The organism is Chromatocurvus halotolerans (assembly GCF_004340525.1).
Classification (GTDB): Bacteria; Pseudomonadota; Gammaproteobacteria; order Pseudomonadales; family Halieaceae; genus Chromatocurvus; species Chromatocurvus halotolerans.
Genome location: NZ_SLWX01000002.1, coordinates 342,878 through 390,398 on the forward strand (window position 1 = coordinate 342,878; position 47,521 = coordinate 390,398).

46 protein-coding genes (1 of these 46 only partly in view) are annotated in these 47,521 nt (G+C 58.7%); 23 read left to right on the forward strand and 23 right to left on the reverse strand.

The window, feature by feature from the left end; translation table 11 throughout:
- The 4 genes in view from EV688_RS03765 to EV688_RS03780 are tightly spaced (at most 21 nt apart) and all read right to left on the reverse strand, a layout consistent with a single transcriptional unit that may run on beyond the window.
- On the reverse strand, positions 1–426 hold the 5' portion of the coding sequence (locus tag EV688_RS03765) for an HvfX family Cu-binding RiPP maturation protein (RefSeq protein ID WP_117314716.1). 225 nt of this gene lie to the left of the window's left edge; 426 of the gene's 651 nt are visible here — the first part of the coding sequence; its start codon is at positions 424–426; its stop codon lies off the left edge, out of view.
- Positions 427–441: 15 nt separating this feature from the next.
- Positions 442–1,236 (reverse strand): HvfC family RiPP maturation protein, encoded by a 795-nt coding sequence (locus EV688_RS03770; RefSeq protein WP_117314717.1) that lies wholly within the window; start codon positions 1,234–1,236, stop codon positions 442–444.
- Positions 1,233–2,096 carry an HvfB family MNIO-type RiPP peptide maturase gene (locus tag EV688_RS03775; RefSeq protein ID WP_117314718.1) on the reverse strand — a complete coding sequence of 288 codons (864 nt, stop codon included), beginning with the start codon at positions 2,094–2,096 and terminating at the stop codon, positions 1,233–1,235. The genes EV688_RS03770 and EV688_RS03775 overlap by 4 nt, the downstream gene beginning before the upstream one ends.
- 21 nt (positions 2,097–2,117) lie before the next feature.
- On the reverse strand, positions 2,118–2,516 hold the full coding sequence (locus tag EV688_RS03780; RefSeq protein WP_131917543.1) for an HvfA family oxazolone/thioamide-modified RiPP metallophore: 399 nt from the start codon (positions 2,514–2,516) through the stop codon (positions 2,118–2,120).
- A gap of 211 nt (positions 2,517–2,727) precedes the next feature.
- Here EV688_RS03780 and EV688_RS03785 point away from each other — a divergent pair, with 211 nt between their 5' ends.
- Positions 2,728–4,917 carry a serine hydrolase gene (locus EV688_RS03785; RefSeq protein ID WP_117314719.1) on the forward strand — a complete coding sequence of 730 codons (2,190 nt, stop codon included), beginning with the start codon at positions 2,728–2,730 and terminating at the stop codon, positions 4,915–4,917.
- Between the two features lie 22 nt (positions 4,918–4,939).
- On the opposite strand, the gene EV688_RS03790 is transcribed toward EV688_RS03785, so the two are convergent.
- Entirely contained in the window at positions 4,940–5,335 is a 396-nt protein-coding gene (locus tag EV688_RS03790; protein WP_117314720.1) for an NAD(P)/FAD-dependent oxidoreductase, read from the reverse strand.
- Between the two features lie 40 nt (positions 5,336–5,375).
- Entirely contained in the window at positions 5,376–6,038 is a 663-nt protein-coding gene (locus EV688_RS03795; RefSeq protein WP_117314721.1) for an NAD(P)/FAD-dependent oxidoreductase, read from the reverse strand.
- 232 nt (positions 6,039–6,270) lie between these two features.
- Between EV688_RS03795 and EV688_RS03800 the strand changes: the two genes are divergently transcribed.
- Positions 6,271–6,531, forward strand: coding sequence for a hypothetical protein (locus tag EV688_RS03800; protein ID WP_117314722.1), 261 nt, complete (start codon positions 6,271–6,273; stop codon positions 6,529–6,531).
- A 99-nt stretch (positions 6,532–6,630) separates the two neighbouring features.
- Here the strand turns inward: EV688_RS03800 and EV688_RS03805 are convergent, their stop codons facing one another.
- Together EV688_RS03805 and EV688_RS03810 are read right to left on the reverse strand one after the other, a co-directional pair.
- On the reverse strand, positions 6,631–6,951 hold the full coding sequence (locus EV688_RS03805; RefSeq protein ID WP_117314723.1) for a hypothetical protein: 321 nt from the start codon (positions 6,949–6,951) through the stop codon (positions 6,631–6,633).
- 148 nt (positions 6,952–7,099) lie between these two features.
- Positions 7,100–7,387: a hypothetical protein gene (locus EV688_RS03810; protein WP_117314724.1), complete on the reverse strand. Its 288-nt coding sequence runs from the start codon at positions 7,385–7,387 to the stop codon at positions 7,100–7,102.
- Between the two features lie 121 nt (positions 7,388–7,508).
- On the opposite strand from EV688_RS03810, the gene EV688_RS03815 reads away from it, so the two are divergent.
- From EV688_RS03815 to EV688_RS03865, 11 genes are all read left to right on the forward strand, one after another.
- Positions 7,509–8,216, forward strand: a complete 708-nt coding sequence (locus EV688_RS03815; RefSeq protein WP_117314725.1) for an MlaA family lipoprotein — start codon at positions 7,509–7,511, stop codon at positions 8,214–8,216.
- Positions 8,217–8,259: 43 nt separating this feature from the next.
- The gene (locus EV688_RS03820) at positions 8,260–10,794 is read left to right on the forward strand and encodes an efflux RND transporter permease subunit (RefSeq protein WP_162883769.1); all 2,535 of its coding nucleotides are present in this window, start codon (positions 8,260–8,262) and stop codon (positions 10,792–10,794) included.
- A complete protein-coding gene (locus tag EV688_RS03825) occupies positions 10,791–11,444 on the forward strand; it encodes an MlaC/ttg2D family ABC transporter substrate-binding protein (RefSeq protein ID WP_117314727.1) in 654 nt (217 codons plus the stop codon). The genes EV688_RS03820 and EV688_RS03825 overlap by 4 nt, the downstream gene beginning before the upstream one ends.
- Positions 11,445–11,640: 196 nt before the next feature.
- The gene (locus tag EV688_RS03830; protein ID WP_117314728.1) at positions 11,641–12,159 is read left to right on the forward strand and encodes a peroxiredoxin-like family protein; all 519 of its coding nucleotides are present in this window, start codon (positions 11,641–11,643) and stop codon (positions 12,157–12,159) included.
- A gap of 61 nt (positions 12,160–12,220) precedes the next feature.
- Positions 12,221–13,063 carry an alpha/beta fold hydrolase gene (locus EV688_RS03835; protein WP_117314729.1) on the forward strand — a complete coding sequence of 281 codons (843 nt, stop codon included), beginning with the start codon at positions 12,221–12,223 and terminating at the stop codon, positions 13,061–13,063.
- Between the two features lie 141 nt (positions 13,064–13,204).
- Positions 13,205–13,390: a hypothetical protein gene (locus EV688_RS03840; protein WP_117314730.1), complete on the forward strand. Its 186-nt coding sequence runs from the start codon at positions 13,205–13,207 to the stop codon at positions 13,388–13,390.
- Positions 13,387–14,550 (forward strand): ectoine hydrolase, encoded by a 1,164-nt coding sequence (gene doeA, locus EV688_RS03845; RefSeq protein ID WP_117314731.1) that lies wholly within the window; start codon positions 13,387–13,389, stop codon positions 14,548–14,550. Before EV688_RS03840 ends, doeA begins: the two co-directional genes overlap by 4 nt.
- A gap of 521 nt (positions 14,551–15,071) precedes the next feature.
- A complete protein-coding gene (locus EV688_RS03850; protein WP_205686462.1) occupies positions 15,072–15,605 on the forward strand; it encodes a hypothetical protein in 534 nt (177 codons plus the stop codon).
- Positions 15,605–16,252 carry a cysteine hydrolase family protein gene (locus EV688_RS03855; protein WP_117314732.1) on the forward strand — a complete coding sequence of 216 codons (648 nt, stop codon included), beginning with the start codon at positions 15,605–15,607 and terminating at the stop codon, positions 16,250–16,252. The genes EV688_RS03850 and EV688_RS03855 overlap by 1 nt, the downstream gene beginning before the upstream one ends.
- 491 nt (positions 16,253–16,743) lie before the next feature.
- Entirely contained in the window at positions 16,744–17,328 is a 585-nt protein-coding gene (locus EV688_RS03860; RefSeq protein ID WP_205686463.1) for an SRPBCC family protein, read from the forward strand.
- Positions 17,329–17,426: 98 nt separating this feature from the next.
- Positions 17,427–17,630 (forward strand): aminotransferase class I/II-fold pyridoxal phosphate-dependent enzyme, encoded by a 204-nt coding sequence (locus EV688_RS03865; protein WP_117314733.1) that lies wholly within the window; start codon positions 17,427–17,429, stop codon positions 17,628–17,630.
- 140 nt (positions 17,631–17,770) lie between these two features.
- Here the strand turns inward: EV688_RS03865 and EV688_RS03870 are convergent, their stop codons facing one another.
- Positions 17,771–19,003 (reverse strand): ISL3 family transposase, encoded by a 1,233-nt coding sequence (locus EV688_RS03870; RefSeq protein WP_117314734.1) that lies wholly within the window; start codon positions 19,001–19,003, stop codon positions 17,771–17,773.
- An 89-nt stretch (positions 19,004–19,092) separates the two neighbouring features.
- Between EV688_RS03870 and EV688_RS03875 the strand changes: the two genes are divergently transcribed.
- On the forward strand, positions 19,093–19,839 hold the full coding sequence (locus EV688_RS03875; RefSeq protein ID WP_117314735.1) for a flavodoxin family protein: 747 nt from the start codon (positions 19,093–19,095) through the stop codon (positions 19,837–19,839).
- A gap of 86 nt (positions 19,840–19,925) precedes the next feature.
- Here EV688_RS03875 and merA read toward each other — a convergent pair whose 3' ends face one another.
- Both merA and merC read right to left on the reverse strand, forming a co-directional pair.
- Positions 19,926–21,344 (reverse strand): mercury(II) reductase, encoded by a 1,419-nt coding sequence (gene merA / locus EV688_RS03880; protein WP_117314736.1) that lies wholly within the window; start codon positions 21,342–21,344, stop codon positions 19,926–19,928.
- 38 nt (positions 21,345–21,382) lie between these two features.
- Complete coding sequence (merC, locus tag EV688_RS03885) at positions 21,383–21,817, reverse strand: organomercurial transporter MerC (protein ID WP_117314737.1); 435 nt, start codon at positions 21,815–21,817, stop codon at positions 21,383–21,385.
- Between the two features lie 81 nt (positions 21,818–21,898).
- On the opposite strand from merC, the gene merR reads away from it, so the two are divergent.
- Positions 21,899–22,306, forward strand: a complete 408-nt coding sequence (merR, locus tag EV688_RS03890; protein ID WP_117314796.1) for an Hg(II)-responsive transcriptional regulator — start codon at positions 21,899–21,901, stop codon at positions 22,304–22,306.
- Positions 22,307–22,347: 41 nt separating this feature from the next.
- On the opposite strand, the gene EV688_RS03895 is transcribed toward merR, so the two are convergent.
- The 4 genes from EV688_RS03895 to EV688_RS03910 form a co-directional block, all read right to left on the reverse strand.
- Positions 22,348–23,058 (reverse strand): haloacid dehalogenase type II, encoded by a 711-nt coding sequence (locus EV688_RS03895; protein WP_117314738.1) that lies wholly within the window; start codon positions 23,056–23,058, stop codon positions 22,348–22,350.
- 42 nt (positions 23,059–23,100) lie between these two features.
- On the reverse strand, positions 23,101–23,337 hold the full coding sequence (locus EV688_RS03900) for an anti-sigma factor family protein (protein ID WP_117314739.1): 237 nt from the start codon (positions 23,335–23,337) through the stop codon (positions 23,101–23,103).
- Positions 23,331–23,963 (reverse strand): RNA polymerase sigma factor, encoded by a 633-nt coding sequence (locus EV688_RS03905; RefSeq protein ID WP_205686464.1) that lies wholly within the window; start codon positions 23,961–23,963, stop codon positions 23,331–23,333. The genes EV688_RS03900 and EV688_RS03905 overlap by 7 nt, the downstream gene beginning before the upstream one ends.
- A 264-nt stretch (positions 23,964–24,227) precedes the next feature.
- On the reverse strand, positions 24,228–24,875 hold the full coding sequence (locus EV688_RS03910; RefSeq protein WP_117314740.1) for a glutathione S-transferase family protein: 648 nt from the start codon (positions 24,873–24,875) through the stop codon (positions 24,228–24,230).
- A gap of 43 nt (positions 24,876–24,918) precedes the next feature.
- Here EV688_RS03910 and EV688_RS03915 point away from each other — a divergent pair, with 43 nt between their 5' ends.
- On the forward strand, positions 24,919–27,837 hold the full coding sequence (locus EV688_RS03915; protein WP_117314741.1) for a TonB-dependent receptor domain-containing protein: 2,919 nt from the start codon (positions 24,919–24,921) through the stop codon (positions 27,835–27,837).
- Positions 27,838–27,946: 109 nt separating this feature from the next.
- Entirely contained in the window at positions 27,947–29,506 is a 1,560-nt protein-coding gene (locus EV688_RS03920; RefSeq protein WP_162883771.1) for an ABC transporter substrate-binding protein, read from the forward strand.
- Here EV688_RS03920 and EV688_RS03925 read toward each other — a convergent pair.
- Genes EV688_RS03925 through EV688_RS03940 form a run of 4 tightly spaced genes read right to left on the reverse strand, consistent with a single transcriptional unit; the run spans position 29,503 to position 33,323 of the window.
- Positions 29,503–30,510, reverse strand: a complete 1,008-nt coding sequence (locus EV688_RS03925; RefSeq protein ID WP_117314743.1) for an ABC transporter ATP-binding protein — start codon at positions 30,508–30,510, stop codon at positions 29,503–29,505. The two genes, EV688_RS03920 and EV688_RS03925, sit on opposite strands and share 4 nt — an antisense overlap.
- Entirely contained in the window at positions 30,507–31,511 is a 1,005-nt protein-coding gene (locus EV688_RS03930; RefSeq protein WP_117314744.1) for an ABC transporter ATP-binding protein, read from the reverse strand. The genes EV688_RS03925 and EV688_RS03930 overlap by 4 nt, the downstream gene beginning before the upstream one ends.
- A gap of 1 nt (position 31,512) precedes the next feature.
- Entirely contained in the window at positions 31,513–32,385 is an 873-nt protein-coding gene (locus EV688_RS03935) for an ABC transporter permease (RefSeq protein ID WP_117314745.1), read from the reverse strand.
- The gene (locus EV688_RS03940; protein ID WP_117314746.1) at positions 32,382–33,323 is read right to left on the reverse strand and encodes an ABC transporter permease; all 942 of its coding nucleotides are present in this window, start codon (positions 33,321–33,323) and stop codon (positions 32,382–32,384) included. The genes EV688_RS03935 and EV688_RS03940 overlap by 4 nt, the downstream gene beginning before the upstream one ends.
- A gap of 186 nt (positions 33,324–33,509) precedes the next feature.
- On the opposite strand from EV688_RS03940, the gene EV688_RS03945 reads away from it, so the two are divergent.
- The 5 genes from EV688_RS03945 (at position 33,510) to EV688_RS03965 (ending at position 38,851) form a co-directional block, all read left to right on the forward strand.
- Positions 33,510–34,352: a class II glutamine amidotransferase gene (locus EV688_RS03945; protein WP_117314798.1), complete on the forward strand. Its 843-nt coding sequence runs from the start codon at positions 33,510–33,512 to the stop codon at positions 34,350–34,352.
- Positions 34,345–35,331, forward strand: coding sequence for a class I SAM-dependent methyltransferase (locus EV688_RS03950; protein ID WP_162883772.1), 987 nt, complete (start codon positions 34,345–34,347; stop codon positions 35,329–35,331). The genes EV688_RS03945 and EV688_RS03950 overlap by 8 nt, the downstream gene beginning before the upstream one ends.
- A gap of 121 nt (positions 35,332–35,452) precedes the next feature.
- Positions 35,453–35,842: a thioredoxin family protein gene (locus EV688_RS03955; RefSeq protein ID WP_117314748.1), complete on the forward strand. Its 390-nt coding sequence runs from the start codon at positions 35,453–35,455 to the stop codon at positions 35,840–35,842.
- Positions 35,839–36,549: a cytochrome c biogenesis CcdA family protein gene (locus EV688_RS03960; protein ID WP_117314749.1), complete on the forward strand. Its 711-nt coding sequence runs from the start codon at positions 35,839–35,841 to the stop codon at positions 36,547–36,549. Before EV688_RS03955 ends, EV688_RS03960 begins: the two co-directional genes overlap by 4 nt.
- 25 nt (positions 36,550–36,574) lie before the next feature.
- The gene (locus EV688_RS03965) at positions 36,575–38,851 is read left to right on the forward strand and encodes a putative bifunctional diguanylate cyclase/phosphodiesterase (RefSeq protein ID WP_117314750.1); all 2,277 of its coding nucleotides are present in this window, start codon (positions 36,575–36,577) and stop codon (positions 38,849–38,851) included.
- Between the two features lie 854 nt (positions 38,852–39,705).
- On the opposite strand, the gene EV688_RS03975 is transcribed toward EV688_RS03965, so the two are convergent.
- The gene (locus tag EV688_RS03975) at positions 39,706–40,974 is read right to left on the reverse strand and encodes a tyrosine-type recombinase/integrase (protein WP_117314752.1); all 1,269 of its coding nucleotides are present in this window, start codon (positions 40,972–40,974) and stop codon (positions 39,706–39,708) included.
- Between the two features lie 1,462 nt (positions 40,975–42,436).
- Between EV688_RS03975 and EV688_RS03980 the strand changes: the two genes are divergently transcribed.
- Entirely contained in the window at positions 42,437–43,633 is a 1,197-nt protein-coding gene (locus EV688_RS03980; protein WP_131917546.1) for a CDP-glycerol glycerophosphotransferase family protein, read from the forward strand.
- A gap of 39 nt (positions 43,634–43,672) precedes the next feature.
- Here EV688_RS03980 and EV688_RS03985 read toward each other — a convergent pair whose 3' ends face one another.
- From EV688_RS03985 to EV688_RS03995, 3 genes are all read right to left on the reverse strand, one after another.
- Positions 43,673–45,940 (reverse strand): glycosyltransferase, encoded by a 2,268-nt coding sequence (locus tag EV688_RS03985; RefSeq protein ID WP_117314754.1) that lies wholly within the window; start codon positions 45,938–45,940, stop codon positions 43,673–43,675.
- Positions 45,930–46,991 (reverse strand): lysylphosphatidylglycerol synthase transmembrane domain-containing protein, encoded by a 1,062-nt coding sequence (locus EV688_RS03990; RefSeq protein WP_117314755.1) that lies wholly within the window; start codon positions 46,989–46,991, stop codon positions 45,930–45,932. The genes EV688_RS03985 and EV688_RS03990 overlap by 11 nt, the downstream gene beginning before the upstream one ends.
- A 67-nt stretch (positions 46,992–47,058) precedes the next feature.
- Entirely contained in the window at positions 47,059–47,397 is a 339-nt protein-coding gene (locus tag EV688_RS03995) for a sodium:calcium antiporter (RefSeq protein ID WP_243650296.1), read from the reverse strand.
- Positions 47,398–47,521: the final 124 nt, after the last annotated feature.

Consider the following 47,521-nt stretch of genomic DNA (forward strand, 5'->3'; position numbering starts at 1 on the left):
CTCCAGGCTTGCCTGCGCCCCCGGTATGCCCGCACCGGCCAGTGGCTTCGCCATGCTGGTGGAAGGATCGGAAGGTGCGATGGCAAACCAGCCATTCTCCCAATGCACCGAAAATGCCGCCACCAGCATTGTGATCATAAGGGGTATGGCGATGTAACGTGTCGCCAGGCCCAGGATCAGCAGGAAACCGCCAACCAGTTCCGCACTGACGGCGAGAAAAGCCATCAGGCCTGGCAGTGGCAGGCCCAGCCCCCAGTCGGCGTTGCCGAACCAGGCGACGGTATTGTCCCAGGCGACCAGCTTGTTGATACCTGCGGAGATAAAGACCGGACCCAGGTACAGCCGGAGCAGGAGCGGCGCCAGAAAATCCAGCTGCCGCGTCATATTCAACCAGTCGTGCAGGCGGGTCATACTCGTCGTGATCATGTGGCTTTCCCATATTCAGTCGTTAGATTGTGTGGATTCCGGGTCGCAGGGAAGCAGTCCAATCAGGATTCCGCGTTCGATAAAGTCCTCGAGGAGCGACTGGCCAAATGCCAGGACGCGCCCGGGTTCCATCCCTGGCATGCTCTCGGCCAGGCGCTGCAGGTGGTAACACCCAGTGCGGGGCGTTTCAGCGCCTGACCTCAACTGCTCAAGCAGTTCAGCCGTGGGCTGATTGATCGCCATGAATCGCACGACGTCTTTGTGATCGCGGTACATGAGCAGGTGCATGAGCTCAGGCAACAGCTCGGCGTCCGGATTGTCCGGTCCCAGGGTCGCCACTGGCCAGTGATAGCGCAGTGTCCGCAACACAGGGTTGAGCACCGGGCAGAGTGACATGACATCACCGGTGGTGCGCAGTCCTGCCGGGGGTGTCGGCGCGTCCTGCAGCGCCAGCACAAGCTCCATCCATTCATAGTGGGCGAGCTCCGCTGCGTAGGCCGGGTACTCTGGCGGGGCGCCACCGGCTTGCAGCCAGCTGACAAATTCCGCGGATATGTCGGTGAAGTAGGGCGTCTCGCAGGCATGCGTCGCAAAAAACCTGCGCACCAGCGGATGCCAGGTGCCTGCAACGTCGAGGATCCGGTGCAGCACGGGAAATCCCTGGCGCAGGAATCCCTCCATGTTGTTATAGAAAAGATCCTGGTAAACCTTCAGCCTGCGCTGCTCTATCGCACCGGGCGGTGGGTTGGACGCGGGATCGCGTAAGTAATTTGCCACCTTTCGCTGCACCTCGTGAAAATCCTGGCTCATTGGGAACTGGCCATTCGCACCGTTGCACGCGCGTCGGACTGCGCACTGCGTACCCGCGACACCTCCTGCATCAGCTCCCCCAGCGGTGGCAGATTAAAATCCCGCTCCAGAAGCGTCGGCAGTGGGCCGGTCATGCGGTAGGTATATTCCAGAAGCTCCCAGACCGGGTCGATCACGGCGGCGCCGTGAGTATCGATCTTGAGGTCAGCGTCTTCATCGTAGTGGCCCGCCACGTGCAGGTACTTCACTCGCGACAGCGGCAGGCTGTCGATAAAGGCACGGGGGTCGTAGCGGTGATTGATCGAATTGACGTAGACGTTGTTGACGTCCAGCAGAATGTCGCAGTCAGCCTCATTGGCCACCGCGGATATGAAATCCGACTCCGACATGCCGTCGCCAAAATCAGCGTAGTAGGAGATGTTCTCCATGCCGATACGCTGTCCAAGATGTTCCTGAACCTGGCGGATACGGGCAGCAACATAATAGACTGCTTCCTCACAGAAGGGCATTGGGAGCAGGTCGTACAGATGGCCGGCTTCGCTGCAGTAGCTCAGGTGCTCGGTGTAGTAGCGGATGTTGTATCGGTCAATGAACTGACGGAGGCTGTCCAGCAGGTCGGCGTCCAGCGGATCCGGGCTGCCAATGGACAGCGACAGGCCGTGGCTGGCCAGGGAATAACGCTCGGCGAGTGCATCGAGGTCGCGCCTACAGCGTCCGCCCGCCCTAATCCAGTTCTCCGGTGCGACCTCGAGAAAATCAGGTCGGTCATTGTCAACTGAAAGCAGCGGGCCGGTGAGGGCCCGTCGCAGTCCGAGTCCTGCCCCCGAGAGGGCAGGAGTCTGTGCTTCACTGGTTTTCATGAGTGATAGATGTGCGCGAATTTATGCGCCGCACTTGCCTTCACCGCATTTGCCCTCGGCCGACTTCTCACCGTCACCGCCGCACTTGCCTTCACCGCATTTGCCTTCGGCCGACTTCTCACCGTCACCGCCGCACTTGCCTTCACCGCACTTGCCTTCGGCCGACTTCTCACCGTCACCGCCGCACTTGCCTTCACCGCACTTGCCTTCGGCCGACTTCTCGCCGTCACCGCCACACTTGCCTTCGCCGCACTTACCCTCGGCATGATTGCTGGCCAGCTGGTAGCCGCTGCCGAGATCATTGGCGACAAAGGGGTTTTCTGCGACTGCGGACAGGGGTGCTGCCATTGAGCTGGATATGAAGGCAATACCCAGGGCTGTCCGGATTGCGTTGCTTGTCGTGTTTGCTTTGCTGTTCATGGTTGTCTCCTCGCTGTTAATGTGACTTGCAAGGGTTGGATGTTGGGGTAGCGGTTTTGTTACATTTTTTTTCGCCCCTGCGTTTCGTGCCTTACGGTCTTGCTGCCCTCACTGCCATAATGCATGTTGCCGCGAGGCCCGTGGATCCTGAGGTTAGCGCCTCGTGTCGCGAACATCACGTTATGTCTCACTCCTGAGGGAATACAAAGGCATGAAGTTCAGGATGGTCAAAACCCTGCTCGCCCTCTGGCTATTGACGGGGCTTGCGGCAGGCGCCGCTCGCGCCGAAATCGCCTGGCACTGGGAGGACAAGTTTTCCAATAACGAACAGGCCATGCTGAAATCCTGGATCACACATACGCTGTCTGCGCTGGAGAGCCTCGTCGCGCCGTTGCCCTTCGATATTGACATCCATTTCTATCGCCTGGCCGACCGTGGCGAGCCCGTGCCGTGGGCCAATACCCGACGCGGTCGCAGGCAGGGGGTGAATTTTCACGTCGACCCGGCATTCCCGCGCAAGGCGTTTTATGCTGACTGGACGGCGTCGCACGAGTTGAGCCATCTGCTGATACCCTACCTCGGGGAGGCCGATAGCTGGTTTGCCGAGGGCTTCGCCAGTTACCTGCAGTATCAGGTTATGCGTCATATGGGTGAGATGGATGCGGCGGGCATCACCGGAGCCTATCGTGAGCGAATGGCGCGAGCGAGGTTGTCATACCGTCTCCCCGATATCCCCCTCGCAGCTGCATCCCGCGAGCTGCGACGTGCCGGCGCCTACCCTACCTACTATTGGGGAGGAGCGGTTTACTTTCTGCTGGCGGATACGGCACTCAGGCAAGGCAGTGGCGGTGGCTTGTCGAACCTGCTTCGTGCCTACGTCGCCTGTTGTCGGGAGCGTCACACCCGAGTGGCCGGTCTGGTAGAGGAGTTCGATCGAATTGCGGGAGAACCGCTGTTTTCCGGTCTTTTGCGTGAATTTCGCGAGCGCCCGGGCTTTCCTGAGTACGGAGGAGCCCTTGAGCAGCTTGAGATCCAGCTACAGGAAAAGTCGGCAGACATCGGTAAGGATTTGGTGGCATTGCTGGACCGATTGGACCGTCATAGGAGGATCAACCGTATTTCCGCTGTCGGCCTCGCTCTGGTGGAAGAAGGCAAGGTGGTATTCAGCGGCGGTCTTGGCATCATGGATCACGACGGCTCCGGGCCGGTAACGGGGGAATCCCTGTTTCGTATCGGATCGATCACGAAGTCATTCACGGCGCTGGCGCTCGTTGACCTTGCTAGAACACAGGATGTCGACCTTGATGCACCGGTGCTTGACGTGGCTGGTTCCGATCTTTTTAGTAACGACTGGGCCGCTGAAGCGCCTGTGACATTGGCACAGCTGCTGGAACACACTGCAGGCTTCACGGATATTTCGAAATCCGAATTCGAGTTCAACGATTCCGATGCCATTCCATTATCGTCAACGCTGACGCGGTATCGATCGAAGCATAATACTGCCTGGCAGCCAGGCCTTTTTGCTTCCTACTCCAATCTCGGATACGCCTTCGCCGGACGAGCCATTGAGGTCATTGCAGGCTCTGACTACGAGGACTATCTGCAACGAGAGCTGTTTGGACCCTTGCAGATGAACGATAGCGGTTTCTTCCTGTCGGAGCATCAGCGGCGCCGTCTGGTTACCGGCTATGATACCGACGGCGAAACCCACATACCCTACTGGAATATGGTCTACCGCCCTTTCGGCGGCCTGAACACCACAGTCAATGACATGAGCAGGTTCCTGCGCATGTTGATGCAGGATGGAGAGTTGGAGGGTGTGCAGGTCTTTCCTGAGACGGTCATTCGCCGAACCCGGCAACCGACAACAGGCCTCGTCGCTTCTGCCGGCGTGGCATCCGGTTATGGGGCGGGGGCTTACAGCTGGATGCATGGGGGCACGCGGTTTCATGGTCATGGCGGCGATGCGGACGGCTACCTCTCGCGCTACGGCTACACAAAGCGTAATCATAGCGGTTACTTCCTTGTAGTAAATGCGTTCAACGCCGATGTGCTGAATGCCATGCGCCGTGATGTCGAGTCCTACCTGACGAGGGAATTGCCGGCCGTGGCGGAACCTGAAATCCATTATCTGGGACAGCGAGAGATTGAGGCACTTCAGGGCAGATATCTGCCTCAAACCTGGCGTTTCGGCGACGGCAGTAGCGGCCGCACGCTGCAGGTACTAAGCGAGGGCAATCAGCTGTTTACCGTCATGGGCAACAGGAAGCGCTTGCTGATACCCGTATCGGAGCGCCGGTTTCGGCGGCGCGGCCAGTCCGAAGCGACGTCGGCGATCATTGACGCCGACGGCGAACGTTATTTTGTCGGTCCGGAGGGTGGTTTCCGGCGCGCCGGGTGACGTTCCGGGCAGTGCATCCGAGTCAGTCGCTATCGCCGGTATTCTTGAAGCCCAGATGCACAAGGTCCGGTGGTGTCACCATTGCGTAGTTCCATTCCAGGAAGAGCCGCAGCTTGCGCGAGAGTGTCGGTACCTTCAACAGATATATGCCGCGCCAGAGCATGAATGCGATCAGCCCGGAAAAGCGCAGGCCATAGATCTGGGCAACAGAGTTGTTACGACCGATAGAGGCGAGCATGCCCGCAGGTTTGTAGGCAAAAAGACGGGTCGGTTTGCCCTTCAGGTCGGCAACAATATTGCTGACAAGCAGTCGCGCCTGACGATCAGCAAATTGAGCTGTCGGCGGCGACAGTTCTCCGCTGCGGGCGTTGGGGACCAGCGCGCAATCACCCAGTGCCCAGACACCCGTGACAGACATATCGCCATTGACGCGAATTCGACCCCGCTCCAATGGCAGGTCAGGCCACCTGATTATAGGTCGTGGGTGCTGTGCCTATCGTACAGATAATGGTGCCACTGCCAATTCTCTCGCCGGAAGCCAAAATCACTTCACCTGGTTCGATTCGCGCTGCACGGGTATTCAGTCGAACATCGATTCTTCGTTTTTCAAACAATAACTGGGTTTTCTTTCCGAGCTTCCGCGAAAGCTCCGGCAGCAGGGTGTCGGTGCCGTGCAGCAGCGTAATGTGCACATCATCGGGATCTACGTTCTTGTAATACCGGGTTGCGGACTTGAGGAAGTCTTCCAGCTCGCCTGCGATCTCTACCCCGGAGAAACCGCCACCGATCACGGTGAAGTGCAGCAGTTGACGGCGCCGATCGCTCTGCGGGTGAATGGTCGCCTGCTCAAGGCGTTCTATGGCGATATTGCGTAGGCGAAGTGCATCGCCGACGGTCTTGAGCGGCAGCGCATGTTCATGCATTCCCGGCAGCAGGCTGGTATTGGCTTCAACACCCGTGGCCAATACCAGCTGATCGAAACGCAGTTCTCCGGGTTCATTTGTGCGGTTCAGCAGGTAAATATCCCAGTCTTTGGGCAATTTTCGTTCAATGTCCGCAGCCAGGCGTGTTCCGGCGAAGCCGCCGCCGAGGATCACGAGATTTCTGGTGTCCTTTTTCATCCAGGTACAGTCCCTCTGATCGCCGGGTCCAGGATATCCATGTTAAAAATCGTGTGGAATCCAATTGCAATCATGCATCCTGTTGGATGCGAATCGAGTGGTAGTGTTACAGGAGCACTTTCCGGCGAGGCGGAACCCGACTCGTGTAAAGGAGACTGATAAGAGGTCCCGATTTCCCTCCGTACGTGAAGCGCCACACCTTAGCGATGTGCTCAAACCCTTTGGTCGAGGTGTGTGGCCGCTCACGGAGTTCCATGACATTGTGCTGCACGGCGAGTCCGACTGGACGATTGCCGAGCGTGAACTCCTCGCCGCTTACAACGTCTTTGCGCTTTTCAATTGCATGAACCGCATTGTCGAGGGCTGTGGCGTCATGACCAGTGACGCGCATCTCGGGGCTTCGCGGTCCCGGCAGCAGGAAACCCGCGAATGCGCCCAACCCTACCTGGATTTCGCCCGCGGGATGGGTTTTTCTCCGAGCGACAGCGCGTAGAGCGCACCGACTGCAACAAGGTTACTTGTGGCCATTCACCTGATGGCTGATGCTGGCGCAACCCCACCCGCCCCTGAAGCTGGTGTGGCACATAGCATCTCAGGACGCCTCGGGCTTGCGAAACAGCAGCGTCATGCGGTTAGACTCGCCGATTTCCTCATAGTGGACCCACAGCGCCGGATCATCCTGACTGGTACGCAGACTGGGCGGCAGGCGCCAGACAATGTCGTCCATGCCAGGTTGATCGTCCGGATTGCGGTTGATGTCGCTCTCCGCCACCAGTTCAAAACCCACGTTCTCGAAGTAGCGGATGACAACGTTGCGATTCATGTAGCCGCGTGAGCCATCTGCCCATTCGGCCGAGCGGCCCGGAGGCGCCATGTGCTGTACGACGCCAACCACGCCGCCGGGTTTGAGCACTGACCAGGCAATTGCGGCAGAACGAAAGCCCCCTCGATTCTGCAAACGGTTGAGGTTTTGCAGTGCGCGAATGAAGAGAACGGCACCTGCGGATCCATTGTAGTGCTCCCCAATCGAGCCGATCCGCTGGCCGATAATGCGAGGGCCTTTATCGCCGTGCCCGTCGCGGGCCTGTTCCGGCCACGTTGTCGGCCAGCACGCGGGAATACCAGCCACCACCCGGCAATACTTCTACCACCGTCATGCCCGGTGTTATGCCGAAAAAGGCCAGGGTGCCTGCCGGGTTACGGCTGGAATGTCTGGCCTTGTGATCCTCCGTCTGATCGGGGAGAACAGCCTCCAGGCGTTCAACGTCAGTGTCGGTGACATCGGCTGCCACGGCCACGCTCGTGATGGCAAACGCCAGCGAAATACTCTTGCGGATTCGATTCTTCATGGTGGTTTCTCCATCTCCGTGTGGTCGACATTTGTAACATTATGCCTCCTCACGCCTCAAAGTAGCGTGCCGTGGCAGGCCAAACAACTGATCGATCAATCTGGAGGGTGGCGTGAAAGGGATGTTGCAGGGGTTTCGTGGTCGATGGACGGCACCAATCGTTCTCATCGGCAGCATCCTTCTCGGGGGTTGTGCACAAGCGGAAAGGCGGCAGGATCCGCTCGAGCCGTTCAACCGTCAGATGTTCGCCTTCAACGATACAGTCGACGGCGCAATCCTGAAGCCACTGGCAAAAGGTTACGTCAACGTCCTGCCGACACCCGTGCGTAACAGTGTGGGTAATGTGTTCGATAATCTTCGGACGCCGACGACGATTATCAATCAGTTTCTGCAAGGCAAACCGGGCGAGGGGATGCGTGATATTGGGCGATTCGTGATTAACTCGACGGTCGGAGTGCTGGGTATTTTTGACGTTGCCAGCCGTTCTGGCCTGGAGAAGGACGTCGAGGACTTTGGCCAGACACTCGCCGTTTGGGGCGTGCCTTCAGGGCCCTACCTCGTGGTGCCCTTTATCGGGGCCTCCGGTTTCAGGGACGGAGCGGGCGACATCGCGGGGCTTTTTACCTATCCACCGACTTACGCGGAAGACGAGTTTCGCTTTTCGGCATTTGTCACCGAATTCATAGACCTGCGGGCGCAACTGCTGGAGGTCGAGAAACTTGTTGGCGGTGATCGCTATCTTTTCATACGCGACGCGTACCTGCAGCGCCGGGCAGACCTGATCCGTGATGGAGAAGCCGACGAGTCGGATCCCTTCCTGGATGAATGACACGCGGAAAAATGACGGATTCCACCAGCGGAGAAACGTCCGAATGAAGACATCAACTATTCGTGGCAGGTTCGGTGGGTTCATGTCGGGGCGGTACCGGGAGTGCCTCGATTATCCGGTGCTAATCCTACTGATCTTTCTGGGGCTGGTGGTCCTGGCGTTCATGCATGTCGACGGGTTTCGCTTTGATGCATCGGAAGACACGCTGGTCGCCGAAGGCGATCCGGATCTCATTTATTATCGCGAGGTCAGCGGTCAGTTCGGGGGCGAGGGATTTCTCGTCATGACGTACATGCCGCGCAATCAGGAGCTCCTGAGTGACGCGGTGCTGGGCGATCTCGACAGGCTTGTCACCCGGCTCGAGCGGGTTGAGGGCGTTAAGTCCGTGGACTCCATACTCGACGCTCCGCTGTTGCAGAGCCCACCCCTGTCGCTGAGTGAACTGGCGACGAATTATCGCACGCTGCAGTCGCAGGATGTGGATTACGCAATGGCGAAGAAAGAGCTGACCAACAGCCCGGTCTTTAAGGACCTGCTGATTTCGGACGATGGTTCAGCGACCGCGCTGCGTATCACGCTCGAGACAGACAGCGAACTGCAGGCAGCGAGGCATGAGCGGGACCGACTGCAATCGATTGCGGAGCCGGGGGCTTCGCAGCGCCAGCAGCTTGAACAGGCCGAGGCCCGATATCGCGAAGCTCAGGAAAACAGCCTGGTGCAGAGGGATAACTTACTGGCAGAGGTGCGAGCCATTCGCGACGATCTTGGCGACGATGTAGTAGCCCATCTCGGCGGCGTGCCCATGATCGCAGCTGACATGGTGGATTACGTGAAGCAGGACGTCATGACCTTCGGTGCGCTGGTCTTGCTGCTTGTGACGATCATGCTGTTCATACTTTTCCGGCGCATTCGATGGGTCGTTGTTCCGCTGGCCAGTACCGGCGTTTCCGTATTCCTGACGATAGGTGTGCTTGGGTATCTGCGACAGCCGACCACGGTAGTTTCGTCCAACTTCATTTCCTTACTGGTCATTATCACGATTTCCTTCAGCATCCACCTGATATCGCGTTATCGGGAACTGCGCAGCGAGCACCCTGGTGACCGGCACGTCGATCTCGTATTCCGCACCATGATGGACAAGCTGGCGCCCTGCTTCTATACGGCACTGACGACTGTGGTGGCGTTTGCCTCGCTGATAACCAGTGACATTGTGCCGGTCATGGATTTTGGCTGGATCATGAGCGTTGGCATCGTCATATCCTTTCTCGTGAGCTACAGTTTTTTTGCCGCCGTACTGCTGCTCCTACCAAAAGGCGAATCGAGCCCTACGCTGCATCACGAACCGGCACTGACGCGATGGCTCAGTGGCATTGCCGTCACAAGAGCCCCTGTCCTGCTGGCTGTAATGCTGTTTCTTTTTCTTTTTGCGGCAGCGGGTATCAATCGCCTCAGTCTGGAGAACAGGTTTGTCGACTACTTCCGTGCCGATACGGAGATTCACGAGGGGCTCGCTTTCATTGACCGCCATCTGGGTGGCACTGTGCCGATGGATATCATCCTGCGCTTCGATCCATTCGAGGGTCAGGATCTGGACGAAAGCAGTGATTTCTTTACGGATGAAGTGGATGACTACCCGGAGCGATACTGGTTCACGCCGGCGAAGATCGAGTATCTGGAGGAGCTGCACGGATTTCTCGAGGCGCAGCGCGCCGTTGGCAAGGTCCTGTCCCTGTATAACCTTGAGTTGATCGCCCGGGACTTCAATGACGGCAGGCCTCTCGGCGCGGTGGAGCTGGTGGCGGCGCTCGATGCCATGCCGGAGCATCTTCGGAGTGAGCTCATCGCGCCTTACGCAATGCCGGAAAGCGGGCGTTTGCGGGTCGCGGTCCGGCTGCATGAAGCGGATGTAGATTATCAGCTGGATACTCTTATTCGCGATATCGAGGCGTTCGCGACCACGGAGATGGGCCTTTCCCAGAACCGTGTCAGGGTTACCGGCATGGCCGTGCTGTTCAATGGCATGCTCAAGCACCTGTTCAATTCCCAGACATCGACGCTCATGTTCGTGGTGATTGCGACTCTCTTGATGTTTCTGGTGCTGCTGCGCTCAGTGCGCCTGGCTCTTCTGGGATTGCTTCCCAACCTGCTGGCGGCGGCAACTGCGCTCGGCATCATGGGATTCGCGGGTATTCCCCTCGACATCATGACGATCACTATCGCTGCCATCATTATCGGCATCGGCGTCGATGACGCCATCCACTACCTGCATCGATTCCGCGAGGAATATGCGCGAACGGGTAACGCAAAAGCCGCCGTTCAAAACAGCCATGCAAGTATTGGCAACGCGATCTACTACACCTCCATTACGGTAGTTATCGGTTTCTCCGTCCTGGGCTTTTCCAATTTCATGCCGACGGTCTACTTTGGACTCATGACGGCCTTGGCCATGGTACTGGCACTGCTGGCCAATCTTGCACTGTTGCCGAGCCTTCTGGTGCTGGTATACCAGCGGCGTGATAGCTGCAATGCGCGGGCGCTCCACAACACAACTCTCGATAGACAAGCAGGTTCATCATGAAACACAGGCAAATCGTATTTTTCGCGCTGGCGGCGTTAGTTTCATATCTTCCGGGATTCTCCATCGCGCAGGAAGAGAACAACAACCCCGCGGTTCTCATTGAGCAATCGACGGACAGGGTATTGCAGGTTCTCGAATCGCACACTGAGACAGGGGAGGCGGTCTCAGTGTCAGCACTCGCCGACGAGTTGCTCTCGACTCTCGAGGCTGTGGTGGATTTCGAGTCCATTGCCCGGGGCGTCATGGGAAAACACGCTGGAGCCGCATCTGACAAGCAGGTTCAAGAGTTTGCCAGCGTGTTCCGGGAGAGCCTGGTGTCGCTGTATGCAAGGAGCTTCAGAACCTTCGAGATCAAGGAAGCCCGTGTTCTCGATATGCCCGTCGATTTTGACGCGGAAACAGCGGCTAAAGCCACAGTTCGCATGCAGGCGACCACCGCAGATGGCGAGAGCTACTCCCTGTCGTACGCCATGCGCCGCGATGACGAGCGCCGCTGGGTGGTGCGCAATATCGTCGTTGACGGAATCAATCTCGGCTTGACCTACATGAATCAGTTTGACGGAGCGATGTCGCGTTATGGCTCAGTGGACACAGTCATTGCTCGGTGGCCGGAGGAAATGCGGGAACAGACGGTCGTGGGTGAGGAGTGAGCAGAATGCAGAGCACGCGGCTGTGGAAAGAGTTTGACCGTCGATCGTTTGAATGCCCCAGGTCGGCCGTTCCTGCGCGCGCTCCGCCCATGGCGCTCGTAACGCGTCTGAGCGTTACCGAACTTACTGCGGGTCCCATCGGAGTACAGTCACAATACAGACCAAGGATCAATAAAGTTCATCAAGGAGTCAGATCATGACAACACAGGTAAAAATCGACAAGCCGTTTCCACAGATCACGTTGCAAGCGCTCAGTGGCGAGACCGTAGCGCTCGGTCAACCACCCGAGAGAAAGTGGCAACTGCTGGTCATCTACCGCGGACTGCATTGTCCAATCTGCAAGAAGTATCTGCGGCAGCTTAACGACATGAAAGACGACTTCGAGAAATTGCACGTCCAGATTGTCGCGGTGTCCACTGACCCTGAGGACAAGGCGAGTAAATTTGCAGCCGATGCGGGCCTGGATTTCGAGGTTGCTTATGGTCTGGGTATCGACCAGGCGCGGGCGCTGGGCCTGTACATTTCCACCCCACTCAGCGACGCAGAGGCGGACCAGCCTTTCGCCGAACCGGGCCTTTTCTTTATTCGACCCGATGGCGGGCTGCATTTTGCCGAGATTTCCAGCGCGCCTTTCTGTCGGCCGGATCTGGAAATGATCAAGATGGGCGTGGGGGTTATCCAGGAAAAAGACTACCCCGCACGTGGTACTGGCTGATGAACGCTAAAGCAGACCGAACCTTGCAGTTTCAGCCACATGGCGATACCGGGGACAACCCATGAACAGCAATACGACAGTGGTTGACGGGATTACCATGAGATGGGAAGAGGCAGGTGACGGCATGCCCGTCATCCTGATCCACGGAATCCCGGCATCTCCCGCGCTATGGCGACACGTCGTGCCCCGGATTTCCGGGGCGCGCTGCCTTGCCTGGGAAATGGTTGGGTATGGAGCGTCCATCCCAGAGGGTCATGATCGTGACATATCCATAGGGCGCCAGGCTGATTATCTCGCAAGCTGGCTGAAACATCTGGGGGTCGAGCAAGCTATTTTCGTCGGGCATGATCTCGGCGGGGGAGTCGCCCAGATCGCAGCCGTGCGTAACCCCGGCTTGTGCCGTGGCCTCTTTCTGACCAATGCGATTGGTTACGATTCCTGGCCGATCCCGAGCGTGAAGGCCATGCGCATGGCCGGAGGGCTGGTTCGGCATCTGCCCGATTCTGTATTCAAGCAGGTCTTTCAGAATTTCATAAAGCGTGGGCATGACGACAGTGTACGGGCCGAGGAAGCCATCGACGCGCACTGGCCCAATTACAGGGACCATGGCGGTGCGGCCGCCTTTGTCCGGCAGGTGAAATCACTGGACGTACAGGACACACTCTCAATCGCAGGAGACCTGCCCAGTCTGGGAATACCTGCCCGCATCGTCTGGGGCGTCGCGGACACGTTTCAGAAAATCGACTACGGCGAACGCTTCGCGAGCGATCTCTCTGCGCCGCTGCAGCGGATTGAGGGCGGAAAACATTTCACGCCCGAGGATCATCCGGAAATTATTGCCGAGGGCATCAATCAGCTCGTCGCGGAGGTCTCCATTTCTGACACCTCTGATGGCAAGGCATAATCGTCCCGCTATTCCTTTGTCTGTTAACGCACGGACGTGACTGTTGTCATTCCTCAACATTGAGCCAGTCGATGCACTGGCTCTCCTGTGGCTGTGTCTTGAACAGTCAGCGGCCTGAATGTCGGTCATAACTACGAAAGCATGAAGGACCCACCTATCGAGTTCATCAGGAAAGATGCCTCTGTCCACAGCCTGGGCATGCATACGGTCCCCAGGCGCGACTTCATGCGGAAGTTCCCGCAGACCATTCTTGAATCCCGGGTAATGGATCAGCGGATACAGTTCATGGGCCGCACCGAGATCAATGCCCTGGAGGCCAAGGCATGAACCAACGCGATGACATGACCTTTCCTTTCAAGGAGTACATGGGTCGGCTCACCGAGCTTCGCACCAGGATGAAAGAGCGCTTGCTGGATGCGGTGGTGATCACGGATCCGGCGAACCACATTTATCTGACGGACTACCAGACCACCGGCTACACCCACTTCCAGGCGCTGGTCATCCCGCGGGAGGACGAACCGTTCATGGTCACCCGAATGCTGGAGGAATCCAACGTCTGCGGCCGCACCTGGGTGGAGAAAACGCGCACCTACCCGGATTCAGGAGACCCCATCCAGACGCTGGTGAGCGCACTGCACGAGTTCGGCCTGACCGGCAAGCGCATCGGCTACGAGCGCAACAGCTATTTCTTCCCCGCCTATGACCAGGACACCATCCGTACCACAATGCTGGACACCGAGCTGCGGGACTGCTTTGGCATCGTGGAGGAGGGCCGGATCTGCAAGTCGAAGCTCGAGTTGGATGCCATGGCCAAGGCGGCCAGGGCGACGGAGGCCGGCATGCAGGCCGGCTGGGAAGCCTGTGTCCCCGGCGCCACCGAAAACGACGTGGGCGCGGCCATTGCCAGCGCCATGTTCCGGGCCGGGGGCGAAAACCCCGCGGTGATGCCTTATGTCACCTCCGGACCCAGGACTATGATCGCCCACGCCAGCTTCGAGGGTCGCGTCATTCAGCCCGGAGAGCACGTGTTCCTGGAAGTGGGCGGGTGCTATCGGCGCTATCACACGGCGATGATGCGCACCGTCGTGATGGGGGAGCTGAGCCCGTCCATGCGGCATGCCCAGGAGCTGATGAAACACACGTTGCTGGAGATGAAGCGGATGATCCGGCCCGGCCTGACGGTCTCGGACCTGGACAATCTGGCCCGCACGATGATCGGCGATAACGAGGTCGGGGCGCGGCTGATTACGCGGTCCGGTTATTCCATCGGCATCGCCTTCACGCCGAGCTGGGACGAGGGCTACATGCTGAGCCTCCAGCAGGGCAGCCCCCAGATATTGAGGGAGGGCATGACCCTGCATCTTATCCCGTGGATGTGGGGGGTCGATGGGGACAAGACCGTGGGCATCAGCGACACGATTCATGTCACGGACAACGGCTGCGAGAGCTTCTTTACGCTGGATCAGGACTTCGTGGTCAAGCATTGAGGAGGGTTGTCAGCTATTTGGTCACTCTATCTCGCTTATACATGATGTGGATAAAGGGTTGTGGTTTCCCCATTGGGCAGTTTGACGGCGGTTTCTGGGAGAGAGCATCGGACCTTCGCCTTTCCTGGGTGTCACCGGCAACACCAACAGATTGCCTCCCGGATCTGTGAAGAGAGCCTTCATTTCCGCATTGTCGGCTGTTTTGCCGGGAGGCCCTAGCGGATCTGTTTCACCACACCCTTGAAGCGTGCGGTGGTTCCGGCAACCGGTAAGCGCCGGGAGCAACCCCCAGTGAAGCTGCTGGCGGGCGACCAGGCAAAGCGGATGCAGCCGTAGAAGCTGGCGTGGCTCGGTACGGCAACGCACCGACGCGACGATCAACATTCCTCAGACTCGTGAAGTTGCTGTATTGGCGCGCCTGCAGATGGGCGCTGAACAGATAGTAGTGCCGAAAAAATCGTATTTCGACCTCCTCTTAAACAAGGTGGCATCGACTGCTTTTCACAATCAGGGAGACGGACATGTCTGACAATACTGGAGTTGCTACAGGAATCGACGTCAAGGCAACACTCTGGGCCGCCTTCATCGCCGGCGCCGTATTCATGATGCTGGAAATGCTCATGGTGCCCGTTTTCATGGGGGGCAGCCCTTGGGCCCCCCCACGCATGATCGCCGCCATCGCTATGGGAAAAGGGGTTTTACCGCCGCCCCCGACCTTTGATGCCGTCATCATGCTGGTTGCGATGCTGATTCACTTCGGGCTGTCCGTATTCCTCGCGTTCCTGTTCGCGTTCATCGCCCGAGGCCGTGCCATTGGTATGGCGATTGGGCTGGGCGTCGTTTTCGGCATCGTCGTGTACCTGGTCAGTTTCTACGGCATGACCACGATATTCCCATGGTTTGCCAAGGCACGTGGCTGGATCCCAATCTTTGCCCATATCGTCTACGGCGCGGTGCTGGGCCTGGTCTATGTTTCTGTCGCGCGAAAGACAGCTGAGGGCGTGACGCCGGCCCGGCAGGGTAATCCCCACTCTCAGAACGCAGGGAACCCATAATGAACATCGACACCAAAACCACCGCACTGGTCGTGACTGACCCCCAGAACGATTTCCTGAGCGAAGATGGCGCCGCCTGGGGCCTGGTTGGCGACAGCGTCCGCGAAAACAACACCATCGCCAACCTCGAGGCCCTGTTGACCGCCGCCCGCGACGGTGGCTACCGTACTTTCGTGTCTCCACACTATTATTATCCGGCCGACAAAGAGTGGCAGTTCGGCGGCACGCTCGAGCTCAGGATGCACGAGATCGGCATGTTCGCCCGCAGTGGTCCGCTGGACCTCTCCGGATTCGAGGGATCCGGCGCTGACTGGCTGGAACGTCTCAAGCCGCTGCTGACGGATAGCAACACCATCGTGGTCAGCCCGCACAAGGTCTACGGCCCCCAGAACAACGACCTGGTGCTCAATCTTCGCAAACACGGTATCAGCAAGGTCGTTCTGGCCGGAATGTCGGCGAACCTGTGCGTCGAGTCGCATATGCGTGATCTGGTTGAACAGGGCTTCGAAGTGTTCGTTGTCACCGACGCCACCGCAGCCGCCATCGATCCGGAGCTTGGAGATGGGTATCAGGCAGCGGTGGTCAACTTCAAGTTCATTGCCAGCAAGGCCCTGACCACGAAGGACGCCGTCGATGCGCTGCGTTGACCATGCCGCCGACCAGCAATCTCGCACAGGATTATTCCGGCATGGCCAGGGTACACGAGATTTTGGGGAATGAATAAACAGCAATGGAGTCCCCCTGGTTAAAGGAGGTTTCTGACCTATTCTTTTGGACTTCCCACGGTCTATGGAGCGTTCCCAGACTCACAATGAGGCCCGTTTAAAGGCCCCGGGATTGACCCCGCCAAGATGGCTGTGCCGTCGACTCCGACGCTCCAGATCTTCCAGCACTTGTGACTTCATGTTGAAACGCCGGTCAGCCAGCGTCACTTCCGCCGTGTCGGCCTCGTGAATTTCAGTGGACTTACTGTCAAACAGGTGGTGAACATGATTTGGCTGTGGACGGCGCGCCGATAGTGGCAACCGCCTCAATGGATTCCATGTGCTGGGCAACCGCCAATACGGCAGCTCCTCCCAGACTGTGGCCCATAATGATACGGGGTGCTTCGTGATGCTCCTCCAGGAATTTGGCGCTGATGCCGTTGGAAATCCATAACCATAAATCTGACGGTATCTGTAACATTCTGGAGACCGGTCACTCTAAGCTGGGTGGCTTGAAACATTGCGATTTGCAGAGAATCCTTCTGATGATGCAGCAAACTCACTCAACTCAAAGTCTGGAGCTAAATATGAGCAAAACCTATCAATCTGTCGTAATCAATGCGCCAGCGGGCAAAGTTTGGTCGAAGCTTCGTAATTTTCACGACTTGAGCTGGGCTCCTGATGTCGTTTCCAGCGTTGAAGCAGTCGGTGACAAAAAAGGCGATCAACTAGGAGCCAAACGTATTCTCAACGAGGCTTTTCATGAGACATTGACTGATCTTGACGATGAAGAATACAGCCTCAGGTACAGCATTGACGATGGCCCTTCGCCGGTTTCAAAAGATGAAGTCAGCGACTACGAGGGGCGCATTCTTGTTCGGCCAGTAACGGAGGGTGATGGCGGCGCCTTTGTGGAGTGGTATTCAAGCTGGAATGGCAAGGGTGAAGAAGCGGAACAATTCTGCCATGGAATCTACGTCAGTCTGCTGGGCGAGTTAAAAAAGAATCTCGAAATCTGATCGCAAATAACTGAATGTCGACACCGCTCTCACTCGGTCTGAGTTCGTCTACAAATATGGGCGGTAAGCCGAATACCTTTTAAGGTAGCTTCTATTGCCTGCCGGACTTTTCGCGGGTCATCGAATCGCTCGATGAGGAGGACGATGACCAGCAAATGGGCGACTGGCTGCTCGACGAACTCGGCGTGGCCATGGTTCCAGGCTCGGGCTTTGGTGCCCCCGGCCATATGCGCTTGTCCTTCGCTGCCGACAGCGATACATTTGCCAAAGGCCTGGCACGGTTGCAAGAAGCGTTTTGTTAGTGATGCGTTACGAAATCCCGAAAGAAGGAACTCGCTGGACGGATGGTCATGTCGCCGACTATCAATCTCTCACAGACTCAAGGTACGCGAGATTTTCGGGCAACGAAAAAAAGTGGGTCTTCCCCAATCATGGTGGGTAATCATCGCGCCGTTCCGGCGGGATAAAGCTCAAGCCCACCCAGGTGGAAGTAAATGGCATTGCGGAATCGTCGTTTGTTCCGGAATCCGCGGGCACGCACCTTCACCGTCTTGATGCGACTGTTGATGCTCTCCGCAAAGCTGTTGTCAGCTTTCAGGATCACCGCGTTGATAATGCCCCACAGGTACTTCTTGAGCGTGCCAGCCACTTTCTTCATGGGCGCAAGACGGCTTCGAACCATCCAGTTGATCAGCCGCGTCCAGCCCTTTGCCGCCCAGGTGCGGTGCTGGTAATGCCATAACTGTGCCGCAAACTCCTTCATGGCCCAGGCTCGGGCGGTTTTCAAACTGGACTGGCGCAGCGTGGTGAACGCCCGTTGCTGATGCCAGCTCATGTTGCCGCGGTTTCGCAGCCACTGGTACTTCGTGCCCTTCAGCTGCTGATCGCCACCTCTGACCAGCTTGCGATGCTCATCACGGCGGACCTGATCGACGCCTCTGCCCAGATACTGCGCGACGTGAAAGCGATCAAACGCAATCTTCTGGTCGGCATCAGGAATCGCCGCTCGCGTCGCCTTGATGTAGGCCGGCCACATGTCCATGCAGACAGCCTCGATCCCGTTGCGCTGCTCCTCATCCAGTTGCTCGTAAAAGCTACCAAGGCTCGCTGTTATGCGATCTTCGGCGACGTGCAGAACGGTGCCGGACTCCTGATCTGTCACCACCGTGATGTAATCGTGGCCCTTGCGATAGGAGGTCTCGTCAACGCTCAATCGCTTCGGTGCCATGGCCTCGCGACGCGACAGACCGCGCCTGACGGCCCGTTGCATAATGCCGTCCACCGCATTCCAGCTGAGGCGCAGGCGCTCAGCTACCGCACTGACCGCTGCGGTCTTCAGCCAATCGATGACAAATGCCTCAAACAGGGCGGTGAACCCACTACCGGGCTCTGCCCAGGGCACATCGACTGTCACAACGCCATGCTCCTGGCACTCCACCCGCGGCACGTCGGCCACCAATAGGGTTTTCAACTGACAGGTATCCAGGTGTCGCCAACGTCGCCGCCGCTTGTCATACCTCGGGCATGCGGTTCCGCACTTGGGGCAACGGAGTTTGTCCCCGGCATAGTCCACTTCCACCTCGACTTCATCGTCTGCGAGCGAGACGTTTACCGAGGACACCTTCCAAGGCTTCTGGATGCCGAGTATCTGGCTGTAGAGCTGTGTATCTTTCATGCACACAAGGCTAATCTACCCACTCGATTTGGTGAAGGCCCAAAAAAGTAAAACCCTATTTCGAAACCCTATCTGACGGAGGCACGCCGATGGACTTGAATGAACGACAAACCGCGCTTTGTGACCAGAACGGCACCGATTTTTCGGACCTCAAGGCTGTTTTCTTCAATTGCACTCTGCAACATCCCGATCAGGAATCGCATACCGCGTTGCTGATGGGCGCGTCTGCCGAGATCATGCGCCGCAACGGCGTTGCCGTCGACGACATCCGCGGTACCGCCTACCGCATCGCCTTCGGCGTACAGCCCGACATGCGGAAACATGGCTGGGAACACGACGACTGGCCCGACCTGTGGCAGCGTATCCAGGCCGCCGATATCCTGGTGATCGGCACGCCGATCTGGCTGGGGGAGCAATCCTCGGTCTGCCGGCTGCTGATTGAACGCCTGTACGCCATGTCGGGACTTCTGAACGAGAAAGGACAGTCCATCTTTTACGGCAGGAGCGGGGGTGTCGTGGTTACCGGCAACGAGGATGGAGCAAAGCATGTCGCGATGAATGTACTCTATTCACTCTCGCATCTGGGTTACCTGATCCCGCCACAAGCCGACTGCGGCTGGCTTGGCGAAGCCGGACCGGGGCCGAGCTATGGTGACGATGGCGCGGGTCTCGACAATGAATTCACGCAGCGCAACACGACAATCATGACCTGGAATCTCCTCCATGCAGCGCGGATGCTGAAGGACGCCGGCGGCCTTCCCAATCACGGCAATGATCGCAAGGCGTGGTCGGCCGGGTGCCGGTTCGATTATGAAAATCCGGAACACCGAAGCTGACCGTGAAGCCAGGTGTTCGGGAATGCCGCGACGCTGCGGTGTGGAAACAGTTCGGTATTCCTGGATTTCTCTCCGGGATCGAGATATCAGCCAGCGCAACAGGAGAGCTGCGTAACATCCTTATCGAAAGACAGCGCCGCGAGCTTAAGGCCTTCGACCATCGTAAGGTAGGGGAACAGACCGTCGGCCAGCTCCGCGACCGTCATCCGGTGATGCACGGCCAGAGCACCGGTTTGGATCAACTCGCCGGCGGTGGCAGCCACCGTCTGCACGCCGACCAGTTGGTTTGAATCTGCCTCGGCAACCAGTTTTATGAAACCACGGGTGTCGAAGTTTGCCAAGGCCCGGGGCACGTTTTCCAGCTTCAACGTGTGGGATTCGACTCTGATTCCCTGGCGCGTTGCTTCGCCCTCGGACAAACCTACCGTGGCGACCTGCGGGTCGGTGAATATGACCGCAGGCAGGACGCGCAGATCCAGTGCTGCCTCGCCACCGGTCATGTTGACGGCCGCCCGTGTGCCGGCCGCCGCAGCCACGTAGACAAACTGCGGCTGGCTGGTGCAGTCGCCGGCGGCGTAAAGATGAGTCGCACTGGTGCGCATGTGGTCATCGACGATGATGGCGCCACTCGCGTCGGTGTCAACGTCCACCCTGGGCAGATTGAGCTCTCGCGTGTTGGCTGTGCGACCGGTGGCCATCAGCAGCCGATCCGCCTCCAGTTCACCGCGCGGCGTTGTGAGGTGAAACACGTCGTCATCGTAGTCGACTCGGCTGGCCTCGGTGTATTCCAGCACGTCAATGCCCTCGTCGCGGAAGATCGCGGTGAGCGACGCGCCGATAGCCGGATCTTCGCGGGAGAGTAGCCTATGGCGAGCGAGAAGCGTGACGTGGCTTCCAAGTCTCGCGAAGGCCTGTGCTAGTTCGACTGCCACCACTGAGGACCCGATGATGGCCAGCCGTGACGGAATCGTATCGCTCTCCACGGCGTCGGTCGAGGTCCAGAAAGGTGTGTCAGACAGGCCCGGGATGGGCGGTATTGCAGGGCTGGCGCCGGTGGCTATCAGACATCGGTCAAATCCAAGGCGTTGCGGGACGCTGGAACCGTTTTCAATAGCCAGCGTGCGGTCATCGACAAATTGCGCTTTGACGCGGAGCAGCGTTATCCCTTTGTGGGAGTCGAGGATGAACTGGTATTTCGACTGGCGCAGTTCATCCACGCGCGCCTGCTGCTGGGCGAGGAGGGCTTCTCGATTGATATCGGGCACGCGCACGGAAATACCTGTGTCGAAAGGGCTGCCAGCGCGCACGTGAACGACCGTTGCAGCGGCTATCATGATCTTCGATGGCACGCAGCCGACATTGACGCAGGTGCCGCCAAGTGTGTGGCTCTCTATCAGGGTCACCCTGGCACCGGCCTCTACCGCGCGAATGGCGGCGGCGAATGCGGCGCTGCCGCCGCCGATAATGGCTATGTGCATTTCGGCATTGGTGTTGTTTGTGGTCATCGGCGCGTACCCTTTGAGTTCTTGACCCGGTCAGATCTTTAGCGTGGATTAGACGATATCGCGTTCCCGTCCCGGGCACAGCGCCGGTTTGCTGGCGAGACGAGGTCCCATACCGACACGGCAGCCATCATTCCCAGCGCGGTGTAGGTAATTTCGGTGCTCCAGGCATATCGGAACCAGGGGTAGAGTGACAGCAGCAGTAACGTCGGGCCGACCATCCCCAGTACACTGCGATGCCACTGACGGTGGCTGAACCAGCCAACCGCGTTCATGATCAAGACAAGCCACGCGAAAAACGGTAACAGCGTATTGATGAACAGGCCTTCCCATCGGGCCAGAAAAGCGAGGCCAACCGCGGCACCGAGACTGGCGATTGCCGGGAAGCACATGGCGCACCCCATGGCAGAGACCAGGGCACCTAGCGAACCCATCTTGTCACCACCGCGCGTAAGCCACTGTGTGAACTGTTTCATCGGGAAGTCTCCTGAGCGTCTTACGGCAACGGAACGATGGGTGTAATCTTAGTGCCGTACCTGAGTACGGAGGCAAGTGATATGGACAGTTCGCTGGAAAATCTGACGATTGGTGCGTTCGCCCGTGCTGCCGGCGTCAATGTAGAGACCATCCGTTTCTATCAACGCAAGAAGCTGCTAACAGAGCCCGTCAAGCCTTACGGAAGCATACGCCGTTACGGCCGCGCGGAGGTGACCCGGGTACGCTTCATCAAGTCGGTACAGCGGCTGGGGTTTTCCCTTGACGAGATCGGCGAATTGCTAGTGCTTGATGATGGCGCGGGCTGCCGCGAGGCGCGCTTGCAGGCGGAGCAGAAACTTGCTGACGTAAGGGCCCGGTGCGCCGATCTCAAGCGCATTGAAACAGTACTCGTCGGGTTGGTCGCTGAGTGCGTCGCGACGTCGGACCCTGTGCGGTGTCCTCTGATCGCGTCACTGGAGCGGTCTTGATACGCTTTGATGGTTCCTTCTGTTAATCCAGCGGCTGTACCTTACGCCTTACCCGTGCATTTGAGCTGTTTGACTGCCAGATCCACTGCGTCGACCAGGCTCGCAACCTGATGGTCAGGGTTTCCCATCAGGGGGTGATAGATCGAATCCTGGCGTTGAATCCAGACACCGTGAAACCCCGCACGGAGCGCCCCGTGAACATCCCAGGCGTGGGCGGCAACCAGCAATGCATTTGCGGGGGCACATGAATATTCGCGGGCTGCCTGTTGGTAGAGTGCTGTCTGCGGTTTCCAGATCTGGAAATCATCCACCGACACAATATCGTCAACCAGCTGTTCTAGGTCGTTGTCGCGCACCAGTTTCTCTGTGTTGGCGCGGGAGCCATTGGTTAGCAGGACAGCCTGGCAGTCAAAAGGCTTCAGTTTCTCAAGCGCGGGTCTGACATCCTCGTGGGCGGGGAGCTGGGAGAATGCCGCCAGGATATCTTTCAGGGTGGTTTCATCGGCTTCGTGACCAATGCTGTGCAGCAAAACTGTCAGCGTGCCCCTGGCGATTTCCGGAAAGGTATGGAAAACGCCACTAGCTGAAAGAGCGAAGGCATCCCTGAGTAACTGCGCGAAGAATACCCGGTCCGTTCCCTCCGGCAGATTGAGGGCTGTCATTTTTTCTTCCAGCGGCGCCAGGGAAAAGACCGTTTCCACCACGTCGAGAAAAACGATGCGAGCGTCGAGGTTCCTCGGATGCTGTGGCATTGGGGGTTCCCTCTCCTTCGGGTGAGATTGGCAGTCTTGCTGTTAACGAGACTCAGACTGGTGGCTTTGGATATGCTCCATCACGTCACGAACTTCACTGTCACTGGCCTTGCTGTGCATGAACGGAATGGCCTGCAGCAGGGCGCGTAACTGCCTTACATAGCGGCGGCAGTGCCGGCACATCAGCAGGTGCACTTTCATTGCCAATTGCTGGCGCCGGCTCAGCTCCCGCTCGATCAGGTGGTCAGCGCTATTGACAACCTCTCGACAGGTCAGCACTCGCCGGTCTCCTCGTAATGATCCACAAGTTTGTACAATTGACTTCTCGCTCTGTGCAATATGACTCGCACATTGGATGCAGAGAGCGACAGTTCGTTACAGATGTCTTCAAATGAAAACCCCGTGGTGTCGCGCAATTCAAGCACGGTACGCTGGTTGACGGGCATGGCGTCAAGCAGCTCTTCGAGGCAACTGGCCAGGTCCTCGCGCATCAGAAGGTCCTCTGGAGTGTCCGTTTCCCAATCTGCAGGGGGTGACTGCCAGCGGCCGCTGCGATTGAAACGGTCAGCCAGCGCGTCACCTGATTGTTCATCTGATTGCCAGTCACTGAACAAGAGCTCTCTTCCGCGTTTTCTGAGTTGCATTTTGGCTTCGTTGATGACAATTCTGCCGAGCCAGGTACGAAGTTGCGCGCGACCCTCGAACGTTGCAATCGCCTGGTGAGCCTTGAGCCAGGCATTCTGTACAACCTCTTCCGCTTCCGATTGACCAACGATGGGTACGGCGAGGGCGATCAGTGCACGATGATTGTCCCGCACGAGCTCGGCGAACAGGCTCTGATCGCCGGCCTTCAGTCTGTGTAATGTTGCATTATCCATGAAGTTGGTTTTTTCCCTAACCTCCATAATCCTTTCCTTGAGGGATGGGTAGACTGTCATCCTCGCCAGTTGTGGATAAGCACTACGGAGACTGAGGATAACATGGCATTGATTTGACGGTTTGAAAACCGCCAGAAACCAACCGCGGACGACATCTCGGTAAAGGTGATGCGCAGAAGACGTCCCTGCGATTGCTGTACTTCAGGCCACCCGGCTGTAACAAATCGTCCTGCGGCGCATCTTATTAGAATTGCCGGTCTAAAAGGTGTGGTGCCGTCGTTTGTCGCTGGGTCAATCCAGAGTTGCGCCTGCTGGCTGTGCCATACCACGACGCACGGCATCACGCTTTGAGATTTCGCCGTGCCAACGTTCTATAGAGGGGTATTCGTGAAGTACAAGACCCGCCCATTCGCAGCGCTCAATCCAGGGGTAGGCCGCGATGTCTGCGATGGAGTAGTCCCCGGCGAGGAAGGCCTGCCGGCCGAGGTGTTCCTCCAGAAGATCATATACGCGCCGAACCGCAGTCACCGCATGGTCGATCGCGACGTCGCAGCGCTCCATGGCGAGGCTGCGCCAGTGATGCGCCTGGCCAGTCGCCGGTGCCAGCGCAGTGAGACCGACCATCAACCACTGCAGGACCGCATCCCGCGGACCGTCTTCGGAAGGCAGCAGGCGGGTATAGCGCTCCGCGAGGGCAACAAGAATCGCGCCGGACTCGGTCAATACACGCGTCTCCTCGCACTCGGACCAGGTGAGCACCGGTACTTTCCCGAAGGGATTCAGCGTGCTCATGGGAGGTTCGAACTGCTCCCCGGCCCGAATGTTGATGGGATGTATGCGGTAAGGCACACCGAGTTCTTCCAGCATGATGGTGACGCGCCGGGAGTTGGGTGTCGCCCACGCGTACAGCACGATGTTCAGCATTCCTTGAGTATCCATTACGAAGATTCTTCAAAAAACCAACAATTCAGGAGATAGTCGCATGATAGGTCGTAGAAAGATTCTGAGTGTCGCTGTGTCTTCCGCACTTTTTGGTATGAGCGGTATCACTCTGGCGCAGCAGGCGGCAGCTCCGGCCGCGGATGTACTGGAGGAGGTGGTTGTCACCGGCTCACGCCTTGCACGATCCTCGCGTTCGGCGGCTGTTCCGGTGCAGCCGATTGACCTGGAGCAGATTCGCCTCACGGGCGCCGTCAATCTCGAGACAGCACTGAACCAGATGCCGCAATTCGTCGCAGGAACCACCTCCGCTTCCAACAGCCTGGCGAGCGCGACCGGCACTGGTGCGGCGACGCTGGACCTTCGTGGCCTTGGGGCGCAGCGCAACCTGGTGCTCGTGAATGGCCGTCGTTACGTGTTCTTTGACGGAACACAGGTCACCAACATCAATACCATTCCGACTTCGCTGGTGAAACGCGTCGAAGTCGTGACAGGCGGCGCATCGGCTGTGTATGGTTCTGACGCGATCGCCGGGGTCACCAACTTTATCCTCATGGATGACTTCGAGGGCATCGAGCTTCAGACCCAGGCCAATAACGATATCCGCGGTAACGGGTGGACGACGGATACCACCCTGACATTCGGCGGCAATTTTGACAACGGCCGCGGCAATGCCGTGGTTTCCCTGAACTACGCGGACCGTGAGGAAATTGGCGTGGAGGAGCGCGGGTTCTCGGAGTTCGTCCTCGCCAATGGCACGGTCAATGGTGAGCCCGCGCTCGTGCGCGGTGGCAGCAGCTTTATCCCGAGTGGGCGCTTTTCCGGGCTCCCAGCCAACCCGTCCTCCCGTCTTGGCCTGACAGAGGCGCTGAACGCGGCCGGTCTCGGTGGCGTCGGCGGACTAGGCTTCACGACAGTGGGTGATGGTCCCGACGTCCGCCCGTTCCAGGACCCTGCAGACAGATTCAACTACGCTCAGGACAACTTCCTCAGACTGCCTCAGGAGCGCTATGCGATTACCGCGCTGGCGCACTACGACCTGACGGACAACGTGCGTGCCTACACCGAGGCGTCCTACACCTACAATGAAACAGAAGTGCGATTCGCCTCGAGTTTCATAAACGCTTCATTGCCATTCAACGTCGATAATCCCTTTGTCTCGACTGAGATGCAGGACGTCCTGCGAATCCTGGACGAGACGGAGCCGGGTCCGGGGGCCGGCGATGGCCTGACCAACCTGCAAGTGGGAAGACGGTTGACCGAACTGGGGCCGCGGCGAAACATCGATGAACGCGACGCCTGGCGCATTCTGCTGGGGCTCAAAGGAGACTTCAATGACAGCCCCAATACCTTTGTCAGTGGCCTGTCCTGGGATGTCTATTACTCCTTTGCCCGTTCTGACAACACCCAGACCCAGATCGGCAATGCGTCGATATCCCGTTTTGCCGAGAACATACTCAACGGAACCGGCCCGGACGGCCAGCCGCTGGTTAATCCCTTTGGTAACAATATCTCGCCAGCCGGCGTCGACGCGATTGCGGTGACCAGTGTCAACTCCGATGTTACCGAGCTGGAGGTCCTGGCCGGGACGATCGGCGGCAACATAGCCTCCTTGCCCGCCGGTGATCTGGGCGTGTCAGTCGGTTTTGAATACCGCGACAGTTCGCTGGATTTCCAGCCCGACCAGCTGCTGGCCGACGGTGACATCGCGGGGTTCAACCCGATTACACCCGCAAGCGGCAGCATCGAGGTCTGGGAGGTGTTTGGTGAGGTACAGGTTCCGCTGATTGCCGGGGCGCCCATGGTGGAAGAGCTTACCGCAAAAGGGGCATTCCGTTACTCCGACTATGACCTCGACCAGGTAGGTACAAAATGGACTTACTTTACCGGCCTTGACTGGGCCCTTAACGATCAGGTGGCGTTCGGCGTGCAGTTCCAGCGCGCAATCCGGGCCCCCAGCGTGGGTGAGGCCTTTGGTGGGCAACGCCAGTTTGCGATTCAGGCAACGGATCCCTGCGCGACGCCAGGCGCCGCGTCTGACCCGACTGTGCGCGACCTGTGTATTGCCAGTGGTGTTCCGGCGGCCAATGTCGGTACGCCCGCGGTGCAGCCGAACCAGGAAGTGCCTGGCATCTTTGGTGGAAATCCGGATCTTGACGCTGAGGAGTCTGATACCTACACGGTAAGCCTGATACTCACACCCGAGGCCCTGCCCGGGCTTCGCGTCACGGTCGACTACTTCGATATCGAAGTGGAGGATGCGATCGCCCCCTTCGGCGGCAGCGTCGGCAACGTTCTCAACCTGTGCTTCAACCAGTTGCAGGATATCAACAGTGTAGCCTGCCAGTCGGTCGGGCGTGATGATAGCGGTGCGATCCAGTTCCCGTTCGCGGTGACTGCCTTGAACGAGAATATCGGCGCTATCGAAACGAGCGGTATAGACTTCCAAGCAAGCTATGGCTTCGACGCGGACTTCGGCCTGTTCAGCGACACCAGCAGCTTTGACCTGTCGGTCAACGTGACCTGGCTGGATGAGTTTACGCTCACGCCGCTTCAGGACCAGAGCGACAACCAGAATGCCTGTGCCGGTGCTTTTGGCAGCGGTACCTGCGGTGAACCCCGACCCGAGTTCAAGACCCGCTCACAGCTGCGCTGGTACACGGGCAATCTGACCGTGGGCCTGACGCACCGCTGGCTGGATGAAGTTGACCTGGATATCGTTGCCTTGCGCGGCGTGGATCCGGCGAGCATACCGGTTGCGGAGTTCAGCGATCAGCATTACCTTGATCTGTCCTTCAACTACGACGTCGGCGAGCGTATATCCGTATGGGGTGGTGTCAACAATCTACTGGACAATGATCCGCCGCTCCTCGGTGCCAACCAGCGTCGCGCCAATACTTTCCCGGATACCTATGATCCATTCGGTACGGAGCTCTTCCTCGGCGCTTCCTTCAGGCTGTGAGGGCAGGCTCTCGCTGGCAGCGCAGGGCCGGGCATTCCGGTATCCTCGTGCTGCCAGCGCCGGGCTGATGTGGAGTAGGAGAATCCGCCGTCTCCGGCGTTGGGCATCGGTGCTCCTGTACGCACTGCTCGGCGCGTGCACGCCACCGGATGACAGCAATACCCTAACGGTGGTTGCGCATGCCGATCTGCAGTCGCTGGATCCAATCGTTACCACCGTGGGTATCGTCCAGCGTCATGCGCTGATGGTCTATGACGTACTGTTTGCCAGGGACGCGCAACAACGGCCGCAGCCGCAGATGATCGAAACCTGGTCGATGTCTGAGGACGGGCTTGTCTGGTCGTTCCGGCTACGCGAGGGGCTGCTGTTCCACGATGGACAGCCGGTGACAGCGCGGGATGTCGTTGCGTCGTTGCGACGCTGGGGCGCGCGTGATCCGTTCGGTCGACAGCTGCTGGCGCGCACGATTGACCTCGCGGCGGATTCCGATAACAGGTTTACCTGGCGGTTGAGTGAGCCCTACGGTCTGATGCTGCACGCCCTGTCCAAGACCGGCGGCCCCATCCCCGTCATCATGCCGGAGCGTCTGGCACAGACGGACCCCTCTGTTCCAGTGCGTGAGGTGGTGGGTTCCGGCCCCTTCATGTTTTCGGAGGAAGAGTGGATACCCGGTAGCAAGGTCGTTTACCTGCGCAATCCGGACTATCTGCCGCGCAGCGAGCCGGCCTCGGGTGCCGCTGGTGGCAAGGTGGTGCATGTGGACCGCGTAGAGTGGCTGAACATCCGCGACGCCCAGTCGGCAGTGTTTGCGCTGTCAGGTGGCGAGATCGACTACCTGGAGAATCCTGCCGTGGATTTTCTGCCCATGCTGGAGAGCGCCGGCATGATTGTCGAACGCAAGGATCCGCTGGGAATGCAGGGCATGATGCGCATGAACCACCTGCATCCGCCGTTCGACGATCCCCGGGCGCGGCGCGCTCTTCTGTTTGTCCTGGATCAGGGCGAGATCCTGCAGGCGATGTTTGGCAATGACAGCCTGGTGCGAGAGTGCGCCGCCTTCTTCACCTGCGGTTCCCCGCTGGCCAGCACGGCCGGCGCACCAGAAGGGATGGGCGAGAGGCCGGAACGGGCCAGGCAGTTGTTCGCCGAGGCAGGCTATGGTGGGGAGCCCCTGGTCCTGCTTCATCCGACCGACATCCAGTACGTGAATATCGCGACGCTGGTGTTTGCCCAGCAGCTTGAGCGAATCGGCGTCAACGTCGACCTGCAGGCCATGGATTTCGGTTCGATGGCGGCGCGCCGCAGCAACCGGTCACCGCCGGAGGAGGGCGGGTGGCACCTCGGCATGACCTACTGGCCGGGTGGCGATGTCTCGGATCCGGTGGGCAATTTGCCCATGCACGCAAGCTGCGGCGATGCCTGGCCTGGCTGGCCCTGTGACGATGAGCATCAGGCCCTGATCGAGCGCTTCCCCGCGGCGCTGATGGACGAAGAACGTCTGGAACTGTCGGTTGAGATACAGCGCAGCGCCTATGAACTGGTGCCCTATGTCCCCATGGGCCAATGGTACCTGCCGGTGGCCTACAGTCCGCGGCTGGAGGGTGTGCTCGAAGTCCCCGGTACCGTGGTGTTCTGGAATATCAGCAAGTCGCCCACGGCGATGCCTTAAGCGCTGGTGTTTTGCGGAAGCGGCCCGGTCGAGGCGTAGTGGCAGGCCACGGCGTGCTGTTCCTCGTCGGCTGCGACGAGAGGAGGTTCCTTTTCCGCGCAGTATGGGTCCGCCAGCGGACAGCGTGTGCGGAAGCGGCACCCCGAGGGCGGATTGCTCGGGCTTGGCAGGTCACCCTGCAGGATCACGCGGTTGCGGCTGTCATCGGGATCGTCAACGGGCACGGCGGCGAGTAGCGCCTTGGTATAGGGGTGCTGCGGCGCGCGGTACAGCGTCGCAGTTGGCGCAGTTTCCACCACCTTGCCCAGATACATGACCGCCACCCGGTGGCTGATATGTTCCACCACGGCAAGGTCGTGGGCGATGAACAGATAGGCGATGCCAAATTCCTGCTGCAGGTCGATCAGGAGGTTGATGATCTGCGCCTGCACGGACACGTCCAGTGCCGACACGGGCTCGTCCAGCACGATCAGGCGCGGTCGTAGACCCAGCGCGCGGGCAATCCCGAGACGCTGGCGCTGGCCACCGGAAAACTCGTGAGGAAAGCGATCGATCTGGTCGCGGCCCAATCCCACGCGCGCGAAAAGGTCGGCGACCGCCTCGCGCAGGCGAGTGCCTGTCATGCCGAAATTCATCAGTGGTTCGGCGACGGCACTGCCCACCGAGCGCCGTGGATTCAATGACGCCATGGGGTCCTGGAAGACAATCTGGACATCCTTGCGCAGGCTGCGCATCTGGCCGTCACTGAGACCGGCCAGGTCGCGTCCATCCAGCACGACGGTTCCCGCATCGGGACGCTCCAGGCGCAGGATGCAGCGGCCCACCGTGGACTTGCCGCAGCCGCTTTCGCCAACCAGCCCAAGGGTCTCCCCGGCGGCAATATCGAGATCGACGCCGTCCACGGCGCGCAGCAGGTCATCCCGTTGCCCGGTCAATCTGCCGACAATCCCCGCTTTCGCGCGGAAATGACGGGACAGGCCTCGGACTTCGAGGAGTGAACTCACGCGGGCTCCTCCAGTTCGTCACTGTGCCAGCAGGCAGCGAGGTGTCCGGCGTGTTTCTCCTCCAACGGCGGCTGTGCGTCCCGACACTCCTGCGTCGCATAGGCGCAGCGCGGTGCGAAATAGCAGCCCGGTCCGCGTGACCCTGGCGGCGGGACGTTGCCGGGAATTTCCAGCAGGCGCTCATGCCGGGTGCCGCCGCGCGTGGACAGGCGTGGCATGGCTCCGAGCAGTCCGAGAGTGTAGGGGTGCCTGGGCCTTCGCATCAGTGACCTCACGGGTGCCGATTCAACGACACGCCCGGCATAGAAGACCAGCACGCGATCGGCCATTTCCGCGACGACACCGAGGTCGTGGGTGACCAGCAGGACCCCCGCGTCCAGTTCGGATCGTATCGTGCGCATCAGGTCGAGGACCTGGGCCTGCACCGTCACATCCAGCGCGGTTGTCGGCTCATCCGCAATCAGCAGCATCGGGTTGCAGGCCAGCGCCATGGCAATGACGATACGCTGACGCATGCCGCCGGAAAGCTCATGTGGATACTGATCCAGGCGCTGCTCGGGGCTCGGCATCTGAACCCGTCTGAGCATGTCGAGGGCGTGCTGTCGCGCCTCCGCGGTGTTCCTGCCCTGGTGCAGCCGCACTGATTCGGCGATCTGGGTGCCGACGGTCATGACCGGGTTGAGGCTGGTCATGGGTTCCTGGAAGATCATGGCAATGTCGTTGCCGCGTATGCGCTGCATGTCGCTGTCGTTCAGCGCCAGCAGATCCTTGCCGTTCAGGAGAATACGACCGGCATTGATCCGCCCTGGCGGGTCCGGAATCAGGCGCATGACCGCAAGGCTGGTCACGCTCTTGCCAGACCCGGATTCCCCGACAATCGCCAGCGTCTCGCCGGCGTCAAGGGTGAAGCTGACATCCTCCACGGCAGGTGACTCCCGGCGTCCCGAGCGAAAGCTGACGGTCAACTGCTCAACGGCAAGCAACGGGGGGTTTGCGGTCATCTCAGCCTCGCTGTACAAAACGTGGGTCCAGCGCATCGCGCAGGCCGTCGCCCACGAGGTTGACCGCCAGTACCGTCAATGACAGTGCAATACCCGGGAACAGCACAATATGAGGAGCAAACTGGAACACCGTGCGGCCTTCCGCAATGATGTTTCCCCAGCTGGGAATGGCGGGTGGCGTGCCGGCGCCGATAAAGCTGAGTATGGACTCCGTCAGGACGGCAGAGGCAAAAATATAGGTTCCCTGCACAAGCAGTGGGGCGATGGTGTTGGGCAGGATATGCCGCCAGAGAATGAGATGGAAACGCGTGCCGGCGGTAATCGCTGCCTCGACAAAGGGCTGCCCGCGTAGCGACACCACGACGCTGCGCACGAGACGGGCGACCCGCGGCACTTCGGCAATGGCCAGCGCGATGATCACGTTGCCGAGACTGGCGCCGGTCAGAGCGATCAGGGCCACCGCCAGCAGTACGGACGGAATGGACATCAGGCCATCCATGACCCGCATGAGTACGGTGTCGGCGGCCTTTGAGAAGCCGGAGATCAGGCCGATGAGAAGCCCGATGGAAAGCGCCAGGGCTGCGACGCCGAGGCCAACCTGTAGTGACACGCGGGCGCCATAGAGAGTCCTGCTGTAGACGTCGCGACCGATAAGATCCGCGCCGAACCAGTACTCGCGGCCTGGCGTCTCCAGCCGGTCGAGCACGGCGATGGCCTGCGGGTCGACGGTGCCCAGCCAGGGTGCCGCCAGCGCCGCGACAATGACCAGCAGCAACAGGACAGCCCCGGCGAACAGACCGGGATGATCGCGGGCGCTGTCCCGGAGCAGACTCTTCTCAGGCGCTATCGCACTGACGGCTATGGGTGCACTCAATAGCGTATCCTCGGGTCGAAAAGCCCGTAGCTCAGATCAACCAGCAGATTGACCACAACATAGGTCAGTGAAAACACCAGGATCACGCCCTGGATCACCGGATAGTCCCGACGCAGAATGGCGTCCACCGTGAGGCGACCGAGGCCCGGGATATTGAACACGGTCTCGGTGACCACGACGCCACTGATGAGCATGGCAAAGCCGATACCGATGATGGTCACGATGGGTACTGCGGCGTTGCGCAGGCCGTGTCGGATCAATATGCGCGATGTGGAGAGGCCTTTCGCCCTCGCCGTGCGCATGTAGTCCTGATTGAGCACGTCGAGCATCGATGCGCGCGTGATGCGTGCGATCAGTGCCGCGTTGACGATGCCCAGGGAGAGCGCCGGCAACGCCAGGTGCTCGAGAAACGGCCCTACGCCATAGGCTATTGGCCGGTAACCCTGAACGGGCAGCAGATCCCAGTGCACGGAGAACAGGATGATCAGCAGATAGCCAAGCACGAACACGGGGATCGAGAAGCCGAACACGGCAAAGCCCATGACAATACGATCCAGCGCGCCGCCGGAGCGCCACGCCGCCAGCGTGCCTAGAGGCACGGCGAGGACAATGGCAATCAGCAGGGAGCCCAGGGTGAGTGCAACAGTCGGTTCCAGTCGCTGCACGATAAGCTCGATGACCGGCCGGTTGGAGAAGACGGAGACACCGAGATCACCGCGTACGGCACCGCCCACCCAGATAAGGAAGCGCTCAGCGTAGGGTTTGTCCAGCGCCATGGCGGTACGCAATCGCGCGATATCCGTCTCGGAAGCCTGCTCACCCGCAAGTACCACGGCGGGATCTCCCGGTGTGAGGTACAACAGGGAAAATACCAGCAGGGCTACGATAGCCATAACCGGAATCGTCGACAGAAGGCGGCGCAGCGCGTAGGCGAGCATGAGGTGACCCTGGCCAGATATCCGCAGCAGGCTATCACAGCCGAAAGCGCCTTGATAATGTCGTGATGCCGGCTTAGTGCAGTTGCGGGATTGCAATCATTTATTCGGTCGTGTGGCGGAGCGGCATGATACAGGAGCCGATCTGCTATGATTCCCGTGATAGCGGCCACTGCGCAGGAGGTCTGCATGTGCGAACTGTTGGGCATGAGCGCCAATGTGCCAACCGATCTGTGTTTCAGCTTTACCGGCCTGCGCCAGCGCGGCGGCGGCACGGGCCCACACAAGGACGGCTGGGGCGTGATCTTCTACGAAGGTATCGGCATTCGCAGTTTTCACGACCCTGGCGCCAGTGTCAGTTCCGAAGTTGCCAACCTGCTCGCGCGCTACCCGATCAAGAGCACGGTGGCCATGTGCCACATTCGCCAGGCCAACGTCGGCAGTGTCGCGCTGGAGAATACCCATCCCTTTGTTCGCGAGTTCGGCGGGCGCTACTGGAGTTTCGCGCATAACGGTCAGTTGCCCGGTTTTCACCTGCCGGATTGCGGCATGGCACAGCGTTACCGACCCGTTGGCCAGACCGACAGCGAAGCGTTGTTCTGCTGCCTGCTCAACGAAATGCTGGAGGAGGGGGTAGATGCGCTTGACCGGGAGCAGTTGGTGCAGCGCATTGTCGGGTTTTGCGCACAGCACGCGCAGACTGGCGTCTTCAACATCATTCTTTCGAACGGGCTGTGGCTGTTCAGCTTCTGCAGTACCAAACTGGCCTGTATTACCCGTCGGGCACCGTTTCGGCCGGCGACCCTGCGTGACGGCGATATCAAGGTGGATTTCCGCTCAGAAACCACGCCGCATGACGTTGTATCCGTGGTGGCGACGTCGCCGCTCACCTACGACGAGGGCTGGCGAACCTTCGCGCCCGGCGACTGGTGCGTATGGGAAGCCGGCGAGCTTGTCGGGGCGGGGCATGTCGACGTGCCGCGATTCGCACACCCGAAGGACAAGAAGCCTATGCAAGCCGCCAGTGCGTGAGGGGCGAAAAAAGCACGCGGACTGGGCGTGGAGCCTGTTCTGGCAGGCTGACAATCTGCGCGCCTGTGCGCCGGTCTATCCGGTCTCCGGTGGCTCCTCACTCGATGAGGCATGGCGAGGTTTTTTCGGTCAATTGCCAGCAGACGCCGCTGTTCTGGATATCGGGACCGGAAACGGTGCGCTGGCCCTGCTCGCCCGGGAGGCCCTTGGTTCATTTGCAGAAGTCCATGGGGTTGACGTCGCCGAGATAGATCCGACGACGTTTGTGAGTTCCGAAGAGGGGCTTCAGTCGATTACCTTCCATCCCGGTGTTGCCATGGAACAGCTTCCGTTTGGCGATGACTGTTTTGACGCCGTTGTGGGCCAGTACGCGCTTGAATATTCAGACATGCGGCGCAGCGTGGCTGAGGTTCTGCGGGCACTCAAAGTTGACGGCCGCTTCCGCTTTCTTGTCCATGCATCAGGCGGAACTCTGGAAGCACGCAATGTACTGCAGCAGAGGCAGGCACAGACACTGCTGGAAAGCCCGCTCTTTCAGGATCTGCGGCGCCTGCTGCCGGCGATGATGCACGCTCAGACATTGGAGGCCACCGGCTCGGCCGCTGCCGATGCCGCCCTTCAGTTGGCAAGAACCGAGATCGATCGTTTCTCGGATACGCTGACTCGCCTGGAAGAGCACTTCGCCAATGAGAAAGACACGGACCTTGTAACGCGTCTTTTCCTCGCCGTTCGGCAGATCCCGGCAGGGCGCCTGAAGTATTCCCTGTCCGATTTGCTGAAGCAGGCGTCCGATCTGGAGGCGCGGCTCGAGGCGCAGGCGCTGCGGCTGCAGGCAATGGTGGATGCCGCGCTGGATGACGCCAGACTTTCGCAGCTTCAGCGCGACCTGCTGGATCGGGGCGCAACACATCTTGAAATCGGAGAGGCGACGTCGGCCTCTCGCGGCTTGCTGGGATACTGGATTTCCGGTCAGCGGTGACTGCGACAGTGACACGCGCGTATCCCGGCGTGAGGTGCCCGTCTGAAATCGCCGTGTAATCTGTAACATTCCGCGGCATGCGGCATCTCTTCTGTGCCATCCACACAGAGGAGTGCTCTCAATGAGAAACGGTTTCCGGTCTATACTGCTCGTTGTCCTCGCGTTGTCCTCAGCGGCCCTTGCTGCGGTTGAACGTGAGCCATTTACGAAGGAGCGCTTTGAGGCGCTGCAGGCTGAAGAGGCGTTGATCCTCCTCGATGTCTGGGCGAAGTGGTGTCCCACCTGTGCGCGGCAGGAGAAGATTCTCGCTCGCTATCAGGAAGAAAGACCGGAGTCCGAGCTGAAGATACTCGTCATCGATTTTGATGACCAGAAAGAGTGGGTCCGACACTTCCGCGCCCCGCGGCAATCGACGTTTCTGCTCTACCGCGGCAATGAGCAGCTCTGGTTCAGTGTCGCAGAAACTGATCCCGACAAAATCTTCAGTCGCCTGGACGCCGCGGCGCAGTGAATATCGAGTTGGCGTCTTACCCGCTCGCCTACATCGCGGGTGTGCTCAGCATTCTTTCCCCCTGCGTGTGGCCCCTGGTACCGGTCGTCATGAGTTCGGCCGGCACGAGGAGTCGCTATGGCCCGCTGTTCCTGGCTCTGGGGCTCAGTCTGTCGTTCGCTTTGGCCGGCTCGATATTGTCCTTTGTGCTTCTGAACCTGGGGTTGGGTCTGGAAATCCTGCGGGAATTTGCCGCCGTGATGCTGCTCATAGTCGCCCTGCCTCTGCTATACCAGCCCCTTGGGGATTGGGTCACGCTGCAGCTGTCGAAGCTGATGGCCGGGTTTTCCCCGAATGCCGATACACCATCTTCCGGTGCTGGGCAGTTCGGAGTCGGCATGCTGGTGGGACTGGTCTGGTTGCCCTGCGTGGGTCCCACGCTCGGAGCCGCGATCGCGCTGGCGTCTTTGGGGCAGGACATGCTCGCCGCGTTCGCCGTGATGTTTCTTTTTGGTCTTGGTACGGCGTCTGCCCTGCTTCTTGCCGGTATCGGTTCGGCGCGCCTGCTGCAGCGCTGGCGCCCGGGCCTGCTCTCCGGTGCCAGCCGTGGCAAGCACATCCTCGGTGGCATGCTCCTGCTGCTGGCGGTTCTCGTACTGACCGGCTGGGACAAGGCTCTGGAGTCATGGGCGCTCACCTGGCTGCCGGACTGGGCCGTGTCAATCTAGGTAAAGCCGGGAGGCGGGTCTGAGTATGCGCAAAAGCAGATTACCAAAGCTCAGGACCCGAGGCTGGCTTGCGGTAGGCATGGCATTGTGTGTGCTGGTGGTCCTGGCACTGCTCAGCCACAGAACAGTGCAGCAAAGTCGCGACAACGTCATGTACCTTGCGGACGAAGACCTTCCCCTGCTGGTCAGCATACAGCAGCTCAACGTGAAGATGCTCAAGGCGCAGATGACCCTTTACAACTACTATCTGACGGCGGACAGTGCCCTGTTCGCCGAGCAGTTCCCACTGGAATTCGGCGCTTTGTCCGATACCTACAGAGCCATCGAAGCGGAAATCCCGCGTGCGCCCGGCCTCGGCTCGATCGGAGCTCTGGTTGATTCATTGCTCACGATCTCGACAAGGCTCGACGCTGTTATGCGGCAGACGCCCATCGACTGGGACCTGGCGAGGGAGATCCTCGATGAGATGGATCCGGTGGTCAGGCAGCTGGATGAGGATAGTCTTCGTCTGGGCAGCTGGATCGGTGGACGAATCACCGCCGCCTCCCGGGAATCCCTGCAAAAAATCGAGAGAACCCTGCTTCTGATATCCGCACTGGGGCTGGCCTCGTTGATCGCTGCCGGGGTGATGGTGTGGACGAATGCCCGTCGCCTTGCGGCGATGGAGGAACAGCACAGGCTCGCAAGCTTCCCCGAGCAGAACCCGCGCCCGGTACTTGCACTCGACAGCGACGGCTCGGTGAGCTACACCAACACCAGCACTACCCGAATGGCCAACGACATCTTCCGCACGAGCGCTAGCCGCATACTGCCTCCCGACCTGGCGGGTCTGATTGCCAGGGCAAGGTCCACAGGTGAGTTTGTCACCGCGGATTATCGACTGGCGGACCGCTGTATTCATATTGGTCTGCACTGGCTGGAGCGATGGCAGGAGCATCACGTCTTTCTGGAGGACATTACCGAGCGGGAGCTCGCGTTACAGAAGCTGCAGTATCTGGCCTTCCATGACGGGCTGACAGGCGTTCCGAATCGGGCGGCATTCGAGCGGGATGTCCAGCGACGAGTCGCCCATGCCGGCCGCGGGATCCGGATTGCCACCCTGAAAATCAACCATTTCCAGGAAGTGATCAACCGCGGCGGGCACAGTCTTGGCGATGCCGCCGTACAATCGGTCGTCGAGCGACTGACGGATGCCATTGCCGCAGTGCCAGACGCACAGGCGACCCTGTACCGATTCGATGCCAATCTCCTGGCTCTCGTCTACCATGACCACGCAGAGAAACCTGGAGTACCCGAGAGGCTATCAGCCGCGATGAAGGAGCCCTGCCACGCCAACGGGCATGAACTGTACCTTTCACTCAGCACAGGGATCACCGAGCCCGTTGTTGCCAGCGATGTCGATACCTACGCGATTGATGAAATCCTGCGTCGGGCTGACCTTGCAATGAACGAGGCCAAGCATCTGGGTGGTGATGGCATTGTGGTATTTGACCGCGACCTCGAGCTGCGACACCAATACCGCCAAACCTTGAAGAAGGGACTCAAGAACGCGCTGGCCAGGTCCGAGCTTCGTGTTTTCTACCAGCCGCAGATGCACCTGGAAAGCGGATTGATAACCGGGGCGGAAGCCCTGGTACGATGGCAGCACGAGGAGCTGGGGCAGGTGTCGCCCGCGGACTTCATTCCCGTCGCCGAGGATGACGGCCTGGTAGTTGAGATCGGTGCGTGGGTCATGCTCCAGGCCTGTCGGGAGTGCACGCGATGGTCGCAGTATTACGGCCGGCCGCTGGCAGTCTCTGTGAATGTCTCGGCGCGGCAGATGCTGCACAGCAATCTGCTGCTGACCGTTGAACGCGTCCTGTCTGACTCAGGTTTGTCGCCTTCGCAGCTGGAGCTGGAAATCACGGAGAGCGTCGCCATCAGCGCTCGGGAATCAGTCGCCAGCCAGATGCAGGCGCTGGTTTCCATGGGTGTGACAATCGCCCTCGACGACTTCGGCACTGGCTATTCGTCCCTCAGCTACCTGAACCTCCTTCCGGTGAACAATCTCAAAATCGATCGGTCGTTCGTTCAGGGACTACCGCAGGACAACGTTCAGGCGTCCTCCGTTCGGGCGATCATCGGCCTGGCGCGGAACCTGGGTCTGGGCACGATCGCGGAGGGCGTCGAAACCCGGGCGCAGTCTGACTGCCTGGCGAGACTCGGCTGCCAGATTATTCAGGGTTACTGGCTTGGAAAACCCATGTCGGACGTCCAATTCAGGGAGTTTCTTTCCGGTCGTCGTTCGCTGCTCGCTGTGTGAGGGCCACCTGTAGTTCCCCGGGAAAGTCTTTCATCGTGAGATTCCGCGACCACTGAGGAGCCTATAACGGAACGCACGCTGTGCCCGCGCTGATGGCGGGTAGCCGGTAGCGGACTTTACACCCATTGGGATTGGTCAAATCGAGAAAGGCTGGATTCATTCTCCTCAAGCGGTTTTGTTTCAAAGCCGGCACTCTTGCCAGGAGCTCGGATATGAAATATCGGTAATGATGATTGGTGCACGTAACAGACTTTTAAAAATGGCGCTAATAAGACGCGCACGGTCTGTGCACAAATTCCTATACCTATCAGGTGTTAGAAAATGGCAAGAGATCTACGCCAGGTCGAGGGCATGGAGATTATGGCTTGGCGGCCTCGCGCTCGCCTCTCTGTATAGCATCGAGGCATGCGCGAAGATCGAATCTTGTTGAGTTCGGCCCTATACGCATTGGCGGCGGCAGCGTGCCCTCGCGAACCCAGCGCCAGATTGTCGAGCGATCAACATCGAGTGCGACGGCCAAAGTCCTGTCCTTGACCAGCCGGATCGGAGTTACGGTTTCTGGCATGACGTGTCGTCCTAATAAGTTATGCAGGCCGTTGGATGTTGCATTGAACGTGCGTCAGATTCGCCATTAAAACACGGCTCCCTGCGTCGCGATTTTTACGCTGCTCACGTTCAAGGAGCTCGAGGTTGGATAAAAACGGCAAGTTAAAACCCGATCCATCTCGGCATATAATTTGCCGAATATATTCTGACACCGAAAACTGGCGTCAAGAGGTGTGCATGTACGCCGGAACTATCCGCGTTAAGCCCGACTGAACAGGGCAGTGTTAAAATGTAATGCCTGATTCTCCTTATTCATCAGCGGCCGAATCTTTGCCGGCGGACGTCACAGCATCGCAGTATCGCTGCCAGTCGATCATGAGTTCTCTTCGCTTTTCCACGAGTTCGGAGCGGGCGTAGGCTGCGCGAGTCGCATCACTATTGACGTGCGCCAACGCCAGCTCGGAAACCTCATCAGCATACGTCGTGTGTTCCCTTGCCCAGTCCTTAAAGCTGGACCGCAGACCATGGGGGTCAAAGTCATAGCCCATGCGTTTTACAAGTGACCGTAGAAAGTTGTCGGAAGGAATTTCACCCCGCTGTGTGAAAACTGCCTCATGACCCCTTTGCGCCGCGCCTATTATTTCTAACGCCCGCGGGGGCAGGGGAACCGTGTGAGCTTTCCCCGACTTCATTTTTTCGGCAGGAATACGCCAGAGCTTTTCTTCCAGATCGAGCTCCTTCCAGGTCACGCCAAGCTTTCCAAGCCGTTTATCACCAATGACCTCGGATGACCGGGCAGCAGTAAGGAGCATGAACTCAAGGGCAGGGGCTGCCTCACCTTTGCGATCACGGAGTTTTGCGACGAACGCTGGCACCTCACGGACGGGGAGCGCCCTGAAGTGCCGGCGCGTGCGGATCCTCCCAGCCTCCGGAAGAGCGCCCCTCAGAGACTCTTTCCAGCTCGCTGGATTGGTGCCATCCCTGTAGCCTTCCCTGGCGCACCTGTCGAGAATATTTTCCATGCGAGCGCGAACGCGGGTTGCAGTCTCAGTCTTTTCTTCCCAGATGGGACGCAGCACCGCAAGAATGTCTTCGCGAGTAATTGCACGCACAGGCACCGTACCCATATGGGGATTCGCATAGGTTTCCAGGCTGGATCGCCATTGCTTGGACTGGCGAGCGTTACGGAATTCCTTTTCCTTGATAGCGATGAATCGGTCGGCTGCCTCAGCGAAGGTGACCGTGGTCCGCTGGACCTCAAGCAGTGCTTTCCTGGCTTCCTTCCTGGAGTCGATGGGGTTCACCCCCAGCGAGATTGTGTCACGCGCTTCCTGAGCCTTCCTGCGTGCGTCCGCCAAACTTACGGCAGGGTAGGGACCCAGGCCAATATGCCTCCGCCTGCCACCGATCAGCGTCCGCAGAAGCCAGGACTTGCTGCCACTTGGGGTGACCTGTATCAGCAGACCTGGAACGCCACCGACAGGGTGCATGGATTTGTAGGGATTGCCATCGCCTCCGACACCGGGCCCAAGGCGTCGAACTTCGGTAGCACTCAACGCTCTCGCTCTACGCGGCATGCCCGTTCCTCGTTAACTTGCTTTCCCGACGTAGTTACATATATTCGGCGTTGGGTAGTGATTAATCGGAGACGCTCTATGCGATTTGTGCGAAGCAGGATCCGAACTCGGTGCGCCGATCCAACCTATCAACCTGCCTACCAAAAATAATAGCATTGGATGCGACGAAGAGCGACAATATGAAACAGGCGCGAAACAAAAAAATGCTTTCAAGTCAGATATATGAGATAAAAAAGCTAATAGAAACAGAACGTTAGGATCACTATCTGGTGGCCTCCCTCACCGCCATTACCTCAATAAAAACAATAACCTACGATACAAAAAGCCACCAACCTACCAACCTACCAACCTACCAACCTACCAACCTGCCTACCAATAAATAAATAGTGCTTTTGCTGATTCGCGCAGCGGAATGGTCCTTGTTGAAGCACTGGCCCGCTAACAGCTTTTTGAACCGGCGAGATCAGGCTAGGTTGTGTTAGTCCTGTAACATTGAGGACAGGCGCCTGTCCTGGGCGGCACGCGGGCTGCTGGCCTACCTGCTGTCGCGTCCCGATGACTAGCGCGTGCGGGTCAATGACCTGAAGAAACGCGGTGATCTCAGGCGCGACGGCTGCTACAAGCTGTTGCGGTAACTGCGCGCTGACGGCTACGTGTCCTTCGAGCCCACACGGGCTTCCCGCGGACGCATGCGCGACCGAACCTACATCGTTTCCGAGGTACCGCATACGGCTTTGCCGGAAGCGGTCACGCCGGATACGGCACGCCGCGTCCGGCAAATCTGGAAACATTACCTACTACAGACTTTCACTCATTAACAACTACAACAACCACACCGACTACCACACAGCGGCAGGTCAAATAACGCGCTGCGGGCGAGTACTTACGATCCCCCGACTGGTTGCAGAAAGATATAAAGAAAAGGGCGCTGCGCCTGCTCAGCTATCTCGATCCAGCGGATGCTTATCTCGTCATCGATAAGTGGACAGATGCCTGGATGGCGGATGAGGTCCGGGCTGGCTATCTTAAGGCGCTGGTGAGGCGTTGTCGGGGAGGGGGGCCATGAGTTCGCACTTTGCGGGGGAGGTGCGGAGTAGCCTCTGACGGCAAGGCCTCAATGTCGACCTTAATCCTGTGCTGTCCGACGGCTGGAGGCTTTCTTCAGCTACCGCGCCTTAGATGCAGCGCAAATTAATGTATCGATTCACGTCATGCTCAGCGCTGGCTTATTGCGCTATCATGCCCTAAAAGAACTGGTTGGGCAGCCGAAGACCACTTAGATAGATAGCTCACGTGTGAAAGCGCTTTCGTTCTGCACATTGTAAAAGTATTGCGTTCCGATGCGATTCAATCGTTGGGCCGAGGTTGGTTCAAATGTTTGCGCATAGCGCTTCGTTCTTCATCCGTGACAGGCCGGGACTTTAGGTTCAGAACAGGTGGTTGGTTGCAATGAAGGCACGCCGTGGGTACCGTCCGCTATCATTCCGACATCGCTGCTACTTATCAGCCAGGAAACCCCTTGAGGTCGACGACCCGCATCGCTTTCTTCTTCAATCATGTAGCGGCCCATCAGGTCTATCACGGCGCTCCCCTGGCTTTTCAGTTATCGCTGATGGCACCACATTTGAGGGTGGTGATCATCAGCGCTTCGCTGGCGATTGAAGAGACCGTCCATCGGATAGCCCGCCTCTATCCGGGGCACCGGGTTTCTTTCGCGCGGGCCCATGTGCCGTGGTTGGTTCGCGTGGTAACGTCGGCAATGCGCCCGGTCAAGCTGGCCGAGAAAGATGCGATCCGGTGGTTCAGTCGGCGCCTTTTCCGCAAGTTTGACGTGGTGGTGGTCCCTGAGGCCAACAGCCTCAAGCTGAGAGGTTTCCCGGAGCTTTCCAATCTCAAACTTGTCTATACTCATCACGGAGCTGGAGACCGGAGTATCGGCTTTGATGAGAGGCACAAGGAGTTTGATCTCATACTATGCCCCGGCTCCAAGATCAGGGATCGGTTGGCAGGAGAACTCGGCATTCCTGTGAATCGTTTGGCGGTTACTGGCTACCCCAAATTCGATGTGGTGGATCAGCTTGACGTTGGGCAGCAGTTTTTCAAGGACGACAAGCCGGTGGTTCTCTACAATCCGCACTTCAGCAACCGGGAATCGTCGTGGCGCCAGTTTGGTATGCAGGTGCTGGAATTCTTTGCGGACCAGGATGAATATAATCTGATCTTTGCGCCGCATGTGTTGCTTTACGCCCGAGGTCTGCGTCACGGGGCGCGCTCCCTCAGGCGATTTTTCGGTCATCCCCGTCTACATGTCGACACGGGAAGCACCGCCAGCTTTGATATGACGTATACCAGAGCGGCCGATATCTATCTGGGTGATGTCAGCTCCCAGGTCTATGAATTTGTACGCTGTGAAAGACCGTGTATTTTCATAGATGCCGGCGCGAGTGAAGATCCGGCAAACCGCGTGCACCAGCGCATGGGGGAGGTTATTGGCAGCCTTCAGGACCTTCCCGAGGCTCTTGCCAGCGCGGCTGACAAACATCAGCGTATCTACTGCTCAGTGCAACGTGAACTGTTGCGATCGACGTTCGACGAGGCCGACGTGCCGGCGACAGAGCGTGGGGCGCGCGCTATTATTGAGTGGCTGGAAGACGCTTAGACAGGCGTCAGCGGGATAGACGGTCTGTTGGTCGATGCGTCATTCCTTTGCACGATATCTGGTGTTTTTGTTTGCAGGCCGTTCGTCGGCGTGGCGACCAGTAAATTGCCGAGTGGCGATAATGGTGGCATAAAATCGCCTTACGCTGTCGCTGAAACGGGCGATGCTGTAGGTCTCTGCTGTGGTCACGGCGGTCGCAGAGAGTCGCTTGTACAGGCGCGGATCTTCAAGTATCTGCTCAATCCGAGCGCACCATCGGGCGATATCCAGTGGCGTCTTGAAGCCGTTGACCCCGTCTTCGACGATGTCATCTATGCCGCTTGACCGCACTGCCACCACTGGCATTCCTGCCGCCATGGCTTCGATTATCACCATGCCCTGGGTTTCGGAGCGCGAGGCGAACAGGAACACCTCACCTGCCCGGCAGTAGAGCGGCATCTCGTCGGGTGCGATAGTGCCAAGTAAGATCACAGCGTCCTGCAAACCCTGCTGGCGGATTCTGCTTTCGATCCGGTTCCTTTCCGGGCCATCGCCGATAACCAGCAATCGAAACGCGTGATTGCTGTCGTTCTTCAGTTTTCTGATGGCGTCGAGCAGAAAGTCGATATTCTTTTCCTTGCTCAATCGGGAAATGCTGACAAGGATACGTTCACCGTTCGGTGCGTACTTGTTCCGCAGTTCCTCAACGGCATCTTTCTGAACGCTACGCAATCGGTCGATATCGATGCCGGTGGGTTGCACCAGCACCCTGCGCCTGACCCCAATGGTGCGCAGATACTCCTCTGCAGATTCCGTCGGTACAATAACGCCATCACAGCGATTGGCGAAACGGCGAACAACAGCGTGCGACACCAGGTTGCGGAACAGCGGGCCCGGCAGGGGTACGTAGTGGGCGTAATGCTCCAGTCGTGTGTGGTACGTGTACACCACGGGAATACCCAGGCGTCGCCCTATGAACAGGCCGGCGCTGCCGAGCCAGAATGGATGGTGAACGTGGATAATATCGGGACGAAAGCGGTAAATTTGCCAGTACATGCTGACTGAGAAAACATTGGCCAGACGAAACTCCCTGTGCCTGCCCAGGGGAAGAAGTGCTCGCACACGAAGCACCTTGGAGTTCTCTGTATCAGCACCGGGGTAGCGGGGCGCAATAATCAGTACACTGTGTCCGAGTTGCACCAGTCCCCGATGCAATCGTTGTATGGATATGGGGACGCCGCCAACGAAGGGAAGGTAGTTATTGGTAAACATGGCGACACGCAAGGTGGCGTCTTTAAATTCATCGGGATCGACATCAAAGTCGGGATAATAGTCTGTGTCCGTAAAGATCCGACTGTGCAGCCAAAGCGCCAGGGCGATGAGCAGGCTGACCAGCAGGATAAAATTCAGGTAGCCCACGTAGAACAATGAATGGATGAAGAACCAGAAGCTTTCCAGGGTCAGCCATAACGGATGCTGGCCGAACTGAAGTCGCTGCTCCCGGATGAAGAACTGATCACCCTCGACGTGGATTGATACAAAATGGTAGTGGCTGCGCTCGTTATTAATGACCAGCCCGCCGGCGCCACCGGTGACAATATAGGCAGTACCGCCATGATGTTGCTGATCGTACTGCGGCAAGGTAGCTGAGAATACTGCGCGCACCCCGGAGCCTTCGATCATATCTCTGAAGGGCTTGCGCTCAGCTTCTTCGAACAGATATTCGGTCGGCGGATCGAACAAGCCGGATCGCTCGACCGGATAGAGTGGATGTGCGCTGAAAAGAAACACATTGGTTTCGTCTGCGGCCGCCAGTTCTTCCTCCAGCCAGCGTTGTTGCCAGCCGAAATCCGTAGTGCCGGTGCTGTCAATGAAGACGAATCGACTATTGCCCGCCGCAAAGCTGAAGTGCAAGGGACCAAAGTGGTCGTAGAATCGAAAGCCGCCCAGCCGACTTTCTTCCTGAGGGCCGAAGGTCAGTACATAGGGCATATCGAGTCGTGCCAATGTGCGGTAGACAGCGCGGTATTTATCCTCGCCGCCGCTGGATACGGCGTTTCCGGCAGACACCACAAAGTCGTATCCACTCTGGTTCAGCCGGGGGATGATCTTGCGTTCGAATATGCCGACGGAGTTACTGATATTGCCGACGACCGCAAAACTAAAGGCTTGACGCCCCTCAAGGACGGCTTCCAGGTTCTCCACCTGAACGGCGTGCTCGGCGGCGAAATCCACCTCAAAGAAGTTGAGGTAGATTTTGTAAATCACTAACGTGCTCGCGAGGGCTAGGCTGAGCCAGTAGAGCCAGCGAAGGGCCTTACTTCGCATGACGACGCCGTCGTCCGATTTCGTACAGGGTCACGGGTACGCCGATCAGCATCCCTAGGTGGACAGTGAGAAAGCGCCAGCCCAGGGTGAGGATCAGAAGGTCCCCGGATCCCACGAGCGAGGCGAAGAGAACCGCGAAAATCCCCTCAGCGACACCGGCGGCTCCAGGTGTGGGCGCGAAGTACATTGCAAACGTGTTGACGAGCATGGCCGCCAGAACCAGAGAGTAGTCTATGCGGTAGCCCAGCGCCCAGAGCAGTAGCGCGGGAAAAGAAAACAGAGAAAGTAGGAAGATGGCCGTCGACACGAGCGCCAGCAGCTGGTCAGCGGGTCTTCCCTTGAAAAACGCGCGGAAGCTGTAGCCAAAGCGGATCATTTCCCGGCGCAGACGGAACCGCCAGCGTCGCTGGCGTGACGAGCCGATCAGATGCATCCGGTGAGCCAGAGCCAGCATCGCGGTGGCAGCGTGGATAAACCAGCGCAGTCGCCAGAGCAGAAGCACGAAAAAAGCGAGATAGAGCGCGGCGAATAGGCCCAGCCAGGGGCTCCACTGGCCGGCGAAAGAGCTGCCAACGAGTTCATCGAGACTGATCAGTACCAGCGGTGCTGGCAGGAAAATCATCAGCGTGGAAAGCAATGTGCGCAGGGTAGTGGCGGCCGTGGCCGCTCCGATACGAATACCATGCCGGTGGAGATGCCAGATCTGCATTACGCCGCCGCCGGTGGCCATGGGCGTGACACCCGAAAACAACACGTTGATAAATACGAGCGGCAGCATCACTCGGAAGGGAGGATGTTCGCCGAGCGCGCGCAATGTGAACCATAATCGCAGGGCGTCGCTCAGGTAAAACACGCACAGCAACGCCACAGCCGAAACGACAAGTCGCGGTTTGAGCAGTTCTCGCCATAAATGATCGACTTGACCATCGAGTTCCTGATGGATCGTCAGCGGAACGACAGCGCTGAGGATGATAAACAGTGCCGCAAAGGCGAGCAACTTTGCGCGGCTGGCGGGCAATGTGATGCGGGAGATTGGTTCGGGTGGTCTCATTCAAGTACGGTCAAGGGTGGATAGCCACCGTGATAGCGAGAGCCTCTGCCTGAATCGAGAACGGACACTATGAACTCTGGACAACGGTTGTGACGAGCCAGATGTTGTAGGCGGCAAAGGCCAGTAACAGCACAACACCCTCCATGCGATTGATCCGTCCTGGGCTGCGAAAGCCATAAGCCATCAAAAGTAGTCCAGCCGTGAAAGTCATCATCACGGGCCAGTCGCGGCCTATGATATCGGGGGACAGGGTAGGCATGGGGGAAATGCTGCCGGCAATGCCAACCACCGCCAACAGGTTGAACATGTTGGAGCCCACGACGTTGCCGATGGCAATGTCGTGCTCACCTTTGCGCGCCGCGATGACAGAGGCGGCCATTTCCGGCAACGAGGTGCCCAGCGCCACGATCGTCAGGCCAACGATAAGGTCGCTGAGTAACCGGTCATTCCAAGACGTCGTTGCCAGCGTGACTATTTTGCCTTGGGCGGTACCAACGCACGGACGGTTGCAACGATTTCCCGCAAGTCAC

What these genes read in the sequence shown, in the direction of transcription:
- EV688_RS03985 (WP_117314754.1), bottom strand. Translation starts at nt 45,940, where the DNA reads ATGCGAAGTAAGGCCCTTCGCTGGCTCTACTGGCTCAGCCTAGCCCTC.
- EV688_RS03945 (WP_117314798.1), top strand. Translation starts at nt 33,510, where the DNA reads ATGTGCGAACTGTTGGGCATGAGCGCCAATGTGCCAACCGATCTGTGT.
- EV688_RS03790 (WP_117314720.1), bottom strand. Translation starts at nt 5,335, where the DNA reads ATGTCTGTCACGGGTGTCTGGGCACTGGGTGATTGCGCGCTGGTCCCC.
- merA (WP_117314736.1), bottom strand. Translation starts at nt 21,344, where the DNA reads ATGACCACAAACAACACCAATGCCGAAATGCACATAGCCATTATCGGC.
- EV688_RS03855 (WP_117314732.1), top strand. Translation starts at nt 15,605, where the DNA reads ATGAACATCGACACCAAAACCACCGCACTGGTCGTGACTGACCCCCAG.
- EV688_RS03780 (WP_131917543.1), bottom strand. Translation starts at nt 2,516, where the DNA reads ATGAACAGCAAAGCAAACACGACAAGCAACGCAATCCGGACAGCCCTG.
- EV688_RS03815 (WP_117314725.1), top strand. Translation starts at nt 7,509, where the DNA reads ATGTTGCAGGGGTTTCGTGGTCGATGGACGGCACCAATCGTTCTCATC.
- EV688_RS03860 (WP_205686463.1), top strand. Translation starts at nt 16,744, where the DNA reads ATGCCGTTGGAAATCCATAACCATAAATCTGACGGTATCTGTAACATT.
- EV688_RS03820 (WP_162883769.1), top strand. Translation starts at nt 8,260, where the DNA reads ATGAAGACATCAACTATTCGTGGCAGGTTCGGTGGGTTCATGTCGGGG.
- EV688_RS03870 (WP_117314734.1), bottom strand. Translation starts at nt 19,003, where the DNA reads ATGAAAGATACACAGCTCTACAGCCAGATACTCGGCATCCAGAAGCCT.
- EV688_RS03940 (WP_117314746.1), bottom strand. Translation starts at nt 33,323, where the DNA reads ATGCTCGCCTACGCGCTGCGCCGCCTTCTGTCGACGATTCCGGTTATG.
- EV688_RS03840 (WP_117314730.1), top strand. Translation starts at nt 13,205, where the DNA reads ATGAAGGACCCACCTATCGAGTTCATCAGGAAAGATGCCTCTGTCCAC.
- EV688_RS03915 (WP_117314741.1), top strand. Translation starts at nt 24,919, where the DNA reads ATGATAGGTCGTAGAAAGATTCTGAGTGTCGCTGTGTCTTCCGCACTT.
- merR (WP_117314796.1), top strand. Translation starts at nt 21,899, where the DNA reads ATGGACAGTTCGCTGGAAAATCTGACGATTGGTGCGTTCGCCCGTGCT.
- EV688_RS03975 (WP_117314752.1), bottom strand. Translation starts at nt 40,974, where the DNA reads ATGCCGCGTAGAGCGAGAGCGTTGAGTGCTACCGAAGTTCGACGCCTT.
- EV688_RS03770 (WP_117314717.1), bottom strand. Translation starts at nt 1,236, where the DNA reads ATGAGCCAGGATTTTCACGAGGTGCAGCGAAAGGTGGCAAATTACTTA.
- EV688_RS03910 (WP_117314740.1), bottom strand. Translation starts at nt 24,875, where the DNA reads ATGGATACTCAAGGAATGCTGAACATCGTGCTGTACGCGTGGGCGACA.
- EV688_RS03795 (WP_117314721.1), bottom strand. Translation starts at nt 6,038, where the DNA reads ATGAAAAAGGACACCAGAAATCTCGTGATCCTCGGCGGCGGCTTCGCC.
- EV688_RS03930 (WP_117314744.1), bottom strand. Translation starts at nt 31,511, where the DNA reads ATGACCGCAAACCCCCCGTTGCTTGCCGTTGAGCAGTTGACCGTCAGC.
- EV688_RS03905 (WP_205686464.1), bottom strand. Translation starts at nt 23,963, where the DNA reads ATGGAGGTTAGGGAAAAAACCAACTTCATGGATAATGCAACATTACAC.
- EV688_RS03895 (WP_117314738.1), bottom strand. Translation starts at nt 23,058, where the DNA reads ATGCCACAGCATCCGAGGAACCTCGACGCTCGCATCGTTTTTCTCGAC.
- EV688_RS03990 (WP_117314755.1), bottom strand. Translation starts at nt 46,991, where the DNA reads ATGAGACCACCCGAACCAATCTCCCGCATCACATTGCCCGCCAGCCGC.
- EV688_RS03835 (WP_117314729.1), top strand. Translation starts at nt 12,221, where the DNA reads ATGAACAGCAATACGACAGTGGTTGACGGGATTACCATGAGATGGGAA.
- EV688_RS03775 (WP_117314718.1), bottom strand. Translation starts at nt 2,096, where the DNA reads ATGAAAACCAGTGAAGCACAGACTCCTGCCCTCTCGGGGGCAGGACTC.
- doeA (WP_117314731.1), top strand. Translation starts at nt 13,387, where the DNA reads ATGAACCAACGCGATGACATGACCTTTCCTTTCAAGGAGTACATGGGT.
- merC (WP_117314737.1), bottom strand. Translation starts at nt 21,817, where the DNA reads ATGAAACAGTTCACACAGTGGCTTACGCGCGGTGGTGACAAGATGGGT.
- EV688_RS03825 (WP_117314727.1), top strand. Translation starts at nt 10,791, where the DNA reads ATGAAACACAGGCAAATCGTATTTTTCGCGCTGGCGGCGTTAGTTTCA.
- EV688_RS03955 (WP_117314748.1), top strand. Translation starts at nt 35,453, where the DNA reads ATGAGAAACGGTTTCCGGTCTATACTGCTCGTTGTCCTCGCGTTGTCC.
- EV688_RS03875 (WP_117314735.1), top strand. Translation starts at nt 19,093, where the DNA reads ATGGACTTGAATGAACGACAAACCGCGCTTTGTGACCAGAACGGCACC.
- EV688_RS03965 (WP_117314750.1), top strand. Translation starts at nt 36,575, where the DNA reads ATGCGCAAAAGCAGATTACCAAAGCTCAGGACCCGAGGCTGGCTTGCG.
- EV688_RS03850 (WP_205686462.1), top strand. Translation starts at nt 15,072, where the DNA reads ATGTCTGACAATACTGGAGTTGCTACAGGAATCGACGTCAAGGCAACA.
- EV688_RS03785 (WP_117314719.1), top strand. Translation starts at nt 2,728, where the DNA reads ATGAAGTTCAGGATGGTCAAAACCCTGCTCGCCCTCTGGCTATTGACG.
- EV688_RS03810 (WP_117314724.1), bottom strand. Translation starts at nt 7,387, where the DNA reads ATGAAGAATCGAATCCGCAAGAGTATTTCGCTGGCGTTTGCCATCACG.
- EV688_RS03830 (WP_117314728.1), top strand. Translation starts at nt 11,641, where the DNA reads ATGACAACACAGGTAAAAATCGACAAGCCGTTTCCACAGATCACGTTG.